Raw genomic sequence first — 57,671 nt, 5'->3', positions numbered from 1 at the left:
CCATGAAGAAGGAGTTCAGTTTCAACTGCTCACGAGCCCTGTGGAGATCATCGGTGATGAGAACGGCTGGGTAAAAGCCATGAAGTGTGTGCGCTTTGAACTGGGTGAACCGGACGCCTCAGGCCGCCGTTCCCCCGTGGCGATTCCCGGCTCGGAATACATCATGGATATCGATACGGTCATCGTCTCGATCGGTACCGGTCCGAACCCATTGGCGACGAAGTCTGTCTCTGATCTGGAACTGAACCGCAAAGGAAATATCGTAGCTGATGAAGATGGTCGTACATCGATTCCCGGTGTGTTCGCCGGCGGCGATATCGTCACCGGTGCAGCGACGGTCATCTTGGCCATGGGCGCCGGGAAAAAGTCAGCCCGGGCTATCGATGAATACGTGATGGCAAAAGCAGCGGAAAAGGCAATCTAATATCCACTAGAGTCAAAGCGGTACCGGAGGGAATGGTGAGTTCTCGTTACGGGCCGCTTTGCGATACAAGGGGGCCGGCAATGGATAAAATCTGGTCCGTAACCCAACTCAATGAATATATCCAAGGACTCTTGGAGAATGCACCCCTGCTATCAGCCGTATGGATACAAGGGGAAATCTCTAACTACAAGCACCATACGTCGGGTCATATGTACTTTACTCTAAAAGATAAGGAAAGTACGGTCCGGGCGGTGATGTTTCGCGGCAAAAACCGCTTTCTCTCCTTCCGTCCGGAAAACGGATTGAATGTGATCATCCGCGGCCAGGTGTCTGTATATGCACGAGACGGCAACTATCAAATCTACGTTGATGAGATGGAGCCGGCCGGGCTGGGAGGCATCTTCCTCGCCCTGGAGCAAACGAAACGGCGCTTGGAGGCCGATGGGCTTTTTGCACAGGAGCGCAAACGTCCCCTTCCCCCTTTGCCGCGCAAAGTGGGCATCGTGACAGCTCCGACAGGTGCGGCCATCCGGGATCTTTTCGCGGTCATTCAACGGCGCTTCCCGGCGATGGATATCCTTTTCTCTCCAGCCATTGTGCAAGGAGAGGAGGCAGTCCCCAGCCTCCTCCGGGCGCTGCAGAGACTCGAAGGACTACCGGATGTGGATGTAGTCATCATCGGCCGGGGCGGAGGCTCTCGCGAAGATCTCTGGGCCTTCAACGATGAAGCTCTTTGCCGCGCGATCGCTGCGTTTCCCGTTCCGGTCATCTCGGCGGTAGGCCATGAGTCTGATGTTTCGCTTAGCGATCTAGTGGCCGATGTCCGGGCAGCTACGCCGTCGGCCGCTGCTGAACTGGCGGTACCGCTCTATGCCGCCTTGCAAGACAGAGTCAATGAATTAACGATACAACTGCAACGGACGATGATCGCACGGCTGGAGCGAGCCCGGCGAAATGTGGCTTCGCTGGAAAACCGGCCTTCCTTGTCCCAGCCGCTTCACCGTCTCCGTGTCCCTCGCCAGCGAGTCGATCAGTTCGAGGAGCGATTGCGCAGAGTCCTGTCGCCGACTCGGCTATCGATGATGCGTGGCCGCATCACAGACCTGGAGAAGCGGCTCAGTACGATGGGAGCGCCTCAACGGCTGCTACCGCGGCGGCAACGCCTGGAAGAGCTGCAACGTCAACTGGTGATGATCGCCCAAAAGGGACTTCAGGAAAGACGGAAAGAGTTGGCTTTGCAAGCGAGCCTCTTGGACGCGCTTAGCCCGCTCGCTGTCTTGGATCGCGGCTTTTCCCTCTGTATGGATCAAGATGGACGAGTCGTCCGTGACGCGAAAGAGATCGCGCCGGGAGACACTGTGGATATTGTCTTACATCGCGGCGAGCTGGCCTGCCGCGTGGAAGAAAGAAGGGAGAATCGTCGGTGGCAAATCAAAAGGGAAAGCCTGGACTAGCTTACGAAGCAGCGATTGCTCGCTTGGAAGAAGTGGTGCGGGCCTTGGAAACGGGCGAAGTCCCCTTGGATGATTCCTTAAAACTGTTTCAAGAAGGAATCGGCCTGGTCCGTCACTGTCACCTTCAGTTGGATGCCTATGAGGCAAAAGTACAAAAGCTCATAGAGTCACCGAAGGGTGTAACGATCATCGAAGAACCGGCTCAGCCGTCTGCCGAAACCACCGTCGCAGGCCTATTTGTATTGGAGGAGGGGGAATAAAGCTGTGAATCTCAAAGCCGAAATGAAGCTGATGATTCAACAGGTAGACGAGGCGCTCGGACGTTACCTTCCATCGGAAGAGACGTACCCAACTGTCATCCATAAAGCGATGCGCTACAGCATTTTCGCGGGCGGTAAACGCCTTCGCCCGATCCTGGTACTGGCCGGTTGCCGAGCCGTCGGCGGCGATGAAGAAAAGGTGCTGTCGGCCGCTTGCGCCTTAGAGATGATCCACACCTACTCGTTGATCCACGATGACCTACCGGCTATGGATGATGACGACCTGCGGCGGGGTATGCCGACGAATCACAAAGTCTTCGGAGAAGCTACCGCTGTCCTGGCTGGCGATGCCTTGTTGACAAGAGCTTTCGGTCTCGTCGCGGAGGAAGCCCTCCGGGAAGGCCATGAGCCGGCCCGGGTCCTGCAAGTGATCGCCGAACTCGCGGAAGCCTCCGGAACGATGGGCATGATTGGCGGACAAGTTGTCGATATGGAGTCGGAAAACCGGCAGATCGATTTATCGACCATGGAGTACATACATCGTCACAAAACAGGGGCGCTGATCCGTTCATCCCTGCGCATCGGCGCCATTTTAGGCGGCGGCACTGATGAAGAGATTCGTGCCTTATCGGAATACGGCGATTATCTGGGACTCGCCTTTCAGATCACCGACGACTTGCTCGACATCCAAGGAGATCAAGAGAAGATCGGTAAACCAGTGGGCAGCGACGAAAAGAACAACAAAGCGACCTACCCCTCTCTCCTCGGTATTGAAAAAGCCCAGGAAGAGGCCCGCCGGGTCGTTCAAGCGGCCCAAGAAAGCCTCCAGATGTTTGGGGAAATGGCGGACATATTGCGCGAGCTGGCCAAGTACTTACTGGTGCGAGAAAATTAGAATTAAAAAAAGCCCTATGAAACATTCGCATGCTTCATAGGGCTTTTTCCATTTGTTCATTTTTAAGGTCTTTTTAAAGATTACTGCGCCTGATTATTCTTCATCGGTCAAACGAAGCACAAACCCGTTTTGCTTCCCGAGGAACACCTTATCGCCATCCTTTAAGGGGAGAGACCCGACAAGTTTCTCTCCATCAGGGGAGTTGATAAAGGTTCCGTTGGTCGACATTTTATCGGTGACGATGATCGAATTGCGATCGAAAGGATCAGGTCCAATAAAGAGATGCTGCTTGGAGATGACCGGGTCTTTTAAGGCGATCTGGCAGGCAGAGGGATCTCGTCCAATCAAGAGACCTTTTTTAGGGATGACGTATTTACGTCCGGCTAACATGCCCGAAAAAAATTCGATGACCGGGATGACAGCGTTCTGTTGTTTTATCGATGCAACAGGGGAGGGGATTTTCTCTTGTCCTTTCCCGTTAGAATCATCCGTGGCAGCCGATTCTGTGAATGCCTTTGAATTGCTCATCCTATCAACGGAAGCATCCTGAATGGATCCAGAATCGCTGCTATCTGTACCAAGAGATGGTAATTCTGAAGCGGAAACGACCATATTATTATCTATAGGCGATTCATTGTTGGGAGAGTTTTTTTCTTCTTTCGAAATTAAGAACGAAATGGGGGATGAAGAAGCCTTTTGTTCTGAAGTCGATGAAGTGATATCTTCAGAATTGCTGGAAACGGTTCCTTTAGCGGAAGATTGCTTCCGTCGGCCTTTTTTGTACCTGATCCAGAGATAGGTACCACCTACGGCAGCTATGAGCAGGGTGATCACACTATGCAGGATGAAGTCAGGCCAGTAAATCCGGTCATCACCGTTTTCCAGACGGGCTTTCGCGTCGGCTAACATTGCTTTTGCCGGGCCGTGGTGAGGAAACATATCGAGCACATCGTCCAGAATGGAAATGGCTTTTGACGTATACCCTTGGTTATACATGGAGAGGGCTTTGGCATAAACCGACGTGGTGTCAGAGGCCTTGTTCGATTGACCTGCTTTCTGCAGGGCCTCCAGCACAGCCTGGCTGTTGACCATGGGGTACAATCCGGTCCCCTTTGCCGTTTTCCCAGCTAATCCGACGATACGACCATCATCGGTGACGACAGGTCCGCTGGCAGCGGCAGGTGCTAAGGTCGCTTCGATGTCCAGTAGAGAACCGTAGGCTTCTTTTCCTTTTCCCGTCTTCGATGAGACGATGGTGCCGGGATTTTCAGCGACTTCTGTAACTGTTCCTGGTGTCAATAAGGCCGTTGGAGCGGCATTGCCCGGGAAGCCGATGACTGTGGCCGTTTTGGACGAGTCCGATTCGCCAGCGGGACTCAGCAACATGGACGGCATTTTCTCGGCTTGAATTTTTACGACTGCCACTTCTTGGAGCGCGTCAAACTCTCGGTTGCTCGGGTATGATGTTACCGGAACGGGCTGTTCCACTTCGGCAGGTTCTTCTGCAGGCGTAGGAACGGGAGAAACACCCTCATCTTGCCGGGGTTCAACGCCTTCTTCTTTCACTGTTTTTGTGGTAGATGCCTTTGGACGATAAGAAACTACCGGTGCGTTGTTAAGGACAACTTCCTGCGGCGGGCTTCCTGCCCAAAGCAGTTGAAAATCGTACTTTTGTCCGTCCGACAAGAGCACCTGCTGGTACGTTTTGACTTCCTCCATCAGGGTCGTATTCTGGGCGATACCCAATCGTTCTGACTCGGAAAGGCGGCGTCCCACTTGCTTTTGCACTTCATCGAAAAAGCGGTCCGCGAGAGCTTGCCGGATGCTGGTCTGATCCTTTTTCAGCAGATCGACGATGCGCGATGAAGTGACGATCACTCCGTCTGGATTGACGACCAAGCCGGAAGCAACCCCGCCGACGGCGATAGGCCAGGCTCGGTCAGAGAAGCGGAAAGTGGCTGTGGCTCCCGCTTGGACTTCAACAACAGCCGGCTTAGTGACATCGACGCCGGAAACGTTGGAGGGGAACGATTCCCCTGCGTGAGCAATCTCTGGGTACCCCATTTGACATAAAAGGACAAATGCTAACATGATACCCATGATTTGCCGGAATAACCTTGACGACGTATGCAATTTATACTAACCTCCTGTCCCAAACGGTCACTCGTTTCGACACGAACTGCCCGATATCCTCCACTGACGGACTGGAAAAACGTTCAACATTCTTTGAAGGGCAGAATTTTTCATGATATAATCATGGACAGGTATGATGAAACGGGTGACGGTCATTCACAGTAGGGATGGCGTCCAAAAGGACAAAAAGTTCGGAGAGAAGGTGGCCGTTAACATGCCCCAGATTCTTAGCCAAATTCACAAACCTGCTGACTTACACAAGCTGACCTCAGCGGAGTTAGAGCAGCTATCCAAAGAAATTCGCGAGGTTATTATCGAGACCACATCGAACAACGGGGGTCATCTGGCACCAAACCTGGGTGTCGTCGAATTGACGCTGGCCCTACATCTGGTCTTTAAGACGCCAAAGGATAAAATCGTTTGGGACGTGGGACACCAATCCTATGTACACAAGCTCTTAACAGGTCGCTACAAGGAATTTTCCACGCTCCGACGGCACCGGGGCCTTGCTGGCTTTCCAAAGCGCTCTGAGAGCGAACACGATGTTTTTAATACGGGACACAGTTCTACATCTATCTCGGCCGCGCTGGGGTTTGCCTGCGCGCGCGACCTCCAAAAAGAAGACAGTTCTGTGATCGCTGTCATCGGCGACGGCGCGTTGACCGGCGGGATGGCCCTTGAAGCATTAAACCATGCTGGACATGTGCAGACCGATCTGATCGTGGTCCTTAACGATAACGAAAAATCGATCGCCGATAACGTCGGTGCCATGTCTACATACCTGACACGCATCCGCACCGATCCGAGATATTTCCGCAATAAAGAAGAGATGGAAGATGTTTTAAAACGCATACCTTCCATCGGCCCCCATGTGCTCAAGGTACTCGAGAAGATGAAAGACGGCCTGAAGAACTTGGTGGTGCCTGGTGTGCTTTTCGAAGAACTAGGTTACTCCTATCTAGGGCCGATTGACGGTCACAACCTGCAAGAACTGCGTGCTGTCTTGGCTAATGCCCGCCGGCTGAAAGGTCCTGTGCTTGTTCATGTGTTGACGAAAAAAGGGAAAGGATACGGGCCGGCCGAATCCAATCCCAGCCTCTTTCATGGGGTGGGCCCCTTTGATCGGGCCACCGGCAAAGTGCATAAGAGCGACGGTCCCCCGAGCTATACGCAAGTCTTCAGTGAGACACTGCTGAGATTGGCCCGGCAGGATGAACGCATCTTGTCCATCACTGCCGCCATGCCAGATGGTACCGGCTTAGGCGCTTTTGCCCGGAATTTCCCTTCCCGTTTTATTGATGTCGGGATCGCCGAACAGCACGCCGTGACCATGTCATCGGCGATGGCGCTGCAAGGATTTAAACCGGTCGTCGCTATTTACTCCACCTTTTTACAACGCGCTTATGACCAGGTGTTCCACGATGCTTGCTTGCACAAGGCACCTGTTGTCTTTGCGATCGATCGCGGCGGTATGGTGGGAGATGATGGCGAAACCCATCATGGTGTCTTCGATATGTCCTATTTACGGCATATTCCCGAATTGGTACACATGTCTCCGAAAGACGAAAACGAGCTTCAGCACATGCTCTATACGGCTGTCGAATATAATGGACCCATCGCCATCCGATATCCCCGTGGTGCTGGTGTCGGCGCCTCCCTGGACAAGGAGCTGACCCTCCTGCCCATCGGGAAGGGAGAAGTGCTTCGTCAGGGCACCGATGTGGCCATCATCGCCATCGGCAACATGGTCAGTATTGCCGAAGAGGCGGCGAACCAGCTGGAAGAGCAGGGCATTCGTGCTGCCGTAGTGAACGCCCGTTTTGTCAAACCCTTGGATGAAGAGCTGATTCTCAAGCTAGCCCGAGATATCGGGAAGATCATCACCATAGAAGAGCACATTCTGGCAGGTGGATTCGGCAGCGCCATTCTAGAGCTCTTTGAGGCCAAGAATGTCGATTGCAAGGTCAAGCGGATCGGCATCCCTGACGAATTCGTTCAGCATGGTTCGATTTCGATTCTCCGGGAAACATATGGACTGACAGTGGACAACTTGGCTCGTACGGCTCGGGAGATGCTGGACGGTGTCTCCTTGAGCCGAAAAAGAGGGCCCATGAAAATCGTTTGCCCTGGAGAATTACGATAGATGGCAGAAAAAAAGCGGCTCGATACACTGCTCGTGGACAAGGGCCTCATGCCGACGCGGGAAAAAGCCCGCGCAGCCGTCCTGGCCGGTCTGATCCAAGTGGATGGACGGCGGGTTGATAAGGCAGGCACCATGCTCCCGGAAGACGTACCGATTACGGTTACAGGCGACGCTTGCCCCTACGTGAGTCGTGGCGGATTCAAACTAGCCAAAGCGATCGAGTCTTTTCAACTCGATCTTAGGGGATACTCCGTTCTCGATGTGGGTGCCTCTACAGGGGGCTTCACGGATGTAGCCTTGAAAAACGGCGCTGCTAAGGTGATCGCCGTCGACGTGGGCTACGGACAACTGGCCTGGTCCCTGCGCAACGACCCCCGGGTTCGCTGTCTCGAGCGGACGAACATTCGTTATTTGACGGCAGAACAGTTGGGAGAAAAAGCCCAGGCTGCGACGATAGATGTGGCCTTCATTTCGCTGGAAAAGGTGCTGCCGGCCGTTGCTGAATTGATAGAGGAGCCCGGGTATGTGGTGGCCTTGATCAAGCCCCAGTTTGAAGCCGGTAAAGAGAAGGTCGGCAAAAAAGGGGTCGTCCGGGACCCAAAGGTACACCAGGAAGTGATCGAACGGCTCGTCTGTTGGACGCGAGAACGGCAGTGGTCCATCTTGGGCCTTGACTTCTCACCGATTACAGGGCCTGAAGGCAACATCGAATACCTGCTTTTGCTGCAAAAGCCGGGAATCGAACCGGTGAGGCCGATCCTCTTTTCCGATCACCTTAAAACTACCGAGGAAATCGCCGGTATCGTAAACAAAGCCCATGAAGCGGTGCGGTAAGGAACAATAAACGCAAATTTCGGTTTTGGCCGCCTCAGGAAAGAGGGGCCAAAACCGCCCGAAATGGACCCGACGGGGTCCTTTCTTTTTCGCGGTTTCTTGTCGATTCGGAGAATTCGGCAGGACAAGATCCAACCGGTGTAGAAAATGAATAGTTACCGGTGATATCTCTTTTGATGATGGAGGTTGCCGTGCCGGAAACGTTACATATGGATTCGTCACAGTTTGCGATGCTGCTGTTCATCGCCCTGATCGTAGGCGCAATGGTCTTCTCTTTTCTGCGACGGCTCTATGTTCAGTGGATCACCTACTGGCGGATGCGAGTCGGTCGTGTAGGGGAACAGCAAGCGGCCAAGCTATTAAAACAAGAAGGTTATTCTGTGATCAAAGCTCAACCAGCGGGGCGGATGACTATGCGTGTCGACGGCCGACCGGTGGAGATCTCTGTTCGTGCCGACTATCTCGTCACCGGAAAAGGCAAAACCTTTATCGCAGAGGTCAAGACAGGCGACCGGGCGCCCCGGCCAACTCATGGAGACACGCGGCGACAACTCCTCGAATACTCTTTGGTGTACCAAGTAGACGGAGTGCTGCTCGTTGATATGGCGGCGAAAAAGATCCACCGAATCGAGTTCGAATATGCTTCGTAAAGGAGGCTGAGCCTGTGCCTACCGTAGGAGTGGTCCTGAACGACGAAAAACCGCAAGCCCAAGAAGTAGCCGCAGAAATGGCCGCATGGTTGTCTGACAGGAACATAGCTATGGGAATTCCCTTGACGAAGGTGACCGAACTGGTGCAGTCCCCTTCCGAAGAACTGCGTTCCCGTTTACGTCAGCTCGACTGGGTCGTGGTCCTAGGGGGAGATGGAACACTTCTCAATACGGCACGCCTGGTGGCCCATTACGGCATACCGGTCTTGGGTGTCAACTTGGGACGTCTCGGCTTTTTGACAGAAATCGAGATTGGCGATCTCTTTCCTGCCTTGCAGCGCTTGATTGCCGGCGATTACCGGATTGAAGAGCGAATGATGCTGGAAGCTGTGTTAGTTCATCAAGACAAGTTCAGTGATCCCGTCTACGCCCTGAACGATGTCGTCATCACCAAAGGGGATCACCCGCGCATGATTCAGATGGAAGCGGCCGTCGGGAACGAAGTGGTGGGCAACTATGCCGCCGATGGACTGATCGTGGCTTCGCCGACGGGATCGACAGCCTATAACCTCTCCGCAGGGGGACCGATCGTTTCGCCGGAAATTCATGCCATGATTTTGACGCCCATCTGTCCCCATGCCATGGACGCTCGCCCGCTCGTCGTTCCACAGGACGAAACGATTCGGCTGACCGTGACGAACGCCCATGGTCATGCCGTGGTGACCGTGGACGGTCAGCCCGGATTGCCTATGCTTTGCGGAGATCAGGTGCTCGTCAAAAAAGCGCCCGTCACTTGCCGGCTCATCCGTCTGGCTGAACGGAGCTTCTTTCGAATATTACGCGAAAAAATGCGGCAGGGGAGGTAAACTGTGAACTCCCTCACATCAGCCGTGGCTTGGTCCCGGCGTTTCTTAACAGAGATAGTCCAACCTGGCGACTTCGTCATCGACGGGACAGCCGGAAACGGACAGGATACCTTATTTCTCGCGGAACAGGTCTTGCCGGGGGGAAAAGTTTGGGCCTTTGATATCCAGCAAAAGGCGATTGATGCCACAGCCGCCCGGCTGAAGCAGTCCGGCTACGAGGCAGCCCTCTGGTTGAACAACTTGGAAAGCGATGATGCGGAACTAAGTTCCCTGAACCAACCAGCACAAGTCATGGAACCTACGGCAGAGAATGGATGCCTCTCATCATCGGAAATATGCCTCTTTAGATGCGATCACAGCCGACTGGCTGCCTTGCTCAAAGCGAAGGATCATCCTCCCCTAAAAGGTGCCATCTTTAATCTAGGTTACCTTCCTGGAGGCGATCACACAGTGGTGACGCAAGCGGAGACAACGGTGGCTGCGCTAGAGGCTCTCGCAGAGGAATTGGCTTTTGGGGGAAGAATCGTCGTTGTAGTCTATGTAGGCCATGAAGGAGCCGAAGGGGAGGCTGCCGCCGTCGACAATTGGTGGAGAAACTTGTCTCCGAAAGCTTGGGATACCGTCTCTATCCAATACCCGAACCGGACCGGACGACCGCCTTATGTGCTGGTCGCGGAAAAAAAGCCACTCAAAGGCGGGTGTCGCTAACTTGAAGAGTAAACGTCATCGGGCTATCCTTGACGTCATCAACAGTGAGATCATCAGCACGCAGGAAGAATTAGCCCAACGGCTGCGTGATCGAGGGATAGAAGTTACCCAGGCGACCGTTTCTCGAGACATCAAAGAACTGGGACTGTTCAAAGTCCCCGTCAGTAAGGATGAATCTCGTTACGCGGCCCCGGGAGAATCGGCCCCTCATCCTGTTCCCGATCGTTTGCGACGTCTGCTTCGAGATACGGTGACCCATGTCGATTACAGCCTCAACATCGTCGTCGTCCGTACCCTTCCCGGTCATGCCCATGCTGTTGCGGCTGCGATCGATCACAGTCAGTGGACCGAAATCATCGGCACCGTAGCCGGTGACGACACCATCTTCATCGTCGTCAAACCGGTAGAAGCTGTGGAAGGACTCGTCGATAAAATTACAGGCTGGCTCAATGAAGAAGAGGAGCGGTAAGGGGGGAAGCTTATGCTGGAAAGACTTCGAGTGGAAAACTTCGCTCTCATCGAGGAAGCGGAATTAGAACTGTCTCCCGGGATGAATCTGCTGACCGGGGAGACCGGTGCCGGGAAATCCTTGATCATTGACGCCGTCGGTTTGCTCATCGGTGGACGTTCGATGCCCGATGTGGTTCGCAGCGGTGCTGAGAAAGCTCGGATCGAAGGACTTTTCCGGATCGATGAGAGGGAGAGCGATCTTTGCCGGGAAGTAGCGGAACTCGGCGTCGATGTGGACGATGACGACAGCCTCTTATTGACGCGGGAAATCACTAAAGCTGGCAAGAGTGTCTGCCGAATCAACGGACGCAGTGTGCCCTTATCGCTCTTTCGAGAAGTGGGAGGACGCCTTGTGGACCTGCAGGGGCAGCATGAGCAGCAATCCCTGATGAACCCGCGCAAACACCGCCTTCTGTTGGATCGTCTGTCTGGCGTCGATGGGGAAAAAATTCTCCGTGCCGTCGAAGGGGCCTACCGAGCCTTGGAAGAGGTGGAGGAGGAACTGAAACGGCTTCAAAAAGATGAGCGGGATCGCATCCAGCGCCAAGACATGCTCGCCTTCCAAGTCGAAGAAATCGACTCGGCGGCCCTTGTGGACGGTGAAGAGGATGAGCTGGAGCAGGAGCGAAAACGGCTGCAAAACATGGAAAAACTGATGGCTCAGGCCAATGGCGCTTATGAGTCCCTTTTCGGGGGACAGGGAGCCGGAGTCTTGGACTTGCTCGATAAAGCCCGCACAGCTATCGAAGAAGCGGCTGCCTTCGATAAGGCTTTAGCCGAATTGTCGCAAAATCTGGAAGCCGCCTATTATCAGGTGGAAGATGTGGCGCAGCGGATGCGAGACTACCGGGAGGATTTGGAGTTTCAACCGGGACGGCTCGAGGAAGTGGACGACCGCCTCGATCTGTTGCGACGGATGAAGCGAAAATATGGTGGTTCTACCGTAGAAATCCTGGCTTATCTGGAACAGGCCCGGCAGGAATTAAAAGAGTTGGAGAACCGGGACGAGCGGATGGCCGAGTTGTTGGCTTTACGGGATCAACGGACGAAGAAATATGCCGAGGAGGCCCGAAAGCTATCGTCCTTACGTCAAAAGATGGCCAAGCAGTTGGAAAAGTCCATCGATAAGGAACTGGCCTTCCTCGGCATGAACCGAGCTAAATTAGAGGTGCGCTTAGATCCTCGCACAGAACCCTCTGCTACAGGCGCTGAAGACGTGGAGTTTTTGTTTACGCCAAACCCTGGCGAACCGCCCAAACCATTAGCGAAGATTGCTTCCGGCGGCGAAATGGGACGTATACTCTTAGCCTTCAAGACGCTTCTGGCTAAAGTGGAAGGGATACCTTCCCTAATTTTCGACGAAATCGATGCCGGTATCGGTGGACAAGCTCTGCAGGCTGTGGCCCAAAAGATGGCTCAAGTGGCGGAAGATGTGCAGGTGATTTGCGTGACCCATGCGCCCCAACTGGCAGCCTATGCGGACAACCATTTCTTGATTCAAAAGGTTCTACGAGGTCAGCGAACCATCACCAAAATCGTCAATCTTGACGAAAGCGCTCGCGTCAAAGAATTGGCCCGCATGCTCGGCGGTGACGGAGCGAGCCAGCTTACCCATAGCCATGCCGAGGAAATGTTTGCCCGGGCGAAGAAAAGCTCCTAATGAGCAGAGGCAATCTAAAGACGGTGACTTTTCCCTGAACGTTACGTTATTGATGATACATAGCGGTTCTGATTCGTAAATGATGGTTTCGGAAAGATGGCTGGATTATAGTTTGGAAATTTCCAGTATAAAAAGCGACCCTGCATGAAATAGCGGGGTCGCTTTATTCATTGGCTGCCTTATTGGCTCGACTGGCAGGGCTTTTCGGGATAACCACGGGTTAGCGGGATATGGCGCCTCGCTCGGGAAAAGCTAGAGACGCCCCGCTAAATGACCGTTCCCGAGCCAAGCTTGACCAAGGAGGTGGCGAATGTCTACAGAACGTGTAAAACACGTCCTGGGAATATTGTTAGCTCTGCTGTTGGTTACGGGCAGCCTGACTGATGAAGCCTTAAGCCTTTGGTTCTCGCCTTCTCAACTGCGGACAACTGTAGGAGAGGAAATCCCTATCCAACGGATGTTCTCCCAAAATGTCTTGCGCCATGTGACCATGGACGTTCAGCGATCGGCCGTTCCTAACATTCATCCCTCCTCACAAGCACTCTCCGATGAAGCGGCGAACCAATTTACCGCCGTATCACCAGCGAATGCCACAGAGGAGCCAGGAAGGCTGAATCTGACCTTGCGGTTTCTCGGTCTTATCCCTATGAAAAACATCGTTGTCGATGTCCTGCCACCGATGCAGCTTCTTCCCGGAGGCCATTCCATCGGAGTCATGCTTCACTCGCAAGGGGTTATTGTGGTCGGGCAAGCGCCCATCATCGATGAACAGGGCCAGAAGCATTACCCTGGAAAGGACGCCGGGATTCAAGTGGGCGATACCATTTTCAAGGTTAGCGGACAACCGGTCAAAAGTGACGCCGAATTGGCCCGGATTATCGATGAAGCGGGACAAAGCGGAAAAAAAGTGGACATGGAACTGTCCCGCAATGGTCAAATGTTTCAGGCAACCGTCGAACCCGTACGCTGCGGAGAAACGAAACGACATCGCATCGGCTTATACGTTCGGGACCGGGCATCCGGGGTAGGTACGTTGACCTTCTATGAACCGCAGTCAAAAACCTATGGAGCTTTAGGACATGTCATCAATGATGCCGACACGAACCAGCGCATCGATGTAGCTGACGGTAAAATCGTCCCCGCTCTAGTCAAGTCGATCCAACAGGGAAAACGAGGTGCCCCCGGTGAGAAAGTAGGAACCTTTCAGGAAGACAACCCCGCCTATACCGGAAACATCCAGCACAACACCACTGTGGGCATCTTCGGACGATTAGAAGGGAATTTGGAGAACCCTCACTATCCGAATGTACTTCCGATCGCCTTATCGGCACAAGTCGAAGAAGGACCGGCAGAGATCATCACCGTCGTTGAAGGAGATAAGCTCGAGCGTTTTCAAATCGTCATCGATCGGATCATGCCTCATCGTACCGACGGCAAGGGCCTTGTCATCCGTGTGACCGATCCTCGTCTGCTCAACATTACTGGTGGAATCATCCAAGGTATGAGCGGAAGTCCGATTATTCAAAATGGAAAAATCGTCGGAGCCGTGACCCATGTTTTTATCAATCAGCCTTCTACAGGCTATGGCGTCTTAATAGAGAAAATGCTTGAGGAAGCGGGACTTTGGAAAGCAGGGATGCAACAAGTGGGGACTTTGCCATTTTGGCGAAGTCCTTATTTTTTGTCGGTTCGTCCTTTAAAGTGTATTCAATCGACGGATATAAAATTCTGCGCATAATTGTGGTACATTAACAATTAGAATTAACAAAGAACAGCAAGCGACAGCGTTTGTGGAAAAATTTGTCACATCTAAGCGCTTTTTTACGAACGATTTTCCAAGGATTGAAGAAGGATATCCATAGGCCTTGTCGAAAAGCTATGTGCAGTGAAAAAGCTGGGAGGCGGAACAGAAAATGTTAAATAACATTCGAGTGATTGTTGCTGATGATAACAAAGAATTCTGTGATATTCTTCGAGACTACATAAGTCAACAAGAAGACATGGAATTAGTCGGAGTAGCGAATAACGGACAAGATGCGATTAAACTGATCCAACAGGAAGAGCCCGATTTGATAATTCTCGATATTATCATGCCCCATTTAGATGGCATCGGCGTTTTGGAGTGTATGATCGGACTGAGCCTCCAACATCGTCCGAGGACCATCATTTTAACAGCTTTTGGTCAGGAGTCGATGACACAGCGGGCCGTTCAATTGGGGGCTGATTATTACATTCTCAAACCCTTTGATTTGGAGATCTTGGGGAACCGCATTCGCCAGCTCGTTACCGGAAGCAGCAACAATACCCCCGTCGTCACGCCGCCTCCTGTGATCGCACCTCCTTCTCGTCCTCGAAACATGGATGTGGAGGTAACCAATATCATCCATCAAATGGGCGTCCCGGCTCATAATTAAAGGCTATCAGTATTTGCGTGATGCCATCCTTATGGTTATCAGCGAGGTCAGCCTGCTTGGTGCCGTAACGAAAGAGTTATATCCCATGATAGCGACAAAGTATATGACGACTCCTTCTCGGGTGGAGCGAGCGATTCGACATGCGATAGAGTTAGCCTGGGATCGGGGAAATGTCGAGATGATGTCCAAGTTCTTCGGCTACACGATCAATCTCGAGCGGGGAAAACCGACTAATTCCGAGTTCATCGCGATGGTGGCAGACAAGCTTCGATTGGGACAGAAAGTGGGTTAGTTCCGCAAAGAAAATCCAGAAATACTTGGGACCGTATAGAAACTTTATTCTTTCGAATTTCCACCAGGAAAATAATATGATGATAATCTCAAAGAATGTTTTCTTAATCTAAATAGAATAGGTGTCTAATCAATTCTTAGGTTTTATATATTCCGTCATAATTACTCATTTGAATAAATAGTTAAACTGCCACAAAAACCTATTTAAAACGTAAGCTTTAATATAGATTACAATACACCCTGCTTTAACGGTTGGGTGTATTTGCTATTTTATAGAACAACCCTAAACATGAAATATACAATCGTATAAAAATAATTTTTTTCGCAGTTCCTGATACTTCCATTTGAATTCAAAGAAAACAATTGAAGAAAGTAGATGAAAGATAAGAAGTATGGGTTTGTATTAAGATTTTTTATTTTCTGGGGAAGGAGAACCTTAAACGAATGGCGAATAAAAGCTTAACAAATTATCGATAAAACCTGTCGTGGTGCCATGAGGGAAGCAGCAGTGAGGGAGGTCGACCTATGGGCTTTTACAATCGACTTAAACTGGCGCCTAAATTTATTCTCGGAGTCGTTCCGTTGTTGGTAATCATGGCCGTCGCGATTACCTGGTTGCCCGATTTATTTGTGACGATTGCGGAACAAAACAGGATCCAGGAATCAAAAATGATAGCCGAAAAACAGACGGACGTACAGACTTTTTTGGCTAAGCACGTGACGGGACAACGTCCGGAAGACCCCGTTTTTACCATTAAGTACACTTCTGACAAGTACCGCAACCCGAAAGACGCGCCTGATGCTTGGGAAAAGCAGATGATTGAACGGCTTTCTAAGGATAAGAACTTGGACCATTACTCAGAAGTGCTCGGTTCTAACGGTTACCGTGTATTGCGTTTTGCCAAGCCTCTCTATATCCAGCAAGCCTGTCTTCCCTGTCATGGCGAACCAAAGGGCCAGTTGGATCCTCTCGGGCATGAAAAAGAAGGCTACAAAGTCGGTGAACTCCGGGGAGCGATCAGTGTAACCGCTCAACTGGAAGGACTGTCGAAAGAGAAAGTGGCCATGATTAACCTGTCCGTCACGCTCGTTGTACTCCTGTTGACGGTTATGGTTATATACATGATGGTTCGAAAATATGTCAGCACGCCCCTTGATGGCATTGTCAACGTGGTCAAAGGATTGGCCCAAGGGGATTTGACAACTCGGGTCGACGAACATAACCAATCCGATGAAATCGGAGAATTAACCCGCTGGTTTAACCAGATGATTGAAGAGCAGTCGAACCTGGTCGGCACGGTTCGACGGGCTGCCGACGAGTTAGTTCACTCATCAAAACAAGTGGCAGCCACGAGTGATCAGGTATCCATAGCTGCATCGGAAGTGGCCGGCAATATTCAACATGTGGCCAGGGACGCATCTATTGGGAACGAATCCATCATGGAAGCGACGAAAGTACTCCATGATTTCTCGAACATGATCCAAAAGGCCAAACAGCAGGCCCTGTCGGCGGCCGACAATTCGAAGGTGACAGAGCAAGCGGCTGGTGAAGGCAAAAGAACCATCGCCGAAACAGTCGTACGGATGGAAAAAATCAAAGAAAAAGCAGCTGAAACAGAGGACCATATCTCTACGCTAAGTGAATACTCCCAACAGATCGGTTTAATTACAGACACGATCACCAGCTTAGCCAACCAGACTAACTTACTCGCCCTCAATGCGGCGATCGAAGCGGCACGTGCTGGCGAAGCCGGCAGAGGTTTTGCGGTTGTCGCCGAAGAGGTTCGTAAATTAGCGGAGCAATCCAACCAAGGCGCCACCGAAGTGGCCGCTTTAGTCCGAAAAATCGCCGAAAGCACGGCTGCCGCCGTCCTAGCTATGCAGCATAGCCGTTCAGAGGTTGAACAGGGCGTAGTCGTTGTCAACAAAGCAGGAGATGTTTTAGAGAAAATTCTTACCGCCGTCGACAATACGGTGCGGGATATCGAAGAAATCGGACAGGTCACCGAAGAAGAGGTTCATACCTCCGGGAAAATCCTAGAGTTGATTCAAGAAATCGCTCGAATCATGGAAAATACGGCTGCAAATGCTCAGGAAGTAGCTGCCTCGACGGAACAAACGTCAGCATCGATGGATACTATCGCTCATAGCGCTGAAGAGTCTAACGCCATGGTGACGGAGTTGAAGAAAACCGTAGATGTCTTTAAGATCCTTTAATCAAGTTCTGCGATCACCGGGAGTTTAGTCTCCCGGTTTGTTTTTTTCCTGCTATAATAAAAAATAGTTTAATAATTGACACTGGTGGGAGTGAAACCCATTGAACAAAGGACTTATCGGGGTAATCTGTACGCTGGCCATCGTCCTCGTTGGTTGCGCTGTCACGTCCAAAACGGCCTCTCTGCCACAAGAACCAGTGACGACGACCTCCGAAGTATCAACTGCCTCAAGCCAAGAGGGTTTGGCAGATCCAAAGGATGACAGCAAGGAGTCGGTCAATACCGATCCGAACTCCCGTATTCAAGAAGGATACTGGTTTATGCAGCAAATCGTGGAGCAAATCAACGATCGTGTGGAGAAAGATGTCAATCGATATGGGCATTTAGAAACGTCCCAATGGTTTTCTGATGTGATTTTGCCACAAGTTCAGTTGCTTAAGGAACAGATGAGTAACGAACATAATCCCCAAGAGGATAAGGAACTGCGACGGATGATAGAAGTGCAAATGGATCGATTAGAATTTACCATTCGCGATTTCTCATCGGTCTTTGCTCAGAAGAGCGATGATGGCTACGCCGAAGCCATGGAGAACTTCCAAAAGATCAAAGAAAATCAGAGCAGGATCGGACAAAAGCTAGCCGCAATCCAGAGCCCCCGATAGTTATGACAAGATAATCTGATGGACTGGAAAAGGAAAAAACGTCTCTAACGGCGAAGGTCATTGTTAGAGCGAGCGCTGCCGCGGTTAAAAATCCACCAACCATGTGGTTACCGTAAGAGGCAGGAGGAAAAATATATGAACTTCTTCATTCCAGAATACCGAGTTTTTGCGTTGTTTCGAACCATCGCAGTCATCGCTATGGTGCTATGGAGTTACTTTTATCCAGATATGGTCGAGGGCAAATCTTTTACAAGTGGAATCACTTTTTTAATCCTCTATAGTGTCTGCTTAACTCTCCTACTCTTTGCAAAAAGAAACCTAGCTAAACAGATCTATCTGTGTGCTTTCATCCTTGATCTGCTTTTTCTAGCTCGAATTATCCCCCTAACAGGAGGCGTAAATAGCGAATTTTTTCTCGGCTACATTCTCATTAATGCCCTATACAGTACTTGTTTTGGCCTGCAAAAAGGTCTAATTTGGGCGTGCCTGTCATTGATCTTATACCTCATGATCAACATGCCCCTGCCAGAAGGTGTTTATTGGGGTGATTTAGTTTTACGAGGAGCCACGTTGCTGGTGACTACAGCAGTAGTCGGATATCTATCGGACTCTGTGCAAAAGACAGGAAAAGAATTAGAACGCAAAGTCAGCGAACTATCGGCGTTAACGGAAGTCTTACACACGATCAACTCGAGCCTGGAACTTCCCCAGGTGTTATCATCGATCGTAGAGTTATCAGCTTCTATCATGAAGGTAAAGGCTTGTACCGTTCATATTTGCGAAGCTGAGACAGGTTTACTCCGGCTTGCGGCTGAACTCGGCTTCCACTCGCTTCGCGGTCGACTGCTCCCTATGCAAAAGTGTTTCATGGGAAAAGCGGTCGACACAGGCAATCCCATCGTATACATAACCGAATCAAAGCCCGACGAATCCTGTGGCGATTTATTGGTGAGAGAAGGCTTTTGTTGTGCCCTTTCGGTTCCGCTCGTCAGCCGGAGTCGCACACTGGGCGTATTGACTGTATTCGCCGATGAACCACACGCTTTTTCTGACGATGAAGTTCAGTTGATGGACATCTTAGCCAATCAAATTGGTAACGCCATTGAAAACGCCACCTTATATAAGCAACAACAGGACCTTCACTTGGCTATCGTGCAGGCTTTCGTGGCGGCCATCGATGCGAAGGACTCTTATACACGAGGCCATTCGGAGTATGTTCACCGCTATGTAACACGAATGCTTGAGCGTTTGGAGATTTCTGCAGAGAGAGCACAACAGATCGCCACAGCTGCGATTTTACATGATATCGGAAAAATTGGCATCAACAGCAATATCCTGCAGAAACCGGGTGCGCTAACAGAAGAAGAATACGCAGAAATCAAAATGCATGTGACCATCGGTGAGCAAATTATTTCTCAAGTAGCCCATTTTCGCGAACTGGCGCCGATTGTCGGTGCCCACCACGAGTGGTATAACGGCAAAGGCTACCCCGACGGGCTGAAAGGGGAGGAGATTCCCTTAGGTGCACGGATCATCGCTGTGGCCGACTGTTTTGAAGCGATGACGGCAAACCGGGTATACCGAAGAGCGCTGCCCAAAGAAGTGGCTATCGCGGAAATCATCCGCTGCAGCGGTGTACAGTTTGATCCGCAGATCGTACAGATCTTTGTTCAACTCGTTGAAGAAGGACTACTCGACGATATGAGCATACAGACCCAACGCGAAAAAAGGGAGGATGCGGGAGCTTGATCGAACGACAAAGAATCATTCAGGAATTCATTGAACTATGTGCGATCTCTTCGCCCGGTGGCGGCGAGCGTCAAATCGCTGATCGGTTGACCGCAACGCTGACACAGATGGGCTTCCGAGTCGAAGAAGACGATGCCGGTACGAAAATCCCCGGTAATGCCGGAAACCTCTATGGCCGCCTCGAGGGAAACGGTTCCGGCGGGGCTATTTTTTTCAGCGCCCACATGGATACGGTCGTCCCTTGTGATAAGGTTACACCGGTCATCCGGGACGGAGCCATCTATTCCGATGGAACTTCCATCTTAGGTGCCGACGACAAAGCCGGCATTGTGGCCATTTTGGAAGCACTGCGGGTATTGTTGGCAACGGGAGAGACTCGGCCGACCATCGAAATCATCTTTTCCGTTCAGGAAGAGGGGGGCCTCAAAGGGGCCAAAGTTTTCGATATCGGATGGCTTCAGTCCAAGATGGGCTATGTGCTCGATGCCTCTGGAGAGCCAGGCACGATTATCACCAGTGCACCTTTCCAAAACCATATCGAAGCTGTATTGTATGGACGGACTGCCCATGCCGGTATCTGTCCTGAAGAAGGTGTTAGCGCGATTAAAATCGCTTCTCGAGCTGTTCACCGGATGCGCTTGGGCCGCATCGACAAGGAGACGACAGCGAATATAGGGACGATTAACGGCGGTTCAGCGACGAATATTGTTCCTGAACGGGTCATCATCACCGGTGAGGCCCGTAGTTTACGAGAAGAAAAGTTGGAAGAACAGACAAGACATATGGCGGCATGCTTTCAACAGGCTGCACAGGACTTAGGAGGGCGGGCCGAAGTCAAGGTGAACCAGGTATACCCCGGATTCATTTTGACAGAAAAAGATCCCGTCGTCGCCCTGGCGTTGAAAGCGGCCCAAAGCCTCAACTTTACCTCGCAACTGGTGCCCATAGGGGGAGGATCCGATGCGAATATCTATAATGGTGCCGGTCTCCCTACGGCGAATCTGGCGATAGCCATGGAAAAAGTGCATACCAAAGAGGAATTCATCACGATAGATAACCTGGAACGGAATAGCCGCTATGTTTTAGAGATTATTCGCCAGTATGTGAAGGACCCCGCCCTTTCATAGTAAGGTTTGCAAAGAGATCCCGAAAGGAGAACGAATGGAACACCTAAAAGAAAAGACCTTGGAAAGTGAACAGATTTACCAAGGTAAGTTTATCAGTGTCCGAAAAGACCGGGTTACACTGCCCGACGGTACTTCCTCTTACCGGGAAATCGTTGAGCATCCCGGTGCTGCTGCTATCGTCCCGCTGACGTCGCGCAATGAGGTAATTCTGGTGCGACAGTGGCGTTATTCTATCGAAAAGGTTTCCATTGAAATCCCTGCGGGAAAGCTCAGTCCCGACGAAGAACCTCTCGATTGTGCTCAACGGGAACTAGCTGAAGAGACCGGTTTCGCCGCGAAGAAATGGCAGCACCTGCTCAGTTTCTACGCAAGTCCCGGCTTTTGCAACGAAGAAATGCATCTCTACATCGCCCGTGAACTGGTCATCGCCGATGCGAAGCCCGATGATGATGAGTTTGTAGAGCCGCTGGTCGTTCCTTTGGAGGCGGCCTTGGAAATGATTGAGACCGGTGAGATCACCGATGCCAAGTCGATTATCGGCTTATTGGAAGCCGCTCGCATATTGCAACGGGAAGAGGATTAATGGGAACATATTTCGGCGATTTTCATGTACACTTGGGTCGCTCTGACGCGGGGCGGCCCATTAAAATTACAGCAGCCAAAAACCTTACCTTGGAAGCTGCCCTCTGGGAAGGTAAGCACCGCAAAGGACTTGATCTCCTGGGAGTCATTGATGCAGCTTGCCTGCCTGTGATCTCTGATTTGGAACGGCTGATCGAGCGGGGAGAGCTGGAGGAGCTCTCTGGCGGCGGTTTTCGTTACCAGAAGGAGATGACATTTCTCGCCGGTGCGGAAGTGGAAACAGAGGAAAAAGGCGGCCCAGCCCATTTCCTCGCCTACCTGCCAACTTTAGAAAGTTTGAAGGCCTTCTCCCGGAGCGTGTGCGATTGGGTGACCAATCCCAATTTAAGTTCTCAGCACTGTCGCTGCCGTGCCTCCGATGTATTAAACCGGGTCGTTGAACTGGAAGGGGTCTTTGTTCCGGCCCACGCCTTTACTCCTCATAAAGGGCTATTTGGCCAAGGTGTCGACGACTTGGTGGAAGCCTTTACAGAAGGGGAACTCGATCACATTTGGGCGTTAGAATTAGGGCTTTCTTCTGATACGACTTTGGCCGATCGCATTCCCGGCCTAAAGGGTTTTACCTACCTGTCCAACTCCGATGCCCACTCATTGCCAAAAATCGCCCGCGAATACAATGCGCTGGAATTGGAGTCGCCCACTTTTTCCGAATGGGTCAAAGCATTGCGCAGACAAGAGGGGCGTCGTATCATCGCCAACTATGGACTTGATCCCAGGCTAGGCAAGTACCATCGCAGTGCTTGTCCCCGTTGTGAGACCATCACCACCGTAGAGCCGCCGGATTTTGGTCCATGCCCGAGCTGTGGCGCTCAAGTGCTTACGCCAGGGGTGCTTGACCGCATCGAATGGTTATCTCACCACGGCAACCGGTCTGTCCGAGACAGTGCCGATGTCTACGAGACTGTCGATCGGCCGCCCTATGTTCACCAGGTTCCGCTGGAATTCCTCCCTGGGATTGGACCAAAAGCGCGGCAAAAACTTCTCGAAGCTTTCGGTACGGAAATGAACCTGCTCCACCGGGTGACCGATGAAGAGATCCTAGGGCTGATGGGGCCGAAAATAGCTGCACCCCTCTTGGCACAGCGTCACGGAGAATTGACATGGACCGATGGAGGCGGGGGCCGTTACGGGCGGGTTCAGATGAAATAAGCGACCTCTCAATGAGGTCGCTTAAGTTATTTATATATCATGGAAGGAAATAACATCCCGCCGTCGAACCAATCAGACGAGAGAAACAGAGGAGGCACGAAAATGGCGTGGTTTCGATTGGAAGATGTACAGCGAGCCGTTTATTCTCTCGGAGTCATGACAAGTATGAACGGTTATCTCCCCGATTACGTCATCGACAACTACCTGGACGTCATAGACGATTCTGATTCTTCTTTGGAAAAGGTCTTTTACCAGCTACTTGCTCAAGAGTGCCCTATCGCCTATGAGTGTTTTCTAAGTTACAAAAAACAAACGGCATAAAAAAATCCCCCAAACAGGTTTGTTTGGGGGGAAGCGTAGGAAGTGCTTCCAGTTCCATAGGGAGTAACTTAATGGTAGCATGCTAATTGAAAAAGTGCAAGCGAAAACTATCTTTTTTACAGATGCACTGATAAGCAGAAATCGGCCTGAAGCAATCAAATTTTGTAATGGCTCCTTTTCTTTTGCATATGCATAAGTATCCAGTTCTAAAGGGGAAGGAAGGCTGTTTCGTGGTGCTTATGCTGCAAGGAGGGTACATGTCGGCGGGACGCCGGCACTTACATAGTCACTGGGCTTTGTATATTGTCGTCATCGCCATTATCGCGGTCGGGATTGCTTCAGGCGCCATAGCCTCAAAAATATTGCCGCCGGGACAGGCTGAAGAGTTGCAAACCCGTGTGATCAGCGCCTTTCAAAGTGCCAGGACCGGTGTCGACTATTCCTCACTCCTTTCCCTTGCGGTGACGCAAAACCTGAAAGCGATTGGTCTCATACTTTTTCTGGGGTTAACCGTGTTAGGACTGCCTTTTATCGCGGCCTTTCTTTATTTCCGTGGCTTTGTTCTCGGTTTTGCCGTGGGCTTTCTGATCTTAACTCGGCCAACGGACGGGATTTTTGTGGTTTTACTCACCCTTGTTCCATCCAGTTTAGTCTTCCTTCCGGCGCTGATCTTCGCCGGCGTCATGGCCCTGGCCTTCACGTTATGGCTGGTTAAGGGTCGTCAGCGCAGCCCCGTTTCCTTAAGCCAAGCCTTGCTCCTTTATGCCGGCGCTGGTGCCGGCGTGATGGTGCTCGCAACGGCGGCAGGATTGATTGACGCGTACGTAACGCCGGGGTTGTTGCGTATTTTTTATAGTTAATAGGGTATAGGGTTAATGCGGGTTACAGGTTACGTACCCTCAGTTTCTGTGAGGCCTCCATACAACGATATGGACAAAAAGAGACCACCGAAAGGGAAAAATTCTCCTTATCGGTGGTTTCTTTTTTGGAGTCGCTATTTTATTCTCCAGGGTAGATCTCATAAGAAGGGCGAATGCTGCCGTATAGGCCGGTCCCACCGGATTGCATATTGGGGGCGCCATAGTCGGGAAGAGTATTGGCTACACTCTGCGAAAATTGATTTCCGGTCGTATGGACAGGAGTAGCGTTGACAGGAGTGGCGTTAAGCGCATTTGCATTTGACAAGGAACGGGCGACGATATAATTACGACGACGAGCCATCATAAATTCCTCCTTTCGACATTAATCGGACTTAGTTTGACCAAGAGAAAAAAGGTCTAAGCAAAAAATATTTGGAAAAATATAGAATTATATTCTAGCCTGGTTTTTGTTTACATAAAATTTTATTAGTCGGGAGGGATGAGACTTGCTCTTTGTGATGATCACCAAAGTTCAGCGTCGGCTCCGGACATTTGTACGGCTGCTGGTAGTGTTGCTCGTCCTGGCTCTCTTGATCCCATCTTTGTTTACCATTAACGAGCGCTATGCAGCCGTACCGAAAGAAGAACGGCCCACGGGACAGCCGTTGCGGGTCGAAGAACCGCAGCTTTTAGATCAATTTGTAATCAAATGGAAGGAGTGGACGGAGAAGAAACCATGACAACCGATTCTTGCCAATGGAGCCGGCCCGATACTAAGGCCGAAATCAGTCGATTGCTGCAGGAGGGCGATGGGTCCCTCCTGGGCAGAGGGACAAGCCTTCGCAACGGAGAAGCCCGGCAGAACAGCAAAGGTACACTGGTACTTATGGACCGGATGAATCGATTCCTGAATTTCAATAAAGTGACCGGTACGCTTCGATGTGAAGCCGGCGTAACCATCAAAGAAATTATGGACATCTTTTTGCCGCAAGGCTGGTTTCTTCCCGTCACTGCAGATACAAAACAGGCGACATTAGGCGGTATGGTCGCGGCCGATACCCACGGGAATAACCACCATAAGAGCGGATGTCTCTCCGAATATGTAACAGGACTTGAAGTTATGGTCGCTTCTGGGGAAATCGTCTATTGTTCCCGCGAGGAAAATGCCGATCTCTTCAGCGCTACCGTTGGCGGCATGGGGTTGACGGGTATTATCCTCACGATCGATCTAGGTCTTCGAAAAGTTCCTACGGCCTATATGAGCGTCAATTACGAAAGAGCACGTGATTTAGATCAGCTCTTAGGCCGTCTGCTTCAAGCCGATGAAAGTGATGAATATGTGACAGCTTGGATTGACTGTACGGCTGGAGGCAGCGACTTGGGTCGAGGGATCGTTATCCAAGCCAGTCATGCTGTGGTGGAACAGCTTCCGCCGGAAATGAAAAACACTCCCTTGATTCTAGAACCGGAAAAAGCCGCTTGTTTTCCCTGTTCTCTGCCTGAATTCCTTTGGCACAGAAAAAGCGTTAAACTGGTGAACAGTCTTTATTACCTAGGGTCCATGTTCCGAAGAAATCCGAATCGCCTCGTCGATTGCAATCGTTTCTTTTATGGCCTCGATCGCCACGGCCATAGAGAGCGCTTTTACGGGAAAGAAGGTTATGTACAATACGAGTGTGTCATTCCCCATGATCACGTCCGTAATGCCCTCGTAAAACTGTTAGAAAAGATCGGCCGTCTTGAAAGGGTATCTTGTCTAGCCAAGCTGAACGTCTGCGGCCCCTGTCAGCCGGTTGGTTTATTGTCTTTTCCCATGAAGGGCGTGGCACTGAACGTCGATATCCCCGTCCGACCGGGGCTGCTCGTGGTATTAGACGAACTCGACCAGTGGGTCCTCCAAAACGGTGGACGGACTTCCCTCAACCATGACAACCGGATGAACGCTGAGTTGTTCCAAGAGATGTACCCAGATGTTTACCTGTGGAAAAGCATAAAACACAAGTATGACCCTGATAATCGCTTTATGTCCCACCTAGGTCGGCGGCTGCAGCTAACGGGGGTGGAGCAATGAGAAAAAAAATATTGATTTTAGGCGCCCAATCACCGATTGCCCGGGCTACTGCAGCGGAGTTCGCCCGGCAGGGAGCGAGTTTGTATCTGGCCGATACGAACAGTGAGGAGATCTCCCGCATTGCTTCAGACCTTTGGATTCGCATGAACGCATTCGTCCGTTATGGCTCTTTCGATGCATCCGAATACGATGAACACTCCGCCTTTTTTGCCAACGTAGTCGAAGAAATGGATGGGATCGATGGGGTTGTCGTGGCTCTCGACGAACGAGGTTCCCATAGCGAAGCGGTAGAACGCTTTTTGGAGGCCAAACGGATTATCGAAATCAACTATCTGGGAATCGTTTCGGTCTTAACGGCGGCAGCCAATTATCTGTCTGAGGAACGGAAAGGCTTTATCATCGGCGTCACGTCAGGGGCCGGTGATCGGAATGTCAGCAATTATCTGTATGGATCAGCGAAAAATGCCTTTGCCCACTTCTTGGACGGCCTTAGAAAACGATTGAAGAACAGGGATGTCCGAGTGATCACCGTCAAGTTGAAGACAGACATCGCCGAAGAGGCCCGATTGAAGATCCGAATTACCGCCCAAGAGATCGGCCAAAGGATTGCCCTCAGTCGCTTTAGAAAGCCGGACATCATCGTTCTCCCCAGTTTTTGGCCTTTTTTTGTGGCCATCGTACGGCGATTTTTTGAAAAAGTGTGGGAGTATATCAAAGGGTAAATCGGCAGGACAAGGGATCATCAGATCAGACCCAACCCTTGAGAATCATAGTTCTCTTCAGGCGAAAAAAGGCTGCACAACGGACAAAGTGCGGCCTTTTCTTTTGCCCCACAGAAGCTGTGGCTGGAAGGAATCCCCGCAGATCAGGTCGAAGATCTTTCGACAAGGAGGCTGAAAGCCCTGCAGCATGTAGATATATTTCTCACCCACTTGGCCGTGGAGCGAGGCTTGTCGGTCAACACCATTGAAGCGTATCGTCGCGATCTGGACGACTTGTCTGCTTTTTTGCGTGCGCAGGGAAGCAAAGATTCGGAAGAAATCAACCGTAACGATTTGGTGGCCTATCTCTATCACGTCCACAAGCGAGGGTTGTCCCCGGCTACCCGGGCTCGCCGCCTGGCCGCGATCAAAGGTTTTTTTGCCTTTCTGCTGGAAGAAGGCCTCCAACAGGAAGATCCGACTGAACTCATCGACGGTCCACGGCTGCATCGCCCCTTGCCGGACGTGCTCAATGTGGAGGAAGTCATCGCCTTGCTCGAAACGCCCCCCCGCACCACCGTCGGTTTACGGGACAAGGCGATGCTGGAGACGATGTACGCTTGCGGGCTGCGGGTCAGTGAACTGGTCGGACTCACCTTGGACCAAGTGCGTCTGGACATCGGATTCGTCCGGGTCGTCGGTAAAGGCGCTAAAGAGCGCATCGTCCCCCTGGGCAGTCACGCCCGGCAAGCCATCGAGGAATACCTGGAAAAAAGCCGTGGTAAGCTACTGGGACAGACAGGGGAAAAACACCTCTTTGTAAACCAACGAGGAAAAGCATTGACACGGCAAGGTTTTTGGAAAATTTTAAAGGCCTATGTCGAGCAAGCAGGGATCCTGAAGGACGTGACCCCGCACACCCTGCGGCATTCCTTTGCGACGCACCTGCTGACGAACGGAGCCGACTTGCGGGCAGTTCAGGAAATGTTGGGACATGCCGATATATCGACGACTCAGATTTACACCCATCTTACGACTGGACGTATCCGGGAGGTCTATGACCGCAGTCATCCTCGAGCCCGTATGCACAAGCGGGCAGAGGAGGCTCCCGTCAATTCCCGATGAATGAAAAGCAGAAGAAGGGATTCTATATGCGCAACAAACGGGTTATTCTCATCGTGTTGGACAGCGTGGGCATCGGGGAACTGCCTGATGCGGGTCGTTATGGTGATGAAGGGAGTAATACATTAGGGAACATCGCCCGGGCTGTCGGAGGACTGAAGCTTCCTCATTTAGGCCGTTTGGGTTTGGGACGGATTGCGCCCATCGAAGGAGTGCCTCCAGAGGTTCGTCCAACAGGGGCCTTTGGAAAGATGGCAGAACGGGCTCCCGGGAAGGACACGACGACAGGTCACTGGGAATTGGCCGGGGTCATCTTGGACAAGCCCTTCCCCACCTATCCGGAGGGCTTTCCTCGAGAAGTGCTCGATGCCTTTGAGCAAGCCATCGGCCGTAAATGCTTGGGCAATGTAGCCGCATCGGGAACAGAGATCATCGAACGTCTCGGCTCCGAACATATGAGCACAGGCTATCCTATCGTCTACACATCGGCCGATTCGGTCTTTCAAATCGCAGCCCACGAAGAGGTCATTCCTTTACAAGAACTCTACCGTTACTGCCAAATCGCCCGGGACATCCTCACCGGTGACCATGCGGTCGGGCGAGTGATCGCTCGGCCCTTTTTAGGATGTCCGGGAAGCTTTACCCGGACGACAAATCGTCACGATTACTCCTTGAAACCACCGGGCCGGCTTATCTTTGATGTTGTCAAAGAGGCTGGCCAGGATGTAGCTGCTGTGGGAAAAATCTATGATATATACGCGGGTCAGGGTATAACGAAGCCTGTGACGACCAAGTCCAATATGGAAGGTATCGACCAGACCTTGTCCTTTATGAGAGATATAGACAAAGGTATGATCGTGACGAATCTGGTCGACTTCGACATGCTCTACGGTCACCGGAACGATACTGAGAAATATGCCCAGGCGCTAGAAGCTTTTGACCAGCGGCTCCCGGAGATTCTCAATGCTTTACAAGAGGGGGATCTGCTGATTCTGACCGCGGATCACGGCTGCGATCCGACGACCCCCTCAACGGATCATTCGCGAGAATATGTGCCTGTGATTCTGGCCGGTTCTGCCGTTCCGGCAGGCACCGATCTGGCTGTGCGCAATACCTTTGCCGATGTAGGGGAAACGGCCCTCGCCTGGCTCGACTTGCTCAGTTTAGGTGTCGGTGAATCGATGCTGAAATAGAATGGGGGAAGTTCATGCGGGCTTATGATATCATCGCCAAAAAGCGGGATGGGCAGGCACTGACAGGGGAAGAGATCCGTGCTTTCATCCATGGCTATGCCCAAGGAGATATTCCCGACTACCAAGCTGCAGCTTGGTCTATGGCCGTCTATCTAAAGGGCATGAACGTCCAAGAAACGGCGGCTCTCACCGAAGCGATGGTCACATCGGGAGAACAGATGGACTTGTCGGCGATTGACGGTGTGAAGGTCGATAAGCACAGCACCGGCGGTGTCGGTGATACGACCACCTTGATCCTGGCTCCGCTCCTGTCAGCGATGGCGCTTCCCGTGGCTAAAATGTCTGGGCGTGGACTCGGCCATACGGGAGGAACCCTGGACAAACTAGAAAGTATCCCGGCCATGAAGGTGGGCCTGTCAACGGATGAATTCATCGATCAGGTACAACGTATCGGTATCGCCGTAGCCGGGCAGACGGCGAATCTGGTACCGGCTGATAAAAAGCTCTACGCTTTACGGGACGTCACGGCAACGGTTGAATCGATACCGCTCATCGCTTCCAGTGTCATGAGCAAAAAACTGGCCTCGGGCGCCGATGCCATCCTGCTTGATGTCAAAGTCGGCCGAGCCGCTTTTATGAAGACAAAAGAAGAGGCCTTAAAACTGGCTCAGGCGATGGTAGATATCGGCAGTCGATTAGGCCGTCGCACGATGGCCTTGCTCACATCGATGGAACAGCCCTTAGGCAACGCGGTCGGCAATGCCCTAGAGGTAGCCGAAGCGGTAGCCACTCTGGCTAATCAAAGCGATTGCGGCTTTGGACCTGTTTCAGCGGAATTAAAAAAGGTTACCCTGGAACTGGCCGCCCGTCTCGCCTGGATGGCTGGTAAGGCGAGCAGTGTAGAGGAAGCGATGGTACTAGCGGAGGAGAAGCTGAGCTCCGGCGAAGCTCTAGCGCGGTTCCGTTTGTTTGTCGAGGCGCAAGGCGGTGACGGACGAGTCGCCGAAAACCCGGAGGAAATCCTGCCGCGCAGCACCTATCGAGAGCCGGTACGAGCCGAAAAAGCGGGTGTCGTCACATCCTTAGACGGGTTGATCATCGGCCAAGCGGCAGCACTGCTCGGTGCCGGGCGCAGTAAAAAAGAAGATGCCGTCGATCCCGCCGTCGGTGTCGTCATCCATAAGCGTATCGGTGATCCGATAGAGCCTGGTGACGTGCTGGCCGAGATTTTTGCCAATGACCGCGGCCGTGACGAAGCAAAGCAACTAGTTCGTAGCGCCTATACCATTTCCGTAGGAAGTGCTCAGGTGCCTATACTCCCGCTCATCCTTGGTGAGGTTCGGCCGGAGCAGTGAAGTGAAAGAGCAAGAAATGACTCACCGACAGCTTGCCGAGGCCATCATCGATCAACATAACGCCATGACTTTGGCGATTGTCGACGGCGAGGGATTTCCCTGGCTGGCACCGGTCTACTACGTGCATAAGGATTTTCATTTTTACTTTTTCTCCGATCCTGCCTCCCGTCATGCCTCAGTCCTCTCCCTTACAGAGGAAGACCAATCGGTCCCGGCAAGTGCCGCCATTTACAACGACCCTGACGATTACAGACACATTCGGGGGTTGCAAATGAAGGGGTGTCTCAAGCGAGTCACCGGCAGAGGTGACCGTGCTCGGGTAATGACTGCGTTCGGGCTGCGATTTTCCTTCTTCGCCAGGTTTCTTCAAGAACCGAGGTTGCTCAAAAGCCTTCAAAAAAACGAACTATACCAGTTTAGCGCACAAGAACTATGGATCACCGACAACAGCCGCCTCGGCTTCGGTCGTCGAGCTTCTTTCCAACCCTGATGCAGCTATTCCAGAACTGGTAGAAGATGAAAAGACCAACGTCATCGGAAACGAATACGAAGCGACTGCCAGAATGACCCTATCCCCCTCAGGAAATACTGATACTGACCAGCAGACGGAAACAGATAGAGGGGGAATAGGCATTGCATCGATGTTGGAAAGGGCTTCCGGTCTTTGTTGCCTTCCTTGTTCTTTTTAATGTACTTCCCATGCGAGCCTGGGCGGCTCCTACTCCAACTCCGGCACCGCTGCAGACGGAGGCTGATTCGGCCGTCCTCATGGATCCGACGACAGGTACGGTACTCTTTGAGAAGAATCCTCATAAACGGGTTGCCCCAGCTAGTGTGACCAAGCTGATGACCATGTTGATCGCTGTGGAAGCCTTGGAACAAGGGCGAATCAGCTTAGAAGACAGAGTGGTTACCAGCCAACGAGCTTACGAAATGGGCGGTTCCCAAATCTACCTCGAACCGGGTGAAGAGATGTCCATGAAGGACCTCCTCGCTTCTATCGCCGTCCAGTCGGCCAATGATGCCTGTGTGGCTGTGGCCGAACACTTGAGCGGTTCCTATGAGGCTTTCGTGGAAGAGATGAATAAAAAGGCCGAATCGCTGGGTTTGCAGAACACCCATTTCGCGAACCCACACGGGTTGCCGGCAGAAAACCACTACACCTCGGCGTACGATATGGCTACCGTCGCCCGGGAAGCCTTGAAATACCCAAAAGTGCGTGAATTTTTCTCCATCAAACACTATAAAATTCGTCCTGACAGCGCAAAGCCCATGCTGTTAGACAACCACAACAAGCTCCTCTGGTGGTATCCCGGGTCAGATGGTTTTAAGACTGGTTGGACGAGTGAAGCAAAGTACTGTCTCGTGTCTACAGTCGAACGAGAGGGCTTGCGATTCGTAGCCGCGGTTTTTGGTGTACCGGAAATACGGGGACACTTCAAAGAATCGATGAAGCTGTATAACTACGGTTTTGCTCGCTACACCTATAGATCGGTAGCCAAAGCCGGTGAAGTGCTCGGCAACGTTCCGGTAGGTAAGGGAGAGAAAGAAACCGTCTCTGCAATACCGCGGGGAACACCGGGAATTTTAGTGGAACGAGGGAAAGAGAAAGGTATCGAATCGCGCATTGAGCTGCAACCTTATGTGGACGCGCCTGTAAGTGCAGGCCAGAAGATCGGCGAACTGGTCATCCTCCAAAGCGGCAATGAAATTCGCAGGGTTGATCTCGTCGCGAAAGAAGAGGTAGCTTCAGGTAAATTCTCTACGATGATGACCAAGATGATGCAGAAAATGTATGGATTCCAATAAGCTTCGCAACCTTCGGTCAGGACAACCTTTCTGCCTAAATCACTCCCTCCGTTCGTTACACTTCGGAGTTTTTCGAGGGATATAGTCCTCTATCATAGCCTTAACGTTGAATATGGCCCGTTGCAGGTACGGCGTATGCCGTACCTATAATTTTATCCTACAACCTGCTCGTAGGAAGGATTTTCCAAATTATCGTCGAAGGGAATGATATATAAGGTATCTTTGCGCATAAAAAGGACGGTGACCCTAAGTGGACTTAGATGCCAGTTTGTCCGGTGAGACATTGGTCGTTCGCCTCTATGGTGAACTCGACCTAAGGGTGAGCGATCACTTGCGGCCTCGTCTGGATAAAGAGTTGGACCGGCAGCGAGTAAAACATCTCCTATTCAATTTACGGGGCGTTGACTTTATCGATAGTTCTGGTATCGGTTTTATCTTGGGGAGGTACAAAAAGGTAAAGGCTCAAGGCGGAACGGTAGCCTTGACCGGACCAAATCGGTCCGTTCATCGCATCCTGGATTTGTCCGGTATGTACAAAGTGATGAGCGGTTTCGCCAACGAATCGGATGCGCTAAAGGCTCTGGAAGGAGGGAAGCAGGTGTGAAACATAAAAACACGGTCAAGCTGGAGTTCCCCAGCATTCCCGATAATGTGGCTCTTGCTCGCGTTGTCGTCGGCACCATGTTGGCGAACATGGATTTTACCCTTACCGATGTGGACGATGTAAAAGTTGCTGTATCTGAAGCGGTCTCCAATGCGGTCCTCCATGGCTATCAAAATCGGTCCAATGGATTGGTTTATCTGACCATCACGGCGGAACCAGAAGGGCTAGAGATCATCGTAGAGGACTACGGTCGAGGAATTCATGATGTGGAAAAAGCTCTGGAACCAGCTTTTTCGACACTTCCGGAACGGATGGGCATGGGTTTTGTCTTTATGAAGTCATTTATGGATAAACTGGAAATAGACTCTCAAGTGGGCCGCGGAACGCGGGTGCGGATGTTTAAAGCATCCCTGCAAGCGATGCGAGCCGTCCAGTAAGGGGACCACCATGAATCAACGGCTTTCGGAGATGAACCTTCCTCGATTCCCTCTCTTAGGCGAGGCGGAAACGACTTGCCTGCTTAAACTTGCTCAGAATGGAGATAGCGAAGCACGGGAGCGCTTGATCCAGTGTAATCTTCGCCTCGTTTTCAACCTTGTCCAGCGCTTTCAACACCGAGGTTATGAACTGGAGGATCTCTTCCAGATCGGCACGATCGGTCTCATCAAGGCCATTGACAAGTTTGATTTATCCTATAATGTTCGCTTCAGCACCTATGCCGTACCGATGATCATCGGTGAAATCCGGCGCTTTCTGCGAGACGACAGCCCGATCAAGGTCAGCCGATCCTACAAGGAAGTAGCTCAGCGGGTTCATCGGATCCGTCAAGAGTTAAACGGTACTCTGGGACGTGAGCCTACCGTTCCTGAAATCGCCTTGGCCATGAATATCCCCGTTGAAGATGTGATCGAGGCCTTGGAAGCAGTGCAGGCTCCGACTTCGATCCACGAAACATTGTATCAAGACGACGGCGATCCGATTTTTCTCCTCGATCAACTCGCTTCAAACAATGCCGAAGAGACTAACTGGTTTGACCACTTGGCCCTCAAAGATGTCCTTTCTCGCTTATCGCCGCGGGAGCGAGAGATTTTGCAGATGCGTTTTTTTGAGGACAAGACCCAGACGGAAGTGGCGAATCTCATCGGCTTATCCCAAGTCCAGATCTCACGGATTGAGCGGGCAGCCTTAAAGAAGATTCGTGACATGTTGGACTATGCCGAAGATGTGGCTCCCCCGGGGGACGGCAGCGGAGGATAGGCGTAAGACATCTAGGGAGAATAGCCAGAACCTAAATAGGTTAGCTTAGAGACAGCAGAAAGTTAACCCTTCGAATTTGATTTCCTTGGCATACTCCCGAAATGGTGATGCATATGATTCGCCCAAAAAAACGCATATGGATCGTGGGGATCATAACGCTCCTTGCGCTAAGTGGCCTGGGGTTATGGTGGTTATGGCAAAAGGATAAACCTCCGAAGGAATCTGTATTGGTAAAGACGGTTCAAACGGTTCGATGTACAGACATATATTCATATACCCTTTATGCAGCTTTTTAGACGCATTCTTACTAGCAATAGATGGCAAGAAATGAGTAGATCTCTCGATAGAAAATAAGCAAAGACCGCCCTAGTCGGAAAAGACGAGGGTGGCCTTTCTTTTTTGGTATAAAAGCCTAGTGAATCATTCAATAATACATGAAGGAGCGGGCGGTCTCGGCAGCAGTTTGACATGATAAGGAGAGAAGGATGGGAAAATCCAAAAAACGACGGGTCATCGTGATCACCGATGGCGACCACGTAGCCAAGAAAGCCATCGAGATTGCTACCCGAAACATCGGTGGGCGGTGTATATCCCTCTCAGCTGGTAATCCGACGCCGCTAAGCGGAAAAATAATCGCCAAAAAAATCTTATCGACACCTCATGATCCCGTGGTTGTGATGGTAGACGACCGCGGAGTCGTCGGCATGGGTGCCGGAGAACAGGCTTTGCAGGAACTGACGGAGGATCCCCGGATTCAGGTGATCGGTGCAGTTGCTGTCGCCTCCAACACGATCGGTGCGGAAGGCGTCGAGGTTCACGCTTCCATCGACCGTCACGGCCGAGTCTGGTCCGGACCTGTCGATAAAAACGGCTATCCCGAACCGGAAGGTCACCGCTATTTAGAAGGGGACACCGTGGAAACCTTGAGTAACTTATCAGTTCCGGTCATCGTCGGCACAGGGGATATTGGAAAAATGCAAGGCGCCGATCACGTGCGCTTCGGCGCACCGATAACGACAAAAGCCCTCCGGGAAATCCTGCGCAGGGCTGAATCCATGGAATAGGAGTTACAGCATGGATGAGAGAGAGACGGCCCAAGGGGCCGGAGCTTCCCGCAAAGTGAAAGAACCGGAGTTTTCTGAAGCCAAGATCACTGACGACTTACAGACGAATTTGATGCAAATCGATTCGGAACTGGGTGTCAATGTGGGCTTTGATGTAGGCTGTCGAAAGATGGATATTGCCGGCCGGAAAGCGGCTTTGTACTACGTCAATGGTTTTACAAAAGATCTCGATATGCTCCAGATCATGCGCAGTCTGGACGATTTCGAAAAAGGCGCGAAAGAAAAAGAACAATTTAGCATTGACCACCTGGTGGACCGGTACCTCTTTTATCTACAGGTGACCAAAGAGGCCAAGATTCGTCAAATTTACTACCACATCTTATCTGGGCGGATCGCCATCCTTTTCGATGGCGAAAAAGAGGCCGTCATCGTCGAAGCCCGCCAGATGCCGGCGAGACAGCCTGAAGAACCGGACATTGAGCGAGTCGTCCGAGGCAGCCGCGATGGCTTTACGGAAACGATCGTTACGAACACGGCCTTAATCCGCCGCCGGATCCGTGACCCCCGCCTTCGGTTTAAGCTGACACAAGTGGGCCGTCGTTCGCAAACGGACGTTTGTATCGCTTACATCGAAGACATCGCCGACCCCCATCTGATTGACGAAATCATGGAACGCGTCAACAGTATCGATATCGATGGACTGCCGATGGCTGAAAAAACGCTGGAAGAGTTCATCACCGGCAACGACTGGAACCCCTATCCCCGTGTGCGCTATACAGAAAGACCGGACGTGGCGGCCCAGCATCTGCTAGAAGGCCATGTGCTCGTCATGTGCGATACGTCGCCATCAGTCATGATCGCACCGGTCACGGTTTTTCACCATTTGGAACATGCGGAAGAGTACCGCCAAAACCCCCCGGTAGGGATCTATTTGCGGATCGTCCGTTATGCGGCGATTTTCGCGTCTCTCTTTGTGTTGCCCTTATGGGTTCTCGTCACCTTACATCCCACATTGTTACCACCGGGGCTGGCCTTCATCGGACCTAAGAAAATGGGAAATGTTCCGATTCTCGCACAAGTGCTTATCGCCGAATTCGGCTTAGATATGCTGAGGATGGCAGCGATCCACACACCGACGCCGCTGGCCACAGCACTCGGTTTAATTGCGGCTTTCATGATCGGTGAGGTCGCCATCAACGTAGGACTTTTCAACCCCGAAATCATCTTGTATTTGGCTGTAGCCGCTGTGGGCTCCTTCGCCACCCCCTCTTATGAGTTAGGACAGGCCAATCGACTTGTCCGGCTATTTCTCATCCTGATGACGGCTGCCTTCAGTTGGATTGGATTGCTGATCGGTGTTTTGGCTTTTCTGGCTCTAGTCATCCGGACAAAGTCCTTCGGAAAACCTTACTTCTGGCCCTTAGCACCGATCAACGTCAAAATGATCCCTGTGGCACTGTTGCGTGCACCTGTACCAGCGAAGCGCCTTCGGCCGCAGATGCTCGATCCCATTGATCCCGATCGCTTGCCCGATGCTTACGCCGGAGCCGCCGGCGGTGCAGCCCAAGGCACCCCTCAGACCCGAAAAAATCAACAGGGTGGGAGCCGAAAATCGAGCAAGACAGAGCGGGAAAAAGTCAACAAGGTAAAAAAAAATGATTCCAAAGTCATCCCGATCATAGGAACTTCGAAAATAGAGGCCCCAAGCCAGGATAATGAAAAAAGTTCCGGCTCTCCTCGTTGGCGCCAGCAAAGGCGAGGACTCTGGACTTGGTTCAAGACAAAAATGGGAGGCAAAAAACGGTGAAAATCACCTCGGTTCTCACCTTAAGTCCGACCAAAGTGGAAGCGGAGCGCCCACCGATTATTGGAATCCCTCGTGCCCTTGGTTACTACGAGTACCTGCCACTGTGGAGAGCTTTCTTTGAATGCCTCGGCTGCAGTGTCGTTCTATCACCAGTAACGAACAAAGCCATCTTGGATCAAGGGGTGCGGGCTTCTGTCGACGAGGCCTGCCTCCCAGTAAAACTATACTATGGTCACGTGAAGGCTCTCAGTGGGAAAACGGACTATGTCTTCGTGCCCCGCATGATCAGCGTTCAATCGAAGACCTACCTATGCCCGAAATTTCTCGGCCTTCCCGACATGTTGCGAGGTGCTGCCGCTTTTGATTCAACCTATCCCCAGATGCTGGTGGCTAACGTGAACAGTCGGCTCTCAGGAGGCGGCTGGGATAAGGCTTTAATGGAAGCGGCGGAAGAACTCGGTTTTTCCCGTTTACGGATTCGGGAGGCTCAAAAAATCGCCTGGAAAGCCCAAAAGGATTTCGAGCATCGCCTGATACAGGGGGAGTACCCACCATCAGCCCTAGCGATCTGGGAAAAAAGCGGACGGGTTCTTGAACCGGAAGGGGTTTTACCGAGGAGCACCAAGCGACGGGAATCGGCCCCCTCCGGTGGTCCCCGCATCGCCGTCATGGGCCATTCATACCAGCTTTTCGATTCCTTTACCAGTATGAATCTACTGGCCCGATTGAAAGCCAAAGGTGTTCGAGTGATCACGCCGCTGGCTACGGATGATGAAAAGTGCCGCCAAGCGACTCGTTTTCTCCCTAAACGGCTTTTTTGGTCCTTCGGCCAAAAGTTGCTTGGAAGTTCTCTTCACCTAATGAACGAACCGCTCGACGGCCTCATCTATGTAGCGGCCTTCGGTTGCGGTCCAGACAGCATGATCGGGGAGATGGTCGAACGCCATGCCCGCCGTCTCGATCAAGTCCCTTATCTACTGCTGACTATCGATGAACATACCGGCGAAGCCGGTGTGGTGACGAGAATTGAAGCTTTCTTGGACTTGATCACGCGGCGGAAGGAAGGGCATCTTCTGTCGGCTAAAGCCCAATTAGGATAAGCCTATCCAGATTAAAGGACGGTTGAGGCAACGATATGAAAGTCACCTTCCCCCACATGGGCAATATGGCCATCGTCGTAAAAGCCCTATTAAAAGAGCTGAATATCGAATTCATACCTCCACCGCCGATCACGAAACGAACCCTTTCCTTAGGAGTTCAGCATGCCCCCGAGTCGGCCTGCTTGCCCTTAAAAATGAACATTGGCAACTTTTTGGAAGCTGCTGAGAAGGGAGCCGACACGGTTCTCATGGCCGGTGGGATCGGACCTTGCCGCTTCGGCTATTACAATCAGGTCCAGCGGGAAATACTTAACGACCTCGGTGTGAACTTGAATATGATCGTTCTTGAGCCGCCCGATAACCATATCGGTGAACTCCTCAAACGTCTACGCGCGCTCACTGGGTCCAACTCATGGTGGCGACTGGTGAAAGCCATTCGCTTCGCCTTTGCCAAATGCGAAGCCCTCGATGACCTGGAGAAAGCGGCCTCGCGCATACGCTGCCGGGAACTGCAACGGGGCGATGTGGACCGGGTCTACGCTCAGGCATGTGAAGCGATCGACCAAACTACCACCCCAAAGGAAATCGAGCAGTGCCGCGATGAGTTTTTGACGAAAATGCGTTCGCTGCCGCTGGATCATCAAAAACGTCCGATTCGCATCGGTATCGTCGGCGAGATCTATACACTGCTTGAACCGAGTTCTAACGGTTTTATGGAAAAGAACTTAGGCCGCCTCGGAGCCGAAGTGAGCCGGTCTATTTATCTGAGTGAATGGGTAAACGAACATCTGCTCAAAGGGTTGTTGCCAGTCAAGGGACACAAGCTCACCCGCAAGCGAGCGCAGCCCTATTTAAGCTGTATGGTAGGCGGCCACGGTCAAGAATCGATCGGTGCAACCATCGAATATGCCCAGCAAGGCTATGACGGCGTCATCCAGGTGGGTCCTTTGACTTGTATGCCAGAGATTGTGGCTCAGTCCATCATGCCGAATGTAGAAAAAGATTTTCACATCCCTGTTTTAACCATCTATGTAGACGAACAGACCGGTGAAGCGGGACTGCTGACTCGCCTGGAAGCCTTTGTGGACATGCTGGAACGGCGTAAACGCAATCAGGTCGAATCGGGAATGCAGGGATAGGTAGGAACTACATTTTACTTTGCTAGTTCGAGATTTCGTATGAAGGAGAACGTTCCATGGTAAAAGACCTCTTATACCTCGGGGTAGACGTAGGTTCCGTTTCGACCAACCTGGTCTTAATCGATAAATGGGGCGATGTCAAGGAGGCCCTTTACCTGCGGACACAGGGACGTCCACTGGAGACGATTCAGCGCGGTTTAGCCAAGCTGGCAGAGCGATATGACGATCACCAGATCGGCGGAGTGGGTACGACCGGCTCAGCTCGTACTCTCGCCTCGGTCGTCCTCGGTGCTGATGTAGTAAAAAATGAGATCACGGCCCATGCTGTCGCTGCGAGCCGTCTCGTACCAGGGGTACGAACGATCCTGGAGATCGGCGGCCAGGATTCGAAACTCATTCTCCTCAAAGACGGTGTCGTATCGGACTTCTCCATGAACACGGTCTGCGCGGCCGGGACGGGATCCTTTCTAGACCAGCAAGCTGCGCGGCTGCAAATATCGATTGAAGAATTTGGAGAACTCGCCGTCAAGGCAAACCATGCTGTACGTATTGCCGGGCGATGCTCCGTCTTTGCTGAGTCAGACATGATTCATAAGCAGCAGATGGGTCATTCCCTCGAGGATATCGTTGCCGGCCTCTGTGAAGCACTGGTGCGAAACTTCCTAAACAACTTGGGGAAAGGCAAAAAATTGGAGGCCCCTATTGTGTTTCAAGGCGGTGTCGCGGCCAATGTGGGCATGCGTCAAGCCTTCGAAAAAGCATTAGGCCATGAGATATTCATCCCCGAGCACCATAAGGTCATGGGCGCAGTCGGTTCGGCGCTGCTGGCCCAGGAAACGGTCAACCGTGCTGGCGGATTAACGCAGTTTAAAGGATTCTCTATGTCCGAAGAGAAGATCGCCGCTAACTCTTGGGAGTGCGGCGACTGCCCAAACCTTTGTGAAGTTATCGAAATACAAGAAGCCGGTCAACTGTTAGCCCGTTGGGGAGACCGCTGCGGAAAATGGGAAAATGCCCTTGCGGTGGCTCGAAGCGAGGCGGCGTCGGAGGCGCAGTTGCAGACAGCAGGACAGTGAAGCGATAAGGAAAGAAAAATCAAACTTGTTCAAGTAAACTCAAAGAGAAACTAACACCAGAAGTGCAAAACCATGAAATGCTAAAACTACCAAGAACCACCCCAAGGAAGAAAAAAACTCACGATAAAAAACCGCTCCTGCACCTCTTAGTGTGCTGGGCGGTTTTTTATCACCCTTTCAAGGGTTTTACATAATATACAGCATCCCTGCTCCGGCAGTCCGGAAAGGAGAGAGATGCTATGGTAAAGGGACAGGAAAGCCTTGCACTTTCCAAATGGGAGCTAGATGTGCTCCAGGAATACCCCTACCAAATCGTAGGGGCGGAGCAGCGGGGAAACTCGTGGCGGCTGGACACAGACCGTGGTCTAAAAGCGTTGTACCGGTATGAAGAAAAGGCAGGACAGGTGTCCCAGATGCATGCCCTGTTAGAGCACCTGGCAGCCCGAGGATTTCGGCGCACCAACAGATTCATCCGTACCCGCGATGGCTGGCCCTACGTGTATCGTGGGACCTACACTTACGTCCTGACCGATTGGGCAGCAGGCAGGCCAGCCGACTTCAGCCAAGAATCAGACTTACAGCGGGCGACTCAGACATTGGCGGAAGTCCACCGTCTAGGGGCGGGAAGCCCTGTCAACAGCGGTACTTCCTTGTCCCAGGAAAACCAGTGGAATCGGAAGCTGGCCGAGCGCAGAGAATCCTTGCAGTGGTATCGCCGTTTAGCTGAAGCCAAAAAGCCCCCCAACGAATTTGAGGCACTTTTTTTGGAACGGGCCAACGAATTCGAAAGGAAGGCTGCTACGGCGCTTCAGGAGTTGGCCGATGGAGGAATTGAACGAGTAGCCGATGAGGTGCGATCAGCGGGGATCGTCTGCCATCGGAATTGGCGGGAGGAAAATTTGCGTTTTAACGGTGAACAACGGTTGGCAGTCATCGGCTGGGACGCTTGCGGGGCCGATCTGCCTGTAGTGGAGTTAAGCCAGTTTATCCGACGGGCGATGGCAGCCCGGAAATCCTGGGAGGTGGATCTAGGTCGGCAGATACTCGCCCGATATGAAGAGACTTGTCCTCTCAGCGGAAAAGAGAAAAAGATTCTTCTCGGATTGCTCGCTTTTCCCCAGCAGTTCTGGGGTACTGTCTCGGACTATTTTCGCGGCCAGCGAGATGGAGAGGAGATGACGGTCCGGCTCCGGGAAGGCATCACCGAAGAAGAGCATCGGGAGACCTTTTTAGCAGAACTTCGAGGCTCCCTGTCGCCGGGATGAACGATGTAGATGCGAGTGGAGGTGAAAGACTATGTGGATGCAGAGCCGTTATGTCGGCGTCGATCCTCGATTCCGGCAGCCCCGGAAAAAAAACCGCTCAAGACCGATGGAACGTCAGGAACGAAGAGAGCGCCCAGAACGGCGCGATCAGGTTGAACGGTCCCGTCAGGTAGAACCGAGAATTCCGAATGTTGATGAGGCGGCTTTTGAACGCCTGTTAAAAGAACCGGTTCTCGATCGAACCATCCCGGGTTGCGAACCCTTGCCACAGGAACTCGTAACCACGGCAAAAGAGGAAGGATCCTTGGTGGGATCAAGCCAAGAAAACCAATACGACAAAAGCGAAGGGCTTAAAGAAGTTGAACCCGAAAACAGTGAGGACACCTTGCCGCTAACGGAAACCATAGAAGTTGTAAATCCCCTGTCAGCTGATGAAATACCGCTTGTTTCCGCGCCACCGCCTGAGACAACATCCGTAGATGATACGGTGATACCCCTTTTTCCGGATCCACTCAATGGTATAGAGGCAAATCGGTCAGTGAACCAAAGCGTATCCAACATGAAGGCACCTGTGACGGTCATGGAGGATCTGGAACGTCTTCCCGATCGGGAAGCGATCGAACAGGTGCTTCTGGAACATGATATGAAGATGCAGAACGTCCTGCGCCAAGGGGACCGGAGGATTATCGAGACCGATCAAGGTTCCATCGTCATCGAAACGGTCAACGGTCCTCATGCCTTTCGCCAGATCCAAAATGTCATCCATGCTTTGCGGCATCTTCAGGATAATGGCTTTCCCCATTGCCCGAATCCACTCTTTTCCAAGTACGGTGAAACGGTCATTCCCTGGGAGGATCGAGCCTATTACATCTACCCCAAGATTTCCGGCCGAACGGTGAAGTTGGAAAGTACTCGTGATTTTCGGGAAGCTGGCCGTGCTTTAGGGTTGCTCCATCGCAGCGGACGGGGGTTCCAAAGTCTTTATCCCGGATTAAGAGAAGAAGACTCTAGCTTATCCCGGTTTAGGGAGGGGAAGGAAGCGGCCGAGAGGTGGCTGGAAAAAGTTCAGAGTCAGCGCTTCTTCTCTGATGCTGATCGTCTGCTCAGGGATGACATGCCGAAACTAACCGAGCGGGCTGAAAAAGCCTTCGCTTGGGTGGAGGAGGTCTATCAGGCAAGACGGAAGCAGGTCGATGAGGAGGGTGCTTTCTGTCATGGTCGTTACGGCACGGAGGCACTCCTAAAAAACCATCAGGGCTTCTGGGTCGAACAATTCAATGATTGTCGCAGTGATGTACCTGTCCTGGATTTAGCCGAATTTATCGCTGCTGTGACCCGCAGGTCTCGTGATGGCTGGAAAGACGCTTTGAATGTCATTGAAGGCTATGAATGGGCCGAGAAGTTGAGGCAGTCCGATTGGATGATTCTTCTAGGCCATTTGCTGTTCCCCTTTAGCCTATGGGAATACTTGGAGCAAAGACAACAGACCCCATCCAAGACGATCGAGATCATTCCAGATCGCAAACTACAGGATCAAGGGTATCGACGGGCTCGCCGGGCTGTGGAGATGTGCAACCGGACCTATGTAGCCGCCTATCGCTTAGCGGCACACAGTGAAATCGAGCTTCCGTTTCGAGACTGAGTCATAAGCGTAAGAAGATAGGAAAGGGTTAAAGAAAACGCTGCCTGTAGCGGAGCTGTCTCCGGCAGGAAATTTCTTTACCGAGACAGAATAAAGAGGTATGAAATTTCCCGAACGATGGGAGTCGACGGTCATGGACGAAAGGGACCTGAAGACAACGGCACCAGTTCAGGTAAAGGCGAAACTATGGATCGAAGTGGATGGCAATGTCCTGTTCAGCCAAGGGCGAATGCGCCTTTTAGAAGCGATTGATGAGACCGGATCTATCAGCCAAGCGGCGGCTAAGATGGGTATGTCCTACCGGGCTGCCTGGGGAAAAGTGACGACCACGGAGCAGCGGCTGGGCGTAAACTTAGTGGAACGTTTCCCAGGCCATAAGGAACAGGGAGCGGCGTTGACCGAACAAGGACGCCAACTTCTACAGCGGTTCCAGGCCTTTAACGGCGAAGTGTTGCAGGCCATCGACGATTTGTTTGCAAAGCATGTGCAGGGACTGGTCGGGGACATTCCCTCGATAACAATGGAGGACGAAGATTAAATCGTCCTCCATTTCACATGTTAAGAGAGGATTTTTTCAGAGCTCGACGAATATTCAGATATGCTCCTACAAGCAGAGGTGGAAGGCAGTGAGTTTGTGGAGTTAATTCTCTCTGGCATCGGGCAAGCACTCCATTTATTATTTCAGGGTGATCCAGAAGTCTGGGCGGTCACCTGGCTCACCTTAAAAGTATCGGGGATCGCCACGATCATCAGTGTCCTCATGGGAGTTCCCATGGGAATTCTCCTGGCGCTGTCCCGGTTTCCCGGAAAATCCCTCCTGGTCAGCTTGGTCAACACCGGTATGGGCTTGCCGCCAGTGGTTGTCGGCCTTTTCGTGACGATCCTCCTCTGGCGGAGCGGTCCTTTGGGGATCTTCGGCCTTCTATACACGCCAGCGGCGATGATCTTAGCCCAAGCCGTCATCGCATCGCCGATCATTACGGCATTGACCTTTGCGGCGATTGAGCAATTGGATCCTAATTTACGCTACCAACTCTTATCCCTGGGAGCCACTCGACTCCAGACGGTATGGCGACTGGTCTTGGAAGCGCGTCTCTCTATCCTGGCGGCGGTAATTGCCGGATTCGGCGGTGTCATCTCCGAGGTCGGTGCCTCGATGATGGTTGGCGGAAACGTAAAAGGGCAGACCCGGGTGTTAACGACGGCGACTGTGATGGAAGTGTCCAAGGGAAATTTTGATGTGGCCATCGCCTTAAGCATCATTTTGTTGACCCTCGCCTATGGGGTGACCTTGATCCTTACATTGGTCCAGCAAGGGAGACAAAGGGGATGATGGATTCGATCTGCGCTTCCTTGGAAAACATCGAAGTGATCAAAAACCGCCGCCCGATTCTCCAGATCGATAAACTAGATTTTCCCGATGGGAAAATCACTGCCTTAGTCGGTCCGAACGGGGCCGGTAAGAGTACCCTCTTGAAGGTCCTCCATGGACTCGAACAGCCTGACGGCGGGACGGTTTACTTTCGTGGACAAGCTGTGGGCGGAAGGGACGTAATGGCCATTCGACGGCGTATGGCGATGGTCTTTCAGAACCCCTGCCTCTTTCAAACGACCGTCTATGAAAATATTGCTGCCGGTCTGCGGTTTCGAAAGTTCCCGAAGAGAGAGATCGAACCTATCGTCCGCCACTGGGCTCAGCGTTTTGGCGTGGAACACCTGCTTGACCGCCAGGCCCGACAACTCTCCGGCGGGGAGGAACAGCGGGCTGCTTTAGCCCGGGCACTGGCCTGTAAGCCAGAACTTTTAATGCTGGACGAACCTTTTGCTTCCCTCGATCCGCCTACACGGGATTCCTTGTGCCGAGACCTGCGAAAAGTCATCAAAGCGGAAGGGATCACGGCGGTAATCGTTACTCACATGATGGAAGAAGTTTTTTTACTTGCCGACCGGGCAGTGATGCTGTCACAAGGGCAAGTCCTGCAAGCGGGAGCGCCGGAGGAACTCTTGGACAACCCCGTCAACGATGAGGTAGCCCAATTTTTCGGAGGGCGGCCTGTCATCGTCGGGCACATCCGATCACGAAGCGACGGGAAAGTAGAAGTGGTGACCTCAAAGGGGCGTTTTCAATTGCCTGCCCTAGCCGGCGATGAGGGAACATATATCCTTTGTCTGCGAGGCGAGGAATCGGAGCCCTAAAAATAGAAAGGCCATTTCGGTTACTCGACCTTGTTTCTTTTTGTGCTCTAAAAAGCGCTTTCCTTTAGATACAGGATAAGGGAGGAGGGAATTAGATATAGACTGAACCTTAATCTGATTCTCGATTATGAAACTATACATTTTAGGGAGGTAATCGTCGTGTATCGAAAACTATCGCGATTCAAAGTATTTGCTGCGATGCTAGTTGCCCTATCGCTCTTGCTGGCTGCCTGTGGTTCCGCCCCGACAGCCCAAACAGCTACAACTGTACCCGCTAATCCCGATGTCATCTTGGCTACCACCACCAGCACGATGGACAGCGGATTGCTCGATGTGCTCATACCTGCCTTTGAAAAAAAGAGTGGCTATAAAGTGAAGCCCATCTCAGTCGGCACTGGGCAAGCCCTCGCTATGGGAGAAAAAGGAGAAGCCGATGTCCTGCTCGTCCATGCACCTGATGCGGAATTGAAGGTTGTCGAGAAAGGCGCCGCCATCAATCGTCGTCTAGTGATGCACAACGATTTTATCTTCGTCGGTCCCCCTAGTGACCCCGCCGGGATTAAGTCGGTCAAGACCAGCATCGATGCCATGAAAAAGATTGCCGAAATGAAGCAAATCTTCATATCCCGTGGCGATGATTCGGGCACCGACAAGATGGAGAAAAGCTTTTGGAAAAAAGCGAATATCCAACCTACTGGCACGTGGTATCAAGAAACAGGCGCTGGCATGGGCCAAACCTTAAATGTAGCTTCTGAGAAAAAAGGCTACACCTTGACTGACCGGGCTACCTTCTTAGCCCAAAAGAAAAATAATGACTTAGACATCGTTCTGGAGAAAGAACCGGCTTTACTGAACATCTACCATGTGATGGAAGTGAATCCGGAGAAATTCCCCAAAGTGAACAAAGACGGCGCAAAAGCTTTTGCTGACTTTATCGTCTCCCCGGAAGGACAGGCGATCATCAAAGACTTCGGTGTCAGCAAATATGGCCAGTCCCTCTTCGTACCGGATGCCGGAAAAAACGAAAGTGAACTTGGCAAGTAGTACCCTTGAATAGTAGACTCTCAGGAACAAAAGCCCCTCGCACTCCTCTTATGGATTGGCGAGGGGTTTTTCCTTTTGGCATAGAGATTGTTCTTACAGCGTAGTATCTCAGCAAGGTAAGCATGACATCATTGTGCCTTTTACCGTAGAGGAGAAGAATCCATGGGAAAAGTAACTCACAGTAGTGTATTTGAGTTGGGCTTGAGGTGGTCCTGGTGAGCGCCGCTGAAGCAATGGGCGAACTGGATCCTCGAATTTTGCTGGCCTTTGATCTGAGACCTCGCCGTATTGAACCGATGCGTGGTGCCTTTCGGGTGGAAGACAGCAGGGGGACCTGGGTGTTAAAACGGTTTCCCCATTGTGCCGAAGATCTGCAATTTATTTATAAGGTGCAGCAACATCTGTTGGCATCGGGATACCGCCGATTTTCCCCAATCTGCTTGACACCGCAGGGCGCCTTGAGTTTGGAGTTTGAACAATATCACTGGATATTGACTGCCTGGATGGAAGGACGTGAATGCGACTATGACCGATGGAAGGATCTCGGAGCAACAGCCGGTGCAGTCGCTGAACTACACAGGCTAAGCCGTGGCTTCTTTGCACCGGAATATGGAAACCGGAGTTTATGGGGACGGTGGCCGGATATCTTCAACAACAAAATCAAGCAGTTGGAAGAATGCCGCTTGGCCTCTCGGCGAAAAGCGGAACAGGGCGACTTTGACCGGCTTTTTCTAAATCACCTAGAGGGGGTCTTGGAAGAAGCTAAGGAGGCTAGCCGAATCCTTGAATTTTCCCCTTACCATAGCTTGATGAAACAGGAAGCCCTGGCCGGCGGTTTTTGCCATCATGACTTGGCTCACCATAATGTGATCATCAATGAGATGGGAGATCCCTACTTTATCGATTTTGATCATTCCATACAGGATACTCGCTTGCATGATCTGGCCAGCTTGATCATCCGGGTCTTAAAGAGAGATCACTGGTCTATCGAGAAAGCCTATAAGATTTTGGAAGCTTACAGTATCGCTTACCCTTTGTCAGATGATCACGTAAAGGTGATGTACTGCCTGTTAGCTTTTCCGAACGACTTCTGGCAGTATGCTTTTTCCTATTACTTTGAGAATTTGCGACAGCCTGCCGAGTATCACACGAAACGATTGAAGCGTTTTTGCAGCCAGCAAAAATACCGCCGCCGTTTTTTGCGAGAGTTTGGCGATTCGCTCTAGGGCATAGGTACAAGTTTTGTCGCGTATCTTCTTAGCGATACGAAAAATGGGCAAATCCCTGTCACAGCCTCTGCGTGCAAAAAGGGTTCAGCCATTCCGTTCGTTTTTTGCTAATCCGAACAAGTTCTGCAGGTAGAAATTCGGTATTTAGCGGTAACTACGACGCGGTAACATTTTCAACAGGTACTGCGTAATATATCAAGTCCCCAATGGCAAAAAGCCAGCGGGCAGTCGAGGAGGTGGATTGTGAAGATAGGAATCGACGCCCGTGCGGCGATTTGGTACCGGGGGACAGGGATAGGTACGTACACATACCAACTGTGCAGGCATCTCTACGATGTCTGTAAACAGGAAGAACTGCGTTTTTTCTGGCCTGGTGATGAGTTTCGTAACCTCCATATCACCCAAGATGATGTCTTTCGCCAGGTGGAGCAAAACAAAGATCGATTCTGGGAGGAAATCCACATCCCACAGGTGATTCAAAAAGAAAACATCGATCTCTATCACGTTCCCCAAAACGGCATCGGTTTGCCCTACCCGAAAGAATGCCCATTGGTGGCCACGATCCACGACTTAATTCCCTATATCTACCCGGAGACGGTGGGCAAGGGCTATCTGAAAATTTTTTTGGAAGAGATGCCCCGGATCTTGGAGGTGGTAGACCATGTGATCGCTCCTTCTCATTGCACAGCACGAGACTTGGAGCAGATCGCCGGGGTGCCTCGGAATAAAATTACCGTCATTTACGAGGCGGCCGAACCGATCTATCAACCGATGGATCGGGAGCGGGCGCGCCTGTTTATGAAGGAGCGTTTCAGTGTAGATAAACCTTATTTGCTCTATGTGGGCGGTTTCTCTCCACGAAAGAACATTCGCTTGTTGATTCACGCCTTTCATCAAGTCCGGCGCTATCTTCCGGAGGAGTATTGCCTGATCATACCGGGCAAGCAGTCTAAAGAGTATAACGATTTAGAGTCTATGGTAGCAGCACTGCGACTGCAAGAACATATCCGTTTTCTGGGCTTCGTCAAGGTAGATGAACTTCCACGGATCTATAACGGGGCGAGTGTCTTTGTGTACCCCTCCCTCTATGAGGGATTTGGCTTGCCGCCGATAGAGGCCATGGCCTGTGGCACACCGACGCTGGTATCTAATGTGTCCTCTCTCCCCGAGGTGGCTGGTGATGGAGCTCTTCTGTTCTCTCCAATTCGAACCGAGCAGTTGAGCGAACTGATCTATGCCGTTTTAACCGATCCGGAACTAGCCGCTGAACTAGGTCGAAAAGGATTGCAGCGCGCGAGATGCTTCAGTTGGCGTCGGGCGGCCCTCACGACCCGAGATGTTTTCTTGCGCTTGAGATAGATTGGACAATGTGGGCGATGCCCGATAATGTTCGCAGGGAGGGAAAAAGATTGGCTAATCAATGGATGAGACGATGGGAAGAGGGAGGTCCAGCAGGTCTGAAGGGCCTCGATTTGCATATCGTCACCTTTGATATGGGAAAAGTGGACCGCGAGCAGCAGCGTGTAGGATCTACAGATGCGGAAGTGCATCTGCTGGAAGTGCTGCAGGCCGATGATCGTGAATTGCATCTGAATGTGCAAGTACTGGTTAAGGCAGTTCTAGAATCGGGGCATGCTTCGGCAGAAGGCCATGACCATGACGCAAACTCTGAAAGTCAGGATCAGCTTGTATCTACCCTATCTTTGTTAGATCAGGCGATACCGCCGGGGCCGGATATACAGCATCAGGAACAACTGCTGATGATCCCGATTCCCTTTGAGAGAATCGAACAAAAAGATGCGATCGCTGCGGGCGAGAGCGAAGCTTTATCGGTCTTGCATGTCCATCCCCATTGGGTCGATGAAGAACTGAAGATCGATGTGGTTCTTGCAACGGGGGTACCACAGGAGCGGGATTTCGATTGTGAGACGAACGATTATGAGGAAAGAAATATCTCTTTGACGGGAGAAGGTTTTCCGAGTCAGGGAGAAGTGATCGCCTTTGCTTGGCGAGCCGAAAAGACGGATCAGGAAGGGTTTGTAGAGCTGCGTGGACAGACCATTGTCGATATCGGGGAAGAGCATCCCTTGGCTCTGCTGGAGACGGTCCATATTGTGGAATACGGTGCTGTGTTCCTAGGGGATCCCCAATGGAGTTCAGAAGATGGACAGTGGGAACTGGTAGGACCGGCGATGGTTCTGCCCTTTGAGGTACCACAAAACATAACTGTGCAAGAGGAAGCCATACAAGGGGAAGTTACGCAAGAGATGGTGACCCAAGGGGCAGCTATCGAAGAGACAGTTCTACAAGAGACGATGATCCAAGAAGCAGTGCAACAAGACTCGCCTGGGCAAGAGGACGTTCTACAAGAAGCTATTTACCAAAGTGAAGATAAGCAAGAGGTTGCCAAGCGAGAGGCAGCCCTAGAAGAGGCAGTCGCACAAGTGGCGGCCGCTCAAGAGGTTGCTGTTCAAGAGCCAACTGTACAAGAGGAAGATATCAAAGACGAAGCTGTACAAGATGAAGTATTACTAGGCGACGCCACGGAAGAGCTAACCGCTCATGAGTCATATACGCAAGAAACCGCTTTGCAGCAACCTTTTCCTGCTTCGCCCTATGCAGATGCATTCTTGTCCCCACAAAGTAGTTTTGGCTCGGAGCCCACCGCTTTTGAAGAGGTGGCAGCAACAGAGAACATGGACGTCATTCCCGTAACCGTTCCCGTCATGACTGGTGAGGTTCCGTTACTCAACAAGTCCGTGGAAGAATTTGAGCCGACTTGGTCCGAATATCCCTCGCCAGTTCATCATATCGAATCTGCCGAATACCCGGCCCCGCCGATTTTAGGTGAAGAAGCCGAATATCCACCAGTGAAAGGACTGGAACTCAAATTCAACAAAGAGGCTGCTGCAGCCGACGAATTCCAGGCCGGTTTATATGAACAAGCAGCATCTCTTTATGAACCACCGGGGTTTTTTTATCCACAGCCCCTAGTCTTTGCTGATCCGGCAAGTTCTCTAAGAAATAAAATAAACGCTTATGAAGAACCGGGGACTTCGTTTGAGGAGCAGGCTACTGCCTTAGAAGAACAGTCCTCTGTTTCTGAGGAACAATTCGCTCTTTCAGAAGAACAGCCTAATTTGTTAGAAGAACAGCCCACCTTTGCTAGTCCCGGGATGCCGGTGACGGCTTACGAAGAACCGATTCTTCCTGGTCTATCCGTTGCATCCGCTGAATCGGAGAATTATATAGGATACCCTGGTTATCCGAACCCAATGTTTTATCCAGAAATGCGGGTGATGCCTCCTGCTCCAGAAGCCATCGATTATCCTGCCGACTTCCAAAATTCTGTAGAAGAGACGAGTACCTCAGCGTCAACGGAACCCGGAGAAAGCGATGAACATTTCCCCCTCATTCAGTACGAAAATCAAGATGTACGCTCTTCCGGAGATATTCAAGATGAAGAGATCACAGAGATTCTCGAACAATCGGCGCAGGCCTGGCCCCCGTTGGAACCTCAATGGTCACCTGCCGGTCAGATGTGGCCGATTGTAGAACAACCCTGGCGACCGGTAGTTCAACTTTGGCCTCCGGAAGAGGGAGAATGGATCCAAACAAACCAACCCTGGAAAGTGGCTCAGACGGAAGTCGCCGCCTCCATCCAGCCAGAAATCGGTGATATTCCCAGTAGAGATGAAACAACCTCCGAAAGGGCTGCTCAAGTGCCGGTGAGTAAAGATACGGTAGAGCTAGAGTCTGAATCGGAGATAAAAGATGCAGCAGAAGTCGCCGATGGAGCCATAAGTGAGGTGGAAGTTGCACAAACCAGCCCTCAAGTTGAAGAAGGATCTTTTGAGGAGATTTTCAAAGAAGATTTAGCAGTTACAAAAGACATAACTTACGCTAGTCAATCACCTGATAATGAAGAATCCATTGATGTAGAAACGATGGCTGAAGAATCTATATCCAAGGAATCCGTTGCTGAAGAATCCACCGATGTAGCATTCACTGACGTAGAATCCACTGCTGAAATATCTGAAAATGAAGTATCCGCAAATAACGTAACGACTGATGTGGCATGCACCAAAGAACTTCCCCTTACTGAAGCTTCTCTCGATGAACTCTCCTCCAAAGAAGCGTCGACAAAAGACGTCATCATGGAAGACGTAGCCGCCCAAACCGCTGCCGAAGAAGAAATTCGCCGTGCCCGGGAAGAAATGATCATCACCGATGACGAAGCAGTATTCTCCCGCGATAAATCTATTCCCGATGATATAGCTCCGGTTTTAAATGAGATTCGAACAGCTGAAGAAGAATTGGCTGCAACACAAGCCGTACTCGTTGATGAAACTTCGATAGATGATCCTAATGATGGGAGTAATGATCTTACCTCACCGACCGTCCAAAAATTCCCCTTCGGAAGAGAGCGCCCTCTCATAAACATGGAAGGCCGTCGAAGTACGAAGAATGAACCTCGCGCCCGAGTCGAAGACATAGTTCCCCCGACCCCATCTAAAGAAAGTCCTTTCCCCCGCCGTATACCTTCTCCCCGGACGTCCCGTGTAGAGCCTATACCGGCTCCATTACCGCGCACTGGTCGTCGTTTGGCCCAAACCGCTTCAACTCCGGCAGCGAAAACAGAGTTCATTGAATCACCTCAGATTTTTGAGCCCAAACCTGCAGAAGTCCGCCGGTTTCCCCGTCCCTCTGCACTAGAGAAAAATAGAAATCTCGATATAGCGGGGGGCATTGGAACTGCCGGTTCAAGAGCAAACGTTGGAGAACAAGAAAAACAAAAGGGCAAGCGGCCTGAGAAAAAGTGGAAATTCATTGTAATTCAACCTGGTGACACAATTAGCAGCATCGCCCGGCGTAATCGTGTTTCGGAAGAATCTATCCGCACCTTGAACAAACTCGGCCCAAATGACACGATTGAAGCCGGCCAATCCATCATGGTTCCTCGAAACGCCTAAAGGCAGACAGATTTAAACAAATGGACAAATGGTACACCGTCGACGATATTGTCGGCCGGATGAAGGTCTCCAAGGAGCGGGTACTCACATGGATCCTCGCGGGGATGCTGTCGGCGACTGACCTCGAGGGAAAAGGGGATTACCGCATCAGACAGCAAGACCTTGATTTATTTTTGGCTCGGCAAAAAGACAGGACCTATCAAGCCCTGGAGAAGGTGAGGGCCCGTGTAGAGGAAGAGACGATCGTTCTCGGAGATTTATACGACTGGCTGCAGCAGGAGAATGGTTCCCTCTCCTCTCTATATAAACAGATGGATGACTGTCTGTTGCAGGTGGTCGAGCAATTCAAGAGCCAGTGGGACAGCGCTCGTCAGTCCGGGGAACATATCCGCGCTCGTGCTTTTCAAGATGCTTTAACCGAAGTCTATCAACGCTGGGAAAGACCTAAACAGATTTACCAGCAGTGGCTGATCAATCAAGAAAAGCGCTGGCAGCTTTTTATCGCTCAATTAGGTCCCCTATTGGAATCTAATGCTGGTCTGGTGACTCCATCAGACCCTTTTTTGGCCATCCATATGTCCGAGTTAAATACCAACAACAGCACGCCTGACATCCTGATGGAAACAAAAAAACGAAACCGTGACTTTTATCAAGCCTTATATCTATGGGCAAAACGGGAAAATACTGCTCTTCGGGAGCATTACGAACGGATGGAGCGCTGCATCAGCCGGATCGTGGAGGCCTTGCAGAATTCGGCCAAGAAGGCTAGTAAAAACATGGAGTTTGAACGAGGCCAATCCTTTCAAGACGCAGCCAACATCGCCTATTACCAGTGGGAACAGTCCCGTTCCGTCTACAATCAATGGCTGTTGGGATTTCATGAACGCTGGCAAACATGTCAATCCACGGTGAAACTAAACTTGGCTAAATTTCGCCAAGAGATGGGTCGTGCGACGGAAGATCAAGAACCTCCCGATCCAAGCTATGAGCAGGAACCTTTTGATCATGGGCCGGATCTCGTATGAACGGGTATCCGGCCTTGGCATTTGTTTGTCAGAAAGAGTACAATATACCCGGAGGGAGAAGATGGAACGTTATGACGTGTTGCGCCTCGCCATGACAGCCGGTGAGATCATGCTGGTCAATGGAGGAGAAACATACCGGGTCGAGGATACGATTCGACGGATCTGTAAGGCCGGCGGTTTGACGGGAGAAGAAGCCTTCGTAACCCCGACGGGCATTTTTTTGACCGTTGACGACATCAAAGGCGAACCGCCGCTATCGATGGTTCGGCGAATTCCCGTTCGCACTATCGATCTGAATAAAATCGCACGGGTCAACGATTTTTCCCGGCGTTTTGCCCAAGGGCGTATGACTGTCCAAGATGGGACGGAGGAACTCGCCGAAATCCGCAGAGAAGTCACCTATAACGAACGATGGACCTTGGCTGCATCAGCCGTCGGCGCGGCCGCATCGACGATGCTCCTCGGCGGTGGAGTGCAGGACTTAGCGTTGGGAGCCATAGTGGGTTTCTCGACGATGGCCTTCTTGCATCGGCTGACGATGTTGCAGACCACCCACTTCCTCAAGGAGTTTGTCGGAGGGGCTTTTGCGGCAATACTGGCGCTAATTCTGGTAAAATTCATCGGTCTGTTTGCTGGACAAGTTGCCTTTTTTCAGCCTGATAAAATCATTTTAGGAACCTTATACTTGCTTGTGCCCGGTGTGACCTTGACCAATGCCATCCGAGACCTGATTTCGGGAGATCTCGTGGCTGGTGTGGTTCGAGGGATCGATGCACTATTGGTGGCTGGTGCTCTCGCTGGTGGCAGTGGATTTGTGCTCGCCTTTTGGGGAGGGAGTTAACCATGGCTATCACCGGTGATCTGATCTATTCCTTCATCGTGACGGTTGCCTTCGGTCTGCTTCAGCAAATTCCGCCCAAAACACTGCTATCTGCCGGGATCATCGGTGTGGCTGGACGAGCCGTCTTCTTGATCGGCAGTTATAACGGCCAAGCTCCGACGATGGCCTCTTTTCTCGGGGCTGTCGTCATCGCCGTACTTGCGGAAATTATGGCGCGTTGGCAGAAGGTGCCTGTCAGTGTCTATGTCGTCTCTAGTTTTATTCCTCTCGTTCCGGGTCTAACCACATATGAAGCGATGGGGGATTTTCTTCGCGGTGAGTACACGCAAGGAATCGCTAAATCGACTCAGGCTGGATTAATTGCCATTGCGATAGCTGCCGGATTGGCTGTCGTATCGTCTATTGCTAGGTATCGAAAGGCCGTGGCGACTCGAAAGATAAATAAAACACCCTAAGACATCGAATGAGAATCGATGTCTTTTCGCATTTATTTGACTTTTTACGGCGCAATCGAAAAGTGTTGAATTTCACAAACTCCTATGCTAGAGTTAAATCGAACTTGTGGTCTGATCATTAAACCGATGACTGTATCATTATTCTTACTGGGGGGTTTGGAGTAATGCTTTCGCAACGATTGCGCAACGATTCACTTAAAGAATTAATCATGTCGGCGGAAGAGGCATCAAGATTTATTGAGGATGGAATGACCGTCGGTTTTAGCGGCTTTACACCGGCTGGGGACGTTAAGGTTGTACCCTTTGCGCTGGTTGAACGGGTAAAAAAAGAGGGACAACCTTTTAAAATCAATCTTTTTACCGGTGCGTCCATCAGTTCGAAAGTGGACAGCTTGCTTTCCGATGCCGGTATCGTCAACTTACGCCTTCCGTACCAGTCGGACAAAGGGATGCGTAAACACCTCAATTCCGGTGAAGTTAACTATATTGACCAGCACTTGTCCCACACAGCGGAGTTTTTGCGCTCCGGTGCTCTTCCTGCTGTCGATGTAGCGATTGTTGAAGCCGTAGCGATCACGGAAGAAGGTTACATTGTCCCTGGTTGCGGCGTCGGCAACACACCGATCTTTATCCAACAAGCAGAAACAGTCATCGTGGAGCTCAACCTGGCTCAACCGCTGGGCTTAGAAGGTCTCCACGACATCTATATCCCTAATCCCCATGGATCTCGCGAACCGATTCCTCTCACGCAACCAGGTGATCGCATCGGCACGACGGTGATTCCTGTCGAGCCCGGTAAAATTAAAGCCATTGTGGTGACCAACGAACTTGATGTGAATGCAGCGATGACACCTCCTGACGAAGAAACGGCGACGATGGCTAATCACTTGATCAACTTCCTTCGTGATGAAGTGGCCGCCGGCCGTCTCGGTCCCAGCTTAGCTCCCTTGCAATCCGGTGTCGGTTCCGTGGCTAACGCCGTTTTCTATGGCTTCCTAGATTCGGAGTTCTCCGATCTGCAAGTCTATTCGGAAGTGCTTCAAGATGCCGTCTTCGATCTGCTCGATGCCGGTAAAATCAAAATGGCTTCTGGTTGCTCCCTGACCATCTCCCCAGCTAAACATGATGAAGTGCTGGAAAACCTGGACAAATACCGCGATCGCCTGGTCCTGCGGCCTCAGGAACTTTCCAACAACCCGGAAATTGCCCGTCGCTTGGGTCTGATCGCCATCAATACGGCCATCGAAGTCGATATCTACGGTAACGTAAACTCCACTCATATCATGGGTACCCAGATGATGAACGGTATCGGCGGTTCCGGCGACTTTGCCCGTAACGCCCGACTGACCTTCTTCTGCACCATGTCCACAGCCAAAGGCGGCAAGATTTCCAGTATCGTACCGATGGTTTCTCACGTAGATCATACTGAACACGACGTAGACGTGATCGTCACTGAACAAGGCTTTGCCGACCTTCGCGGCCTCAGCCCCCGGGAACGGGCCAAACGGATTATCGAAAACTGTGCCCACCCGGATTACAAACCTATGCTTATGGAGTATTATGAAGAAGCTCTCCAAAAAGGCGGTCATACGCCGCACAACCTGGAAAAAGCTCTCTCCTGGCATGTCAAGTTTGTAAAAGAAGGTTCCATGAAGTAAAGCAGTGATATAAGTCTTTCCGAAAAGGTCATATATAAAGTATTGCGCCGAGTAGGGAATTGACCCTATTCGGCCTTTTATCATTTAAACCACTCATTCTAGACGGATATTTCCAGTTGAAATACACAAAGTGAGATGATATACTACAGTTCCTGTCGAAGACGGGGCGTTTTATTCGGGAATAGTTCACACACGAACATTATTGTTGTGTTGTAGTCAATAGGTTAGTAGTCAAAAGGTGGATAAGGCAAAGCAGATAATTGCCTAAATATACCGGTTGATATAACGAGTAAAGCGTGATATCATAAGCATCTGCTCGGTAAACGGGCAGGAAAAGCGCTGGTCCTTGAAAATCAAACAGTTGTAAGCAAAAGCGTGCGAAACCAAAGTCAATTCGGCCCGCGCAAGCGGGACGGACAACTTCTTACGAGTGGATGACTTCTGTTACAAGAAGCCTTAACTCGATAAGAAACCTTATCAATAAGAGCTTGACTCAAGCTTATCTACATTTTTTGTGGAGAGTTTGATCCTGGCTCAGGACGAACGCTGGCGGCATGCCTAACACATGCAAGTCGAACGGAGCACGGATACTTCGGTGGAAGTGCTTAGTGGCGGACGGGTGAGTAACGCGTGGATAACCTGCCTGAGAGTGGGGGATAACAGCCCGAAAGGGCTGCTAATACCGCATAACGTTGTCTGGGGACATCCCCGGACAACCAAAGGAGCAATTCGCTCTTGGATGGGTCCGCGTCCGATTAGCTAGTTGGTGAGGTAAGGGCTCACCAAGGCGACGATCGGTAGCCGGCCTGAGAGGGTGAACGGCCACACTGGGACTGAGACACGGCCCAGACTCCTACGGGAGGCAGCAGTGGGGAATCTTCCGCAATGGGCGAAAGCCTGACGGAGCAATGCCGCGTGGGGGATGAAGGTCTTCGGATTGTAAACCCTTGTCTTCGGGGAAGAAGAATGACGGTACCCGAGGAGGAAGCCCCGGCTAACTACGTGCCAGCAGCCGCGGTAATACGTAGGGGGCAAGCGTTGTCCGGAATGACTGGGCGTAAAGCGCGTGCAGGCGGA

The 57,671-nt window shown here is 51.5% G+C and carries 50 protein-coding genes, 1 rRNA gene and 2 pseudogenes (1 of these 53 running past the window's edge); 51 read left to right on the top strand and 2 right to left on the bottom strand.

Translation table 11 applies throughout. The annotated features are described in order from the left end of the window. The 4 genes from gltA to GJ688_RS10075 form a co-directional block, all read left to right on the top strand. Window positions 1–424: the 3' portion of an NADPH-dependent glutamate synthase gene (gene gltA / locus GJ688_RS10090; protein ID WP_155476430.1), read on the top strand. The gene continues 986 nt to the left of window position 1, outside the view; the window shows 424 of its 1,410 coding nt (coding positions 987–1,410); the start codon falls outside the window, past its left edge; its stop codon occupies window positions 422–424. Window positions 425–504: 80 nt separating this feature from the next. Continuing rightward, window positions 505–1,878, top strand: a complete 1,374-nt coding sequence (xseA, locus tag GJ688_RS10085) for an exodeoxyribonuclease VII large subunit (RefSeq protein ID WP_155476429.1) — start codon at window positions 505–507, stop codon at window positions 1,876–1,878. After that, window positions 1,848–2,138, top strand: a complete 291-nt coding sequence (xseB, locus tag GJ688_RS10080) for an exodeoxyribonuclease VII small subunit (protein ID WP_170291854.1) — start codon at window positions 1,848–1,850, stop codon at window positions 2,136–2,138. The genes xseA and xseB overlap by 31 nt, the downstream gene beginning before the upstream one ends. Window positions 2,139–2,142: 4 nt before the next feature. Continuing rightward, entirely contained in the window at window positions 2,143–3,033 is an 891-nt protein-coding gene (locus GJ688_RS10075; protein WP_328597350.1) for a polyprenyl synthetase family protein, read from the top strand. 93 nt (window positions 3,034–3,126) lie between these two features. On the opposite strand, the gene GJ688_RS10070 is transcribed toward GJ688_RS10075, so the two are convergent. Continuing rightward, window positions 3,127–5,166, bottom strand: coding sequence for an FHA domain-containing protein (locus GJ688_RS10070; RefSeq protein ID WP_155476427.1), 2,040 nt, complete (start codon window positions 5,164–5,166; stop codon window positions 3,127–3,129). A gap of 214 nt (window positions 5,167–5,380) precedes the next feature. On the opposite strand from GJ688_RS10070, the gene dxs reads away from it, so the two are divergent. From dxs to spoIIM, 17 genes and pseudogenes are all read left to right on the top strand, one after another. Further along, the gene (gene dxs, locus GJ688_RS10065; RefSeq protein ID WP_155476499.1) at window positions 5,381–7,309 is read left to right on the top strand and encodes a 1-deoxy-D-xylulose-5-phosphate synthase; all 1,929 of its coding nucleotides are present in this window, start codon (window positions 5,381–5,383) and stop codon (window positions 7,307–7,309) included. Then, window positions 7,310–8,143: a TlyA family RNA methyltransferase gene (locus GJ688_RS10060; protein WP_155476426.1), complete on the top strand. Its 834-nt coding sequence runs from the start codon at window positions 7,310–7,312 to the stop codon at window positions 8,141–8,143. 176 nt (window positions 8,144–8,319) lie between these two features. Further along, the gene (locus tag GJ688_RS10055) at window positions 8,320–8,793 is read left to right on the top strand and encodes a hypothetical protein (protein WP_155476425.1); all 474 of its coding nucleotides are present in this window, start codon (window positions 8,320–8,322) and stop codon (window positions 8,791–8,793) included. A gap of 14 nt (window positions 8,794–8,807) precedes the next feature. Then, on the top strand, window positions 8,808–9,659 hold the full coding sequence (locus GJ688_RS10050) for an NAD(+)/NADH kinase (protein ID WP_155476424.1): 852 nt from the start codon (window positions 8,808–8,810) through the stop codon (window positions 9,657–9,659). 3 nt (window positions 9,660–9,662) lie between these two features. Then, entirely contained in the window at window positions 9,663–10,367 is a 705-nt protein-coding gene (locus GJ688_RS10045; RefSeq protein WP_155476423.1) for a class I SAM-dependent methyltransferase, read from the top strand. A gap of 1 nt (window position 10,368) precedes the next feature. Further along, the gene (gene argR, locus GJ688_RS10040) at window positions 10,369–10,836 is read left to right on the top strand and encodes an arginine repressor (RefSeq protein ID WP_155476422.1); all 468 of its coding nucleotides are present in this window, start codon (window positions 10,369–10,371) and stop codon (window positions 10,834–10,836) included. A gap of 12 nt (window positions 10,837–10,848) precedes the next feature. Beyond that, complete coding sequence (gene recN, locus GJ688_RS10035) at window positions 10,849–12,537, top strand: DNA repair protein RecN (protein WP_155476421.1); 1,689 nt, start codon at window positions 10,849–10,851, stop codon at window positions 12,535–12,537. A 310-nt stretch (window positions 12,538–12,847) separates the two neighbouring features. Then, window positions 12,848–14,275: a SpoIVB peptidase gene (gene spoIVB / locus GJ688_RS10030; RefSeq protein WP_155476420.1), complete on the top strand. Its 1,428-nt coding sequence runs from the start codon at window positions 12,848–12,850 to the stop codon at window positions 14,273–14,275. Window positions 14,276–14,450: 175 nt separating this feature from the next. Continuing rightward, window positions 14,451–15,243, top strand: a pseudogene (gene spo0A, locus GJ688_RS10025) (sporulation transcription factor Spo0A). Window positions 15,244–15,767: 524 nt separating this feature from the next. After that, the gene (locus GJ688_RS10020) at window positions 15,768–17,459 is read left to right on the top strand and encodes a methyl-accepting chemotaxis protein (protein WP_155476419.1); all 1,692 of its coding nucleotides are present in this window, start codon (window positions 15,768–15,770) and stop codon (window positions 17,457–17,459) included. A 100-nt stretch (window positions 17,460–17,559) separates the two neighbouring features. Continuing rightward, entirely contained in the window at window positions 17,560–18,120 is a 561-nt protein-coding gene (locus GJ688_RS10015) for a hypothetical protein (protein ID WP_155476418.1), read from the top strand. A gap of 135 nt (window positions 18,121–18,255) precedes the next feature. After that, window positions 18,256–19,869: an HD domain-containing phosphohydrolase gene (locus GJ688_RS10010; protein WP_155476417.1), complete on the top strand. Its 1,614-nt coding sequence runs from the start codon at window positions 18,256–18,258 to the stop codon at window positions 19,867–19,869. Beyond that, entirely contained in the window at window positions 19,866–20,996 is a 1,131-nt protein-coding gene (locus tag GJ688_RS10005; RefSeq protein ID WP_155476416.1) for a M20/M25/M40 family metallo-hydrolase, read from the top strand. The genes GJ688_RS10010 and GJ688_RS10005 overlap by 4 nt, the downstream gene beginning before the upstream one ends. 34 nt (window positions 20,997–21,030) lie before the next feature. Beyond that, window positions 21,031–21,579, top strand: a complete 549-nt coding sequence (locus GJ688_RS10000; RefSeq protein ID WP_155476415.1) for an NUDIX domain-containing protein — start codon at window positions 21,031–21,033, stop codon at window positions 21,577–21,579. Next, complete coding sequence (locus GJ688_RS09995; protein WP_155476414.1) at window positions 21,579–22,787, top strand: endonuclease Q family protein; 1,209 nt, start codon at window positions 21,579–21,581, stop codon at window positions 22,785–22,787. The genes GJ688_RS10000 and GJ688_RS09995 overlap by 1 nt, the downstream gene beginning before the upstream one ends. A 102-nt stretch (window positions 22,788–22,889) precedes the next feature. Then, complete coding sequence (locus GJ688_RS09990; RefSeq protein WP_155476413.1) at window positions 22,890–23,108, top strand: hypothetical protein; 219 nt, start codon at window positions 22,890–22,892, stop codon at window positions 23,106–23,108. Window positions 23,109–23,347: 239 nt separating this feature from the next. Next, window positions 23,348–23,968, top strand: coding sequence for a stage II sporulation protein M (gene spoIIM, locus GJ688_RS09985; protein ID WP_235910911.1), 621 nt, complete (start codon window positions 23,348–23,350; stop codon window positions 23,966–23,968). Between the two features lie 139 nt (window positions 23,969–24,107). Here spoIIM and GJ688_RS09980 read toward each other — a convergent pair whose 3' ends face one another. After that, window positions 24,108–24,329, bottom strand: a complete 222-nt coding sequence (locus GJ688_RS09980) for a hypothetical protein (protein ID WP_155476411.1) — start codon at window positions 24,327–24,329, stop codon at window positions 24,108–24,110. 145 nt (window positions 24,330–24,474) lie between these two features. On the opposite strand from GJ688_RS09980, the gene GJ688_RS09975 reads away from it, so the two are divergent. The 30 genes and pseudogenes from GJ688_RS09975 to GJ688_RS09830 all read left to right on the top strand — a co-directional run. Continuing rightward, complete coding sequence (locus GJ688_RS09975; protein ID WP_155476410.1) at window positions 24,475–24,708, top strand: hypothetical protein; 234 nt, start codon at window positions 24,475–24,477, stop codon at window positions 24,706–24,708. Continuing rightward, window positions 24,705–26,039 (top strand): FAD-binding oxidoreductase, encoded by a 1,335-nt coding sequence (locus GJ688_RS09970; RefSeq protein WP_170291852.1) that lies wholly within the window; start codon window positions 24,705–24,707, stop codon window positions 26,037–26,039. The genes GJ688_RS09975 and GJ688_RS09970 overlap by 4 nt, the downstream gene beginning before the upstream one ends. Then, complete coding sequence (locus tag GJ688_RS09965; RefSeq protein ID WP_155476408.1) at window positions 26,036–26,761, top strand: SDR family NAD(P)-dependent oxidoreductase; 726 nt, start codon at window positions 26,036–26,038, stop codon at window positions 26,759–26,761. The genes GJ688_RS09970 and GJ688_RS09965 overlap by 4 nt, the downstream gene beginning before the upstream one ends. Before the next feature lie 117 nt (window positions 26,762–26,878). Then, window positions 26,879–27,865 (top strand): site-specific tyrosine recombinase XerD, encoded by a 987-nt coding sequence (gene xerD, locus GJ688_RS09960; protein WP_407928949.1) that lies wholly within the window; start codon window positions 26,879–26,881, stop codon window positions 27,863–27,865. A 26-nt stretch (window positions 27,866–27,891) separates the two neighbouring features. Then, window positions 27,892–29,055 (top strand): phosphopentomutase, encoded by a 1,164-nt coding sequence (locus GJ688_RS09955; protein WP_155476498.1) that lies wholly within the window; start codon window positions 27,892–27,894, stop codon window positions 29,053–29,055. A 14-nt stretch (window positions 29,056–29,069) separates the two neighbouring features. Then, entirely contained in the window at window positions 29,070–30,410 is a 1,341-nt protein-coding gene (locus GJ688_RS09950) for a pyrimidine-nucleoside phosphorylase (protein ID WP_155476406.1), read from the top strand. 1 nt (window position 30,411) lies between these two features. Then, window positions 30,412–30,900 (top strand): pyridoxamine 5'-phosphate oxidase family protein, encoded by a 489-nt coding sequence (locus tag GJ688_RS09945; RefSeq protein WP_155476405.1) that lies wholly within the window; start codon window positions 30,412–30,414, stop codon window positions 30,898–30,900. Window positions 30,901–31,109: 209 nt separating this feature from the next. After that, the gene (locus GJ688_RS09940) at window positions 31,110–32,219 is read left to right on the top strand and encodes a D-alanyl-D-alanine carboxypeptidase family protein (RefSeq protein ID WP_155476497.1); all 1,110 of its coding nucleotides are present in this window, start codon (window positions 31,110–31,112) and stop codon (window positions 32,217–32,219) included. Between the two features lie 250 nt (window positions 32,220–32,469). Continuing rightward, a complete protein-coding gene (spoIIAA, locus tag GJ688_RS09935; protein WP_170291851.1) occupies window positions 32,470–32,823 on the top strand; it encodes an anti-sigma F factor antagonist in 354 nt (117 codons plus the stop codon). Beyond that, window positions 32,820–33,260: an anti-sigma F factor gene (spoIIAB, locus tag GJ688_RS09930; protein ID WP_170291850.1), complete on the top strand. Its 441-nt coding sequence runs from the start codon at window positions 32,820–32,822 to the stop codon at window positions 33,258–33,260. Before spoIIAA ends, spoIIAB begins: the two co-directional genes overlap by 4 nt. Before the next feature lie 10 nt (window positions 33,261–33,270). Then, the gene (gene sigF / locus GJ688_RS09925; protein WP_155476404.1) at window positions 33,271–34,080 is read left to right on the top strand and encodes an RNA polymerase sporulation sigma factor SigF; all 810 of its coding nucleotides are present in this window, start codon (window positions 33,271–33,273) and stop codon (window positions 34,078–34,080) included. 485 nt (window positions 34,081–34,565) lie between these two features. Continuing rightward, on the top strand, window positions 34,566–35,144 hold the full coding sequence (locus GJ688_RS09920; protein WP_155476403.1) for a stage V sporulation protein AE: 579 nt from the start codon (window positions 34,566–34,568) through the stop codon (window positions 35,142–35,144). A gap of 112 nt (window positions 35,145–35,256) precedes the next feature. Continuing rightward, window positions 35,257–36,678: pseudogene (locus GJ688_RS09915) on the top strand (spore germination protein); the annotation flags it as partial. Between the two features lie 269 nt (window positions 36,679–36,947). Beyond that, complete coding sequence (locus tag GJ688_RS09910) at window positions 36,948–38,051, top strand: acyl-CoA dehydratase activase-related protein (RefSeq protein ID WP_328597349.1); 1,104 nt, start codon at window positions 36,948–36,950, stop codon at window positions 38,049–38,051. Window positions 38,052–38,086: 35 nt separating this feature from the next. Continuing rightward, window positions 38,087–39,190 carry a 2-hydroxyacyl-CoA dehydratase gene (locus GJ688_RS09905; protein WP_155476400.1) on the top strand — a complete coding sequence of 368 codons (1,104 nt, stop codon included), beginning with the start codon at window positions 38,087–38,089 and terminating at the stop codon, window positions 39,188–39,190. Window positions 39,191–39,246: 56 nt separating this feature from the next. Beyond that, a complete protein-coding gene (locus tag GJ688_RS09900) occupies window positions 39,247–40,266 on the top strand; it encodes an acyl-CoA dehydratase activase (RefSeq protein WP_155476399.1) in 1,020 nt (339 codons plus the stop codon). 239 nt (window positions 40,267–40,505) lie between these two features. Continuing rightward, window positions 40,506–41,531, top strand: coding sequence for a CotS family spore coat protein (locus GJ688_RS09895; protein ID WP_155476398.1), 1,026 nt, complete (start codon window positions 40,506–40,508; stop codon window positions 41,529–41,531). A 31-nt stretch (window positions 41,532–41,562) separates the two neighbouring features. Then, complete coding sequence (locus tag GJ688_RS09890) at window positions 41,563–43,173, top strand: phosphotransferase (protein WP_155476397.1); 1,611 nt, start codon at window positions 41,563–41,565, stop codon at window positions 43,171–43,173. A gap of 133 nt (window positions 43,174–43,306) precedes the next feature. Further along, entirely contained in the window at window positions 43,307–43,711 is a 405-nt protein-coding gene (locus GJ688_RS09885) for a winged helix-turn-helix domain-containing protein (RefSeq protein WP_155476396.1), read from the top strand. Between the two features lie 96 nt (window positions 43,712–43,807). Beyond that, window positions 43,808–44,506, top strand: coding sequence for an ABC transporter permease (locus GJ688_RS09880; protein WP_170291862.1), 699 nt, complete (start codon window positions 43,808–43,810; stop codon window positions 44,504–44,506). Continuing rightward, window positions 44,503–45,369 (top strand): ABC transporter ATP-binding protein, encoded by an 867-nt coding sequence (locus GJ688_RS09875; RefSeq protein WP_155476394.1) that lies wholly within the window; start codon window positions 44,503–44,505, stop codon window positions 45,367–45,369. The genes GJ688_RS09880 and GJ688_RS09875 overlap by 4 nt, the downstream gene beginning before the upstream one ends. A 198-nt stretch (window positions 45,370–45,567) precedes the next feature. Further along, window positions 45,568–46,413, top strand: a complete 846-nt coding sequence (locus tag GJ688_RS09870) for a substrate-binding domain-containing protein (protein WP_155476494.1) — start codon at window positions 45,568–45,570, stop codon at window positions 46,411–46,413. Window positions 46,414–46,628: 215 nt separating this feature from the next. Then, the gene (locus GJ688_RS09865) at window positions 46,629–47,639 is read left to right on the top strand and encodes a CotS family spore coat protein (protein ID WP_170291849.1); all 1,011 of its coding nucleotides are present in this window, start codon (window positions 46,629–46,631) and stop codon (window positions 47,637–47,639) included. A 246-nt stretch (window positions 47,640–47,885) separates the two neighbouring features. Then, window positions 47,886–49,001 (top strand): glycosyltransferase family 4 protein, encoded by a 1,116-nt coding sequence (locus GJ688_RS09860; RefSeq protein ID WP_155476392.1) that lies wholly within the window; start codon window positions 47,886–47,888, stop codon window positions 48,999–49,001. A gap of 50 nt (window positions 49,002–49,051) precedes the next feature. Then, entirely contained in the window at window positions 49,052–52,615 is a 3,564-nt protein-coding gene (locus tag GJ688_RS09855; RefSeq protein WP_170291848.1) for a LysM peptidoglycan-binding domain-containing protein, read from the top strand. A gap of 20 nt (window positions 52,616–52,635) precedes the next feature. Next, window positions 52,636–53,640 carry a helix-turn-helix domain-containing protein gene (locus GJ688_RS09850; protein ID WP_155476390.1) on the top strand — a complete coding sequence of 335 codons (1,005 nt, stop codon included), beginning with the start codon at window positions 52,636–52,638 and terminating at the stop codon, window positions 53,638–53,640. A gap of 61 nt (window positions 53,641–53,701) precedes the next feature. Then, window positions 53,702–54,481, top strand: coding sequence for a threonine/serine exporter family protein (locus GJ688_RS09845; RefSeq protein ID WP_170291847.1), 780 nt, complete (start codon window positions 53,702–53,704; stop codon window positions 54,479–54,481). Window positions 54,482–54,483: 2 nt separating this feature from the next. Continuing rightward, complete coding sequence (locus GJ688_RS09840; RefSeq protein ID WP_155476388.1) at window positions 54,484–54,936, top strand: threonine/serine exporter family protein; 453 nt, start codon at window positions 54,484–54,486, stop codon at window positions 54,934–54,936. A gap of 164 nt (window positions 54,937–55,100) precedes the next feature. Next, window positions 55,101–56,594, top strand: coding sequence for an acetyl-CoA hydrolase/transferase family protein (locus GJ688_RS09835; RefSeq protein WP_155476387.1), 1,494 nt, complete (start codon window positions 55,101–55,103; stop codon window positions 56,592–56,594). 511 nt (window positions 56,595–57,105) lie between these two features. After that, window positions 57,106–57,671: ribosomal RNA gene (locus tag GJ688_RS09830) — 16S ribosomal RNA — on the top strand; the annotation flags it as partial.

It is taken from the genome of Heliobacterium mobile, assembly GCF_009720735.1.
Lineage (GTDB): Bacteria > Bacillota > Desulfitobacteriia > Heliobacteriales > Heliobacteriaceae > Heliobacterium > Heliobacterium mobile.
Note: the sequence above shows the minus strand (reverse complement) of the source record. Positions and strands in the feature narration are given on the sequence as shown.

Coding starts and splice junctions, on each gene's coding strand:
- GJ688_RS09905 (WP_155476400.1), top strand. CDS start 38,087: ATGAAAGTCACCTTCCCCCACATGGGCAATATGGCCATCGTCGTAAAA.
- GJ688_RS09850 (WP_155476390.1), top strand. CDS start 52,636: ATGGACAAATGGTACACCGTCGACGATATTGTCGGCCGGATGAAGGTC.
- GJ688_RS09885 (WP_155476396.1), top strand. CDS start 43,307: ATGGACGAAAGGGACCTGAAGACAACGGCACCAGTTCAGGTAAAGGCG.
- GJ688_RS09900 (WP_155476399.1), top strand. CDS start 39,247: ATGGTAAAAGACCTCTTATACCTCGGGGTAGACGTAGGTTCCGTTTCG.
- GJ688_RS10055 (WP_155476425.1), top strand. CDS start 8,320: ATGATGGAGGTTGCCGTGCCGGAAACGTTACATATGGATTCGTCACAG.
- GJ688_RS10020 (WP_155476419.1), top strand. CDS start 15,768: ATGGGCTTTTACAATCGACTTAAACTGGCGCCTAAATTTATTCTCGGA.
- spoIIM (WP_235910911.1), top strand. CDS start 23,348: ATGCTGCAAGGAGGGTACATGTCGGCGGGACGCCGGCACTTACATAGT.
- GJ688_RS09875 (WP_155476394.1), top strand. CDS start 44,503: ATGATGGATTCGATCTGCGCTTCCTTGGAAAACATCGAAGTGATCAAA.
- GJ688_RS09940 (WP_155476497.1), top strand. CDS start 31,110: ATGCGAGCCTGGGCGGCTCCTACTCCAACTCCGGCACCGCTGCAGACG.
- GJ688_RS09870 (WP_155476494.1), top strand. CDS start 45,568: ATGCTAGTTGCCCTATCGCTCTTGCTGGCTGCCTGTGGTTCCGCCCCG.
- dxs (WP_155476499.1), top strand. CDS start 5,381: ATGCCCCAGATTCTTAGCCAAATTCACAAACCTGCTGACTTACACAAG.
- GJ688_RS10010 (WP_155476417.1), top strand. CDS start 18,256: ATGAACTTCTTCATTCCAGAATACCGAGTTTTTGCGTTGTTTCGAACC.
- GJ688_RS09980 (WP_155476411.1), bottom strand. CDS start 24,329: ATGGCTCGTCGTCGTAATTATATCGTCGCCCGTTCCTTGTCAAATGCA.
- GJ688_RS09970 (WP_170291852.1), top strand. CDS start 24,705: ATGACAACCGATTCTTGCCAATGGAGCCGGCCCGATACTAAGGCCGAA.
- GJ688_RS09920 (WP_155476403.1), top strand. CDS start 34,566: ATGGGAAAATCCAAAAAACGACGGGTCATCGTGATCACCGATGGCGAC.
- GJ688_RS09990 (WP_155476413.1), top strand. CDS start 22,890: ATGGCGTGGTTTCGATTGGAAGATGTACAGCGAGCCGTTTATTCTCTC.
- GJ688_RS09950 (WP_155476406.1), top strand. CDS start 29,070: ATGCGGGCTTATGATATCATCGCCAAAAAGCGGGATGGGCAGGCACTG.
- recN (WP_155476421.1), top strand. CDS start 10,849: ATGCTGGAAAGACTTCGAGTGGAAAACTTCGCTCTCATCGAGGAAGCG.
- sigF (WP_155476404.1), top strand. CDS start 33,271: ATGAATCAACGGCTTTCGGAGATGAACCTTCCTCGATTCCCTCTCTTA.
- GJ688_RS09995 (WP_155476414.1), top strand. CDS start 21,579: ATGGGAACATATTTCGGCGATTTTCATGTACACTTGGGTCGCTCTGAC.
- GJ688_RS09840 (WP_155476388.1), top strand. CDS start 54,484: ATGGCTATCACCGGTGATCTGATCTATTCCTTCATCGTGACGGTTGCC.
- spoIVB (WP_155476420.1), top strand. CDS start 12,848: ATGTCTACAGAACGTGTAAAACACGTCCTGGGAATATTGTTAGCTCTG.
- GJ688_RS09845 (WP_170291847.1), top strand. CDS start 53,702: ATGGAACGTTATGACGTGTTGCGCCTCGCCATGACAGCCGGTGAGATC.
- xseA (WP_155476429.1), top strand. CDS start 505: ATGGATAAAATCTGGTCCGTAACCCAACTCAATGAATATATCCAAGGA.
- GJ688_RS09895 (WP_155476398.1), top strand. CDS start 40,506: ATGGTAAAGGGACAGGAAAGCCTTGCACTTTCCAAATGGGAGCTAGAT.
- GJ688_RS09955 (WP_155476498.1), top strand. CDS start 27,892: ATGCGCAACAAACGGGTTATTCTCATCGTGTTGGACAGCGTGGGCATC.
- GJ688_RS09835 (WP_155476387.1), top strand. CDS start 55,101: ATGCTTTCGCAACGATTGCGCAACGATTCACTTAAAGAATTAATCATG.
- GJ688_RS09965 (WP_155476408.1), top strand. CDS start 26,036: ATGAGAAAAAAAATATTGATTTTAGGCGCCCAATCACCGATTGCCCGG.
- GJ688_RS10000 (WP_155476415.1), top strand. CDS start 21,031: ATGGAACACCTAAAAGAAAAGACCTTGGAAAGTGAACAGATTTACCAA.
- GJ688_RS09890 (WP_155476397.1), top strand. CDS start 41,563: ATGTGGATGCAGAGCCGTTATGTCGGCGTCGATCCTCGATTCCGGCAG.
- GJ688_RS10060 (WP_155476426.1), top strand. CDS start 7,310: ATGGCAGAAAAAAAGCGGCTCGATACACTGCTCGTGGACAAGGGCCTC.